Origin of the sequence: Cellulophaga tyrosinoxydans (assembly GCF_900176415.1) — a bacterium.
Lineage (GTDB): Bacteria > Bacteroidota > Bacteroidia > Flavobacteriales > Flavobacteriaceae > Cellulophaga > Cellulophaga tyrosinoxydans.
In genome coordinates this window covers 1,223,067-1,280,737 of sequence record NZ_FWXO01000001.1, presented here as the reverse complement: position 1 = coordinate 1,280,737, position 57,671 = coordinate 1,223,067, and the positions used below count along the sequence as shown (strand labels likewise).

At 33.4% G+C, this 57,671-nt stretch carries 54 protein-coding genes (2 of these 54 cut by a window edge); 18 read left to right on the top strand and 36 right to left on the bottom strand.

Annotation, left to right across the window (positions count from 1 at the left end; all coding sequences use genetic code 11):
• The 8 genes from B8963_RS05780 to B8963_RS05745 all read right to left on the bottom strand — a co-directional run.
• Positions 1–36: the beginning of a sigma-54-dependent transcriptional regulator gene (locus tag B8963_RS05780; protein ID WP_084060447.1), read on the bottom strand. 1,311 nt of this gene lie to the left of the window's left edge; the window shows 36 of its 1,347 coding nt (coding positions 1–36); its start codon is at positions 34–36; the stop codon falls past the left edge of the window.
• Between the two features lie 150 nt (positions 37–186).
• Positions 187–489 carry a PepSY-like domain-containing protein gene (locus B8963_RS05775; protein WP_084060446.1) on the bottom strand — a complete coding sequence of 101 codons (303 nt, stop codon included), beginning with the start codon at positions 487–489 and terminating at the stop codon, positions 187–189.
• 279 nt (positions 490–768) lie between these two features.
• On the bottom strand, positions 769–1,074 hold the full coding sequence (locus tag B8963_RS05770; protein ID WP_084060445.1) for a hypothetical protein: 306 nt from the start codon (positions 1,072–1,074) through the stop codon (positions 769–771).
• Positions 1,075–1,279: 205 nt separating this feature from the next.
• Positions 1,280–2,827: a DUF4301 family protein gene (locus tag B8963_RS05765; protein WP_084060444.1), complete on the bottom strand. Its 1,548-nt coding sequence runs from the start codon at positions 2,825–2,827 to the stop codon at positions 1,280–1,282.
• A complete protein-coding gene (locus B8963_RS05760; RefSeq protein ID WP_084060443.1) occupies positions 2,824–3,387 on the bottom strand; it encodes an AAA family ATPase in 564 nt (187 codons plus the stop codon). Before B8963_RS05760 ends, B8963_RS05765 begins: the two co-directional genes overlap by 4 nt.
• Entirely contained in the window at positions 3,351–3,980 is a 630-nt protein-coding gene (pnuC, locus tag B8963_RS05755; protein WP_084060442.1) for a nicotinamide riboside transporter PnuC, read from the bottom strand. The genes B8963_RS05760 and pnuC overlap by 37 nt, the downstream gene beginning before the upstream one ends.
• Positions 3,964–4,224: a thiamine-binding protein gene (locus B8963_RS05750; protein ID WP_084060441.1), complete on the bottom strand. Its 261-nt coding sequence runs from the start codon at positions 4,222–4,224 to the stop codon at positions 3,964–3,966. The genes pnuC and B8963_RS05750 overlap by 17 nt, the downstream gene beginning before the upstream one ends.
• Before the next feature lie 11 nt (positions 4,225–4,235).
• Positions 4,236–4,871, bottom strand: coding sequence for a 4'-phosphopantetheinyl transferase family protein (locus tag B8963_RS05745; protein WP_084060440.1), 636 nt, complete (start codon positions 4,869–4,871; stop codon positions 4,236–4,238).
• Between the two features lie 76 nt (positions 4,872–4,947).
• Between B8963_RS05745 and ahcY the strand changes: the two genes are divergently transcribed.
• A complete protein-coding gene (gene ahcY, locus B8963_RS05740; protein ID WP_084060439.1) occupies positions 4,948–6,264 on the top strand; it encodes an adenosylhomocysteinase in 1,317 nt (438 codons plus the stop codon).
• Between the two features lie 85 nt (positions 6,265–6,349).
• Positions 6,350–7,456, top strand: a complete 1,107-nt coding sequence (locus B8963_RS05735; protein WP_084060438.1) for an SDR family oxidoreductase — start codon at positions 6,350–6,352, stop codon at positions 7,454–7,456.
• Positions 7,457–7,510: 54 nt separating this feature from the next.
• Here B8963_RS05735 and B8963_RS05730 read toward each other — a convergent pair whose 3' ends face one another.
• The 6 genes from B8963_RS05730 to B8963_RS05705 form a co-directional block, all read right to left on the bottom strand.
• The gene (locus tag B8963_RS05730) at positions 7,511–8,533 is read right to left on the bottom strand and encodes a phytase (protein ID WP_084060738.1); all 1,023 of its coding nucleotides are present in this window, start codon (positions 8,531–8,533) and stop codon (positions 7,511–7,513) included.
• Positions 8,534–8,590: 57 nt separating this feature from the next.
• Complete coding sequence (locus tag B8963_RS05725) at positions 8,591–11,449, bottom strand: TonB-dependent receptor (protein WP_084060437.1); 2,859 nt, start codon at positions 11,447–11,449, stop codon at positions 8,591–8,593.
• 173 nt (positions 11,450–11,622) lie between these two features.
• Positions 11,623–13,209, bottom strand: coding sequence for a tetratricopeptide repeat protein (locus B8963_RS05720; RefSeq protein WP_084060436.1), 1,587 nt, complete (start codon positions 13,207–13,209; stop codon positions 11,623–11,625).
• Between the two features lie 158 nt (positions 13,210–13,367).
• Positions 13,368–13,628 carry a 50S ribosomal protein L27 gene (rpmA, locus tag B8963_RS05715; RefSeq protein ID WP_024479158.1) on the bottom strand — a complete coding sequence of 87 codons (261 nt, stop codon included), beginning with the start codon at positions 13,626–13,628 and terminating at the stop codon, positions 13,368–13,370.
• Between the two features lie 27 nt (positions 13,629–13,655).
• Positions 13,656–14,333 carry a 50S ribosomal protein L21 gene (gene rplU, locus B8963_RS05710; RefSeq protein WP_084060435.1) on the bottom strand — a complete coding sequence of 226 codons (678 nt, stop codon included), beginning with the start codon at positions 14,331–14,333 and terminating at the stop codon, positions 13,656–13,658.
• A gap of 122 nt (positions 14,334–14,455) precedes the next feature.
• Positions 14,456–14,890, bottom strand: a complete 435-nt coding sequence (locus B8963_RS05705) for a DUF4199 family protein (RefSeq protein ID WP_084060434.1) — start codon at positions 14,888–14,890, stop codon at positions 14,456–14,458.
• Positions 14,891–15,108: 218 nt separating this feature from the next.
• On the opposite strand from B8963_RS05705, the gene B8963_RS05700 reads away from it, so the two are divergent.
• The 3 genes from B8963_RS05700 (at position 15,109) to B8963_RS05690 (ending at position 19,112) form a co-directional block, all read left to right on the top strand.
• On the top strand, positions 15,109–16,431 hold the full coding sequence (locus tag B8963_RS05700) for a M16 family metallopeptidase (protein WP_084060433.1): 1,323 nt from the start codon (positions 15,109–15,111) through the stop codon (positions 16,429–16,431).
• Between the two features lie 27 nt (positions 16,432–16,458).
• Positions 16,459–18,528 carry a M16 family metallopeptidase gene (locus B8963_RS05695; RefSeq protein ID WP_084060432.1) on the top strand — a complete coding sequence of 690 codons (2,070 nt, stop codon included), beginning with the start codon at positions 16,459–16,461 and terminating at the stop codon, positions 18,526–18,528.
• 167 nt (positions 18,529–18,695) lie between these two features.
• Positions 18,696–19,112: a hypothetical protein gene (locus B8963_RS05690; RefSeq protein ID WP_084060431.1), complete on the top strand. Its 417-nt coding sequence runs from the start codon at positions 18,696–18,698 to the stop codon at positions 19,110–19,112.
• A gap of 10 nt (positions 19,113–19,122) precedes the next feature.
• On the opposite strand, the gene gldD is transcribed toward B8963_RS05690, so the two are convergent.
• Genes gldD through mutY form a run of 4 tightly spaced genes read right to left on the bottom strand, consistent with a single transcriptional unit; the run spans position 19,123 to position 22,565 of the window.
• Positions 19,123–19,686, bottom strand: a complete 564-nt coding sequence (gene gldD / locus B8963_RS05685; protein ID WP_084060430.1) for a gliding motility lipoprotein GldD — start codon at positions 19,684–19,686, stop codon at positions 19,123–19,125.
• Positions 19,676–21,004, bottom strand: a complete 1,329-nt coding sequence (locus tag B8963_RS05680; RefSeq protein ID WP_084060429.1) for a gliding motility-associated protein GldE — start codon at positions 21,002–21,004, stop codon at positions 19,676–19,678. Before B8963_RS05680 ends, gldD begins: the two co-directional genes overlap by 11 nt.
• Positions 21,005–21,026: 22 nt before the next feature.
• Complete coding sequence (locus B8963_RS05675; RefSeq protein WP_084060428.1) at positions 21,027–21,497, bottom strand: single-stranded DNA-binding protein; 471 nt, start codon at positions 21,495–21,497, stop codon at positions 21,027–21,029.
• A gap of 24 nt (positions 21,498–21,521) precedes the next feature.
• Positions 21,522–22,565 (bottom strand): A/G-specific adenine glycosylase, encoded by a 1,044-nt coding sequence (mutY, locus tag B8963_RS05670; protein ID WP_084060427.1) that lies wholly within the window; start codon positions 22,563–22,565, stop codon positions 21,522–21,524.
• Positions 22,566–22,691: 126 nt separating this feature from the next.
• On the opposite strand from mutY, the gene B8963_RS05665 reads away from it, so the two are divergent.
• The 4 genes from B8963_RS05665 (at position 22,692) to B8963_RS05650 (ending at position 26,027) form a co-directional block, all read left to right on the top strand.
• Positions 22,692–22,982, top strand: a complete 291-nt coding sequence (locus tag B8963_RS05665; RefSeq protein ID WP_013549904.1) for an HU family DNA-binding protein — start codon at positions 22,692–22,694, stop codon at positions 22,980–22,982.
• A gap of 278 nt (positions 22,983–23,260) precedes the next feature.
• Positions 23,261–24,811, top strand: coding sequence for an Rne/Rng family ribonuclease (locus B8963_RS05660; RefSeq protein ID WP_084060737.1), 1,551 nt, complete (start codon positions 23,261–23,263; stop codon positions 24,809–24,811).
• 83 nt (positions 24,812–24,894) lie between these two features.
• Positions 24,895–25,548: a peptide deformylase gene (gene def, locus B8963_RS05655; protein WP_084060426.1), complete on the top strand. Its 654-nt coding sequence runs from the start codon at positions 24,895–24,897 to the stop codon at positions 25,546–25,548.
• Between the two features lie 2 nt (positions 25,549–25,550).
• Entirely contained in the window at positions 25,551–26,027 is a 477-nt protein-coding gene (locus B8963_RS05650; RefSeq protein ID WP_084060425.1) for a regulatory protein RecX, read from the top strand.
• 48 nt (positions 26,028–26,075) lie between these two features.
• On the opposite strand, the gene B8963_RS05645 is transcribed toward B8963_RS05650, so the two are convergent.
• The 7 genes from B8963_RS05645 to bioA form a co-directional block, all read right to left on the bottom strand.
• Entirely contained in the window at positions 26,076–26,570 is a 495-nt protein-coding gene (locus B8963_RS05645) for a DUF6646 family protein (RefSeq protein ID WP_084060424.1), read from the bottom strand.
• Positions 26,571–26,635: 65 nt separating this feature from the next.
• Positions 26,636–27,493, bottom strand: a complete 858-nt coding sequence (locus tag B8963_RS05640; RefSeq protein ID WP_084060423.1) for a cupin-like domain-containing protein — start codon at positions 27,491–27,493, stop codon at positions 26,636–26,638.
• Positions 27,494–27,576: 83 nt separating this feature from the next.
• Positions 27,577–28,668, bottom strand: a complete 1,092-nt coding sequence (bioB, locus tag B8963_RS05635) for a biotin synthase BioB (protein ID WP_084060422.1) — start codon at positions 28,666–28,668, stop codon at positions 27,577–27,579.
• A gap of 131 nt (positions 28,669–28,799) precedes the next feature.
• The gene (locus B8963_RS05630) at positions 28,800–30,245 is read right to left on the bottom strand and encodes a flotillin family protein (protein ID WP_084060421.1); all 1,446 of its coding nucleotides are present in this window, start codon (positions 30,243–30,245) and stop codon (positions 28,800–28,802) included.
• A 4-nt stretch (positions 30,246–30,249) separates the two neighbouring features.
• Entirely contained in the window at positions 30,250–30,828 is a 579-nt protein-coding gene (locus tag B8963_RS05625) for a hypothetical protein (protein ID WP_084060420.1), read from the bottom strand.
• A gap of 17 nt (positions 30,829–30,845) precedes the next feature.
• A complete protein-coding gene (locus tag B8963_RS05620; protein WP_084060419.1) occupies positions 30,846–32,006 on the bottom strand; it encodes a beta-ketoacyl synthase N-terminal-like domain-containing protein in 1,161 nt (386 codons plus the stop codon).
• Between the two features lie 11 nt (positions 32,007–32,017).
• Entirely contained in the window at positions 32,018–33,286 is a 1,269-nt protein-coding gene (gene bioA, locus B8963_RS05615) for an adenosylmethionine--8-amino-7-oxononanoate transaminase (RefSeq protein WP_084060736.1), read from the bottom strand.
• Between the two features lie 78 nt (positions 33,287–33,364).
• Between bioA and B8963_RS05610 the strand changes: the two genes are divergently transcribed.
• Positions 33,365–34,852 (top strand): ArnT family glycosyltransferase, encoded by a 1,488-nt coding sequence (locus B8963_RS05610; protein WP_084060418.1) that lies wholly within the window; start codon positions 33,365–33,367, stop codon positions 34,850–34,852.
• On the opposite strand, the gene bioD is transcribed toward B8963_RS05610, so the two are convergent.
• From bioD to B8963_RS05595, 3 genes are read right to left on the bottom strand one after another with little or no spacing between them, the layout of a single operon-like run.
• Positions 34,844–35,461 (bottom strand): dethiobiotin synthase, encoded by a 618-nt coding sequence (gene bioD, locus B8963_RS05605; RefSeq protein ID WP_084060417.1) that lies wholly within the window; start codon positions 35,459–35,461, stop codon positions 34,844–34,846. The genes B8963_RS05610 and bioD overlap by 9 nt on opposite strands.
• Positions 35,462–35,465: 4 nt before the next feature.
• Positions 35,466–35,846 (bottom strand): putative signal transducing protein, encoded by a 381-nt coding sequence (locus B8963_RS05600; RefSeq protein WP_084060416.1) that lies wholly within the window; start codon positions 35,844–35,846, stop codon positions 35,466–35,468.
• Entirely contained in the window at positions 35,843–37,003 is a 1,161-nt protein-coding gene (locus tag B8963_RS05595) for an aminotransferase class I/II-fold pyridoxal phosphate-dependent enzyme (protein WP_084060415.1), read from the bottom strand. The genes B8963_RS05600 and B8963_RS05595 overlap by 4 nt, the downstream gene beginning before the upstream one ends.
• 61 nt (positions 37,004–37,064) lie before the next feature.
• Here B8963_RS05595 and B8963_RS05590 point away from each other — a divergent pair, with 61 nt between their 5' ends.
• Both B8963_RS05590 and B8963_RS05585 read left to right on the top strand, forming a co-directional pair.
• Positions 37,065–38,876 (top strand): M61 family metallopeptidase, encoded by a 1,812-nt coding sequence (locus B8963_RS05590; RefSeq protein WP_084060414.1) that lies wholly within the window; start codon positions 37,065–37,067, stop codon positions 38,874–38,876.
• Position 38,877: 1 nt separating this feature from the next.
• Complete coding sequence (locus B8963_RS05585) at positions 38,878–39,420, top strand: GNAT family N-acetyltransferase (RefSeq protein WP_084060413.1); 543 nt, start codon at positions 38,878–38,880, stop codon at positions 39,418–39,420.
• 70 nt (positions 39,421–39,490) lie between these two features.
• Here the strand turns inward: B8963_RS05585 and B8963_RS05580 are convergent, their stop codons facing one another.
• The 7 genes from B8963_RS05580 to B8963_RS05550 all read right to left on the bottom strand — a co-directional run bounded on the left by B8963_RS05580 (position 39,491) and on the right by B8963_RS05550 (position 50,744).
• On the bottom strand, positions 39,491–39,772 hold the full coding sequence (locus tag B8963_RS05580) for a F0F1 ATP synthase subunit delta/epsilon (protein WP_084060412.1): 282 nt from the start codon (positions 39,770–39,772) through the stop codon (positions 39,491–39,493).
• Between the two features lie 76 nt (positions 39,773–39,848).
• Positions 39,849–41,357 carry a F0F1 ATP synthase subunit beta gene (gene atpD, locus B8963_RS05575; RefSeq protein ID WP_084060411.1) on the bottom strand — a complete coding sequence of 503 codons (1,509 nt, stop codon included), beginning with the start codon at positions 41,355–41,357 and terminating at the stop codon, positions 39,849–39,851.
• Positions 41,358–41,547: 190 nt separating this feature from the next.
• Positions 41,548–43,134 carry an SGNH/GDSL hydrolase family protein gene (locus B8963_RS05570; protein WP_084060735.1) on the bottom strand — a complete coding sequence of 529 codons (1,587 nt, stop codon included), beginning with the start codon at positions 43,132–43,134 and terminating at the stop codon, positions 41,548–41,550.
• Positions 43,135–43,158: 24 nt separating this feature from the next.
• A complete protein-coding gene (locus tag B8963_RS05565) occupies positions 43,159–45,921 on the bottom strand; it encodes a TonB-dependent receptor (RefSeq protein ID WP_084060410.1) in 2,763 nt (920 codons plus the stop codon).
• Between the two features lie 193 nt (positions 45,922–46,114).
• Positions 46,115–47,962, bottom strand: coding sequence for a glutamine--fructose-6-phosphate transaminase (isomerizing) (gene glmS, locus B8963_RS05560; protein ID WP_084060409.1), 1,848 nt, complete (start codon positions 47,960–47,962; stop codon positions 46,115–46,117).
• Between the two features lie 126 nt (positions 47,963–48,088).
• Positions 48,089–49,927, bottom strand: coding sequence for a DUF4270 domain-containing protein (locus B8963_RS05555; RefSeq protein WP_084060408.1), 1,839 nt, complete (start codon positions 49,925–49,927; stop codon positions 48,089–48,091).
• A gap of 7 nt (positions 49,928–49,934) precedes the next feature.
• Complete coding sequence (locus B8963_RS05550; RefSeq protein WP_084060407.1) at positions 49,935–50,744, bottom strand: glycogen/starch synthase; 810 nt, start codon at positions 50,742–50,744, stop codon at positions 49,935–49,937.
• 103 nt (positions 50,745–50,847) lie between these two features.
• Here B8963_RS05550 and panC point away from each other — a divergent pair, with 103 nt between their 5' ends.
• The 6 genes from panC (at position 50,848) to B8963_RS05520 (ending at position 56,727) form a co-directional block, all read left to right on the top strand.
• Positions 50,848–51,693 carry a pantoate--beta-alanine ligase gene (panC, locus tag B8963_RS05545; protein ID WP_084060734.1) on the top strand — a complete coding sequence of 282 codons (846 nt, stop codon included), beginning with the start codon at positions 50,848–50,850 and terminating at the stop codon, positions 51,691–51,693.
• Between the two features lie 17 nt (positions 51,694–51,710).
• Positions 51,711–52,061 carry an aspartate 1-decarboxylase gene (gene panD / locus B8963_RS05540; protein WP_084060406.1) on the top strand — a complete coding sequence of 117 codons (351 nt, stop codon included), beginning with the start codon at positions 51,711–51,713 and terminating at the stop codon, positions 52,059–52,061.
• A 6-nt stretch (positions 52,062–52,067) separates the two neighbouring features.
• The gene (locus B8963_RS05535) at positions 52,068–53,033 is read left to right on the top strand and encodes a lysylphosphatidylglycerol synthase transmembrane domain-containing protein (RefSeq protein ID WP_084060405.1); all 966 of its coding nucleotides are present in this window, start codon (positions 52,068–52,070) and stop codon (positions 53,031–53,033) included.
• Positions 53,034–53,057: 24 nt separating this feature from the next.
• On the top strand, positions 53,058–54,200 hold the full coding sequence (locus B8963_RS05530) for an alpha/beta hydrolase (protein WP_084060404.1): 1,143 nt from the start codon (positions 53,058–53,060) through the stop codon (positions 54,198–54,200).
• Positions 54,201–54,275: 75 nt separating this feature from the next.
• Positions 54,276–55,637 carry a DNA repair protein RadA gene (gene radA / locus B8963_RS05525; RefSeq protein WP_084060403.1) on the top strand — a complete coding sequence of 454 codons (1,362 nt, stop codon included), beginning with the start codon at positions 54,276–54,278 and terminating at the stop codon, positions 55,635–55,637.
• A gap of 43 nt (positions 55,638–55,680) precedes the next feature.
• Positions 55,681–56,727 (top strand): proline iminopeptidase-family hydrolase, encoded by a 1,047-nt coding sequence (locus B8963_RS05520; RefSeq protein WP_084060402.1) that lies wholly within the window; start codon positions 55,681–55,683, stop codon positions 56,725–56,727.
• A gap of 1 nt (position 56,728) precedes the next feature.
• Here the strand turns inward: B8963_RS05520 and B8963_RS05515 are convergent, their stop codons facing one another.
• A protein-coding gene (locus tag B8963_RS05515; protein ID WP_084060401.1) for an aldo/keto reductase crosses the window boundary here: on the bottom strand, positions 56,729–57,671 show its 3' portion. It continues 98 nt past the right edge of the window; the window shows 943 of its 1,041 coding nt (coding positions 99–1,041); its start codon lies beyond the right edge, outside the window; its stop codon occupies positions 56,729–56,731.

Genomic DNA, 57,671 nt, shown 5'->3' with positions numbered 1-57,671 from the left:
GGCAGCATCATCTTCAATAATTAAAATTTTAGACATATCAGTAGTATTCTAGTCTATACTTACGTTAAAAATACTACGATAAGACGGCTACATTGTTTTAAAGTTATCATAAAAAGAAAGGAGTTGCATTTAATGCAACTCCTTTTCAATTAAACCAACTTGATACAAATAAGAACATTGGGTTTACTATAATTCGATCCAATTCCCTTTTTCATCAGCATAAAGCGTGCCTGAAGTTCCATCTTCTAAAGAAACTTCAAGTTTATATTGGTTCTTATCATTTACATATGCCTTATCTATGGTTGCTGATGGATAACTTTTGCTTACTGCAGCACTAACCGCTTCAGGCAAGTTATCCATAGTAATTTCTGAAAACCCATCTTGAGTGGTTTCAACAACTTCTGAAGCTGCCATGGCCATCTCGCTCTCTTGAGCAAATGCAGTTAAACCAACGAATGTAAATACGGATGCTAGAATTAATTTTTTCATGATATTTATTTTTTTAATTATTAAACTTGTTAGGTATACTGAAATAATAATGCCATGAACTACTATTTCTCAATTTTAAACACAAGTATTTGATTTTCAATTTATTAAAAAGTATTTCTGATTTTTAGTACTGTGTATAATTGTATAATTTTTTATGGAATTGTGTAATTTATTTACACTTTATGTGTTTCAAAGCAATAACAATTAAAACTAAAAAAGGTTGCCGAAGCAACCTTTTTATAACCAAACTAACTAACTTAATCTACTCTAACCAAACTCTTACATTTCTAACCAATTGCCTTCTGCATCGGCGTGTAATTCTAAAGTTTTACCGTTCTCTTGTGTAACTTCTAATTTATATTGAGACTCCTCGTTTACATAGGCTTTGGTAATGGCAGCTCCAGGAAAATCTTTTTCAAGAGCTTTTGTTACTGCCTCAGGAAGTTCTGCTATTTTTATTTCTGTAAAATCTTGAGCAAAGATTCCCTCCATAATCCCATCATGGAAAATTGGTGTTGTTGCCGTTGCGGTAATTGTTCCTAAACTACCTATGGCCAGTGCTGTTGCAAATACTAACTTTTTCATCTTTATCAATTTTATTATTCAACATTTATTTTTAAACTCGATTAGTATACAGAAAGAATAATGCCAGAAGCAACACAAATCAAAAAACCATTGCAACTAACTGTTTTACAATGGTTTATATTTTACAATAAAAATAACAATGTGTGTATTACTGTATACTTTAGTTATTTTATGTGTAAAAAGTATACACTTTTAAAATCTATTTTTAGTTTTTTACTTGATGTGCAGGTTTCAATAAATCATTAACCGTTTTTACCGGATTAAAAGTTATTAAGGGCACTTCTACGAAAATAGTATTCCAAAAAGCCATTGCTCCGTTCCAAAGGCCTGGAAGTTCAAGAGCTTTTAATTCTTTACCATCTTTAGTTTTCTCGGTGATAAAACCTTGTTTAACATCAACAAAATTCAATAAATTATATTTTTCTCCTTTAAAATCTTTTATACCACAAACCAAATCTACTGGATTAAAGTGAGTAGAATTACTAAATATTTCCATCTGATTTTTACTAGCTGTATCGACTTGTGCTGACTCAATTATTTGTAGTGAAATATTACCTTTCTTATCTTTTATCCAAAAAGGACCTCCGCCTGGTTCACCTTCGTTTTTAACCATACCGCAAATACGAATAGGTCTATTAATTTTATCTTTTAATATTTCTATTTGCTGTGCTATACTGTAACCATTATAATTTTCAGAAAAACGAACATTTAACTCATGTTCTAAAAACGCTTTAATTTCTTGCATTTTATCAAAATCAATAGCTGCATTGTGCTCTAATATTTTAGCATATTCAAATGCTTTTTTCTGCACTTTTAATAAGAGTCCTGCTAATACTTTTTTACTATTAGCCACCTCTACTATGGCATTAGAGGTCACTACATTATCTATATTTTTAATAAATATGATATCTGCTTTTTGGTCATTTAAGTTTTCTATAAGTGCTCCATGTCCTCCAGGACGAAATAATAAAGATCCGTCTGGCTCTCTAAAAAGTGTATTGTCCATATTTACAGCAATCGTGTCTGTTTCTGATTTTTGAAATGAATAACTAACATTAAAAGAAGTATTCGTAGCTGCAGAGACTCTTTCTTTAACCCGGTCAAACTCTTGATTAAACATTTCGCCATGCTGTTCGGATATGGTAAAATGAAGCTTGGCATCTCCTTTATTAGATGCATATAAAGCTGCCTCCTTTAAATGTTCCTCAAAAGGTGTAGAAGCAAAATTTCCGTAATTATGGAAAGGCAAAAGACCTTTTGGATAAAAACCAAAATTTAATCCCTTTTCCTGCAACATTTCTTCTACAAAAAAATACAGTTCTTCTCCTTTGGAACTGAACTTTCCATTTATTCTTTTCTCTATGATTTCATAAAATGGTAGCTTTTTTAATCCTTGATAAAAGGTATTAAGATCTTTATCTCCTGTTCTATTAAAATAATCCTCTAAACTTTCATTTTTTGGATTATACTTTTCTAAGAAATTAAAAAAAGCTTTAAACATTCTCGATGCAGCACCAGAAGCTGGAACAAACTTTAAGAGTGATAAATGATTTTTGGCATTTTCAAAATTTTCGATTAGCTCCTTTTCATCATCATTAGAAAATTTTAAAATTCCATTAGTAACAACAGCGGCCTTTTCTAATTTAACAAAGGGTATTCCTTCTTTAAATGTTTGGATCTGACCTTCTACTTTTTCTGCCGCTATTCCTTTAGAAATTAATTGCTCTTTATCTTTTTCTGAAAATGCTATCATGGATTCAAAAGTTTATTAATATGATGAATTGCTGTTTTAAGTCTTGTATTCTTATCTCCTTTTAAAAGAATATACTTTCTATTATACTTTTCTAAGGTGTCTTGAAAATATTGAAACATGCGTTCTCTTTCCAACGGTTTATCGCGCAAATCGTCTTCTTCCCAAGGTACATCAATATAAGTCAAAAAATATAAATCATAAGTATTTTCTAGGGCATATTTTTCTAAAATTGGATCGCAATGTCCAATATAATACGCTTCGGAATATACTTTTGTTTCCAACAAATCTGTATCGCAAATCAAAATTTTATTAGCTTTTTTAGCCAATTTATTTTCTAGCCTCATTTGGCCTTCTGCTATAGGCAATAAATCTTTTGGTTCGCAAGTTTTTCGCTCTTCATTCCATTTATCTTGCAAATATTCTCTAGCATATTCTGGCACCCAAACCGAATTGTAGTAGCGCGCTAATTGACCAGACAAGGTGGTTTTACCCGTAGATTCTGGTCCGAATAATACTATTTTAATTACGTCTGAGGGTTCTTGTTTAAACTTTTCTTCCATGCGGAATATCCAAAAATTGCAATGAATGTAAATAATAAATACTGTAAGCTAGTAAAAGTAAAGCCTTTGTAAAAATATAAAGGCACTGATATTAAATCGCCCACAATCCAATATAGCCAATTTTCTACTTTACGTTTGGCCATTAGCCACATTCCAACAAAAAACACGGCAGTTGTTAAAGTATCAACATAAGCAGTCCAGCTAGTCCATTTATCAAATAGTTGATAAACCACAAATACAAATAATAAGGTGCTTATAAAAATTATAATAGATGTCTTATGCTCTTTTATTGTGGTGTGGGTTATTGGCGTTACATGCTGGTCATCTACTTTTCTTGTCCAAACATACCACCCATAAACACTCATGATAAAATAATATACATTTATGAGCATGTCTCCAATTAATCCCCAAACAATAAGTAGGTAAACAAATATGGCAGTACTTATCATTCCGGTAGGATATACCAGAATATTATTTTGTTTAGAAAACAGCACAGAAAGTAATCCAAATAGTACCGCAACTATTTCAAGAACTATGTGATAGGTTTTGTAATCGGAATATTGTTCAAAGAAAAAATCAAAAATGGGGCTCATACATGCTTCTATCCGATTTAACAATTTTCATATAAAGTAAGCCTTTGTCCATGAGCTCAAAAGCTTCTTTTATTTCTGTGTTGAGCACCTTCATTACGCTATCGTATTCACCATATACTTGAGTGCTTAATGGGTTTTCTAATACGGTTAACCCAGAAGCTCTAAGTTTTTTAATAAAACTAATGATAATAGGTTCAAAGGAATCTTGTAAGGGAGATAGGGTAAGTTCTACGGAAATATTCATGTTTATTAGTATTATAACTTTACGGCATACACACAGGTATACCCTTCAAATTCTAAAAAATCTATACTGTATGCAGATGATTTTCCTTTGTAAATAATTTCTGCAATACTATCATTGTCTTCTAAATCAAATTCCTTAACATCTATATGATGTAAAAAACTTAAGCCACTTTGTGCATATATTTTGTACAAAGATTCTTTTGCGCCCCAAACAATTGTAAGTTTTCTAACAATAGCATCGGTATTCGCCAGGGTTTTATACTCTTCAATTGGTGTGAATTTATGAGCTATATTTAAAATTTTGTCTCTTTGCATTTCTATATCTATCCCAACTTCATCAGAATGCTGCGCCACAATAATACCCGTAAATTCATGAGAGTGGGTAATACTTATCCTATTTCCATCTTTTAAAAATGGTTTTCCAAATTCATTGTAATACAAATCTTTATCCTCGTAACCTGCAATTGCTAACAAATGACGAATACTTAAAAACCCTTTACGGTGTTGCTCTGATTTCATTCCTAGCATTCTTTCTGCGCATGCAGGAGTAAGCACAATATCTTTAGCAAGTTCCTCTTCTGTTTCTTCAACTTTCCAGATGTAAACAGTTATGCTTGGTGTTACCGTAATTGTTTTGTAAAGAGGCATGGCTTTAGTACCTTTGCAATCACTAAAATTTAGTGATTAAAATTGCTATATAACGAAAGTAAAAATAAAAAAGGATATGAGCACTAAAACTGTTTCTTATATACCCTACAAGGTAAAAGATATTTCTCTAGCAGGTTGGGGAAGAAAAGAAATAAACTTAGCTGAGGCAGAAATGCCTGGACTAATGGCATTAAGAGAGGAATATGGAAAAGAACAACCCTTAAAAGGTGCGCGTATTGCAGGATGTTTGCATATGACCATACAGACTGCAGTACTTATTGAAACTCTTGTGGCGTTAGGCGCAGAAGTTACATGGAGTTCTTGTAATATATTCTCGACTCAAGATCAAGCTGCGGCTGCAATTGCTGAAGCTGGAGTACCAGTATACGCCTGGAAAGGAATGAATGAAGAAGAATTTGACTGGTGTATTGAGCAAACCTTATTCTTTGGAGAAGATCGCAAACCTTTAAATATGATTCTTGATGATGGTGGCGATTTAACTAATATGGTTTTAGATAGATATCCTGAATTAGCAGGCAATATTAAAGGTTTATCTGAAGAAACAACAACTGGTGTACATAGACTTTATGAAAGAGTAAAGAATGGAACCTTACCAATGCCGGCCATTAATGTAAATGATTCGGTTACCAAATCTAAGTTTGATAATAAATATGGCTGTAGAGAAAGTGCTGTTGATGCTATAAGAAGAGCAACGGATACTATGCTTGCTGGTAAAAGAGTGGTTGTAGCTGGTTACGGAGATGTTGGTAAAGGTACCGCTGCTTCATTTAAAGGTGCTGGATCTATAGTTACAGTTACTGAAATTGACCCAATTTGTGCGCTACAGGCAGCCATGGATGGTTTTGAAGTTAAAAAACTAGAAACTGTAGTTGCTAATGCTGATATAATTATTACCACAACTGGGAATAAAGACATTATCCGTGCTGAGCATTTTAAAGCTATGAAAGACAAAACCATTGTTTGTAATATTGGTCATTTTGACAATGAGATAGACATGGCTTGGTTGAATAAAAATTATGGCAATACCAAGGATGAAATTAAACCTCAGGTAGATAAATATTCTATTGATGGCACTGATATCATTATTTTGGCTGAAGGACGATTAGTAAACCTTGGTTGTGCAACTGGACACCCTAGTTTTGTTATGAGTAACTCTTTCACCAACCAAACACTAGCACAAATAGAGCTTTGGAAACATAGTGATAAATACAAAAATGAAGTATACATGTTACCTAAGCATCTTGATGAAAAAGTAGCACAATTACATTTGGCAAGATTAGGTGTTGAATTAACGGAACTAAAACCAGAGCAAGCAGAATATATTGGCGTAACGGTTAAAGGACCATTTAAGCCAGATTATTATAGGTACTAGAATTTAAAAGCATCTTTAACTAGCTCAAAATCCTTATTTTATATTTTAAATAAGGATTTTGATTTTTTACACACAAATCAATCCCATGAACATTCTTTTAACTGGCGCCACAGGAACTTTAGGTTCTAGAATATTATATTCACTTTTAGAACAACGTTTTGATGCTATTGAACAAATTTATCTGCCTGTTCGCAAAAAAGCTACTTTAACTCCCGAAAAGAGAATTGAAAATGTTATTTCCAGCGATTTTGCTACCGAATTCATCAAGAAAAATAGAGCAGCTGTTCTGAATAAAATAGTGGTCATAGATGCGGATGAATTCTTAATTCCTGAAACCTTTTTAGGCACCAAAAATCGTATTGATTACTTTATACATTCTGCAGGGTTTGTAAATTTATCTACAGATCCAAAGGCTAAAAAAGAAATATTTAAAGAGAATTTAAAATTTACAAAAGACATTTTTAATGCCTTTTACAAGCACATTAACAAATTTGTATATATCAGTACTGCTTTTGCATCAGGTAATATAGGGGGACTGATTCAAAATGATTATTCTCAGCTAACAAGCGAAAACTATAGAAATCATTATGAAGCATCAAAGCATGCTTCTGAAAAATTTTTAACCGAAGCAGGTAAAGAAAAAAATATTCCTGTTCAAATATTACGCCCTAGTGTTCTTGGTGGTAATATTCTTGAGCATCCTAATTACTTTATATCAAAGTATATGGTATTCTATTTATTTGCAAAATTTTTCAATAGCGTTACCACCGACGATCAAGTGCGTATCACCACAACCCAAACCACAGGTTTGAATATAATTCCAACGGACTACGCTGCTCAGGTTATTGCTAAGGTAATTTCTACTGAAATTGAACAATTAAACATAGTTCACTCTCAAGAAACAAATATGATGAACGGTATTGCAAAAATATTGGAGGTAGTTGGTTTTAATAATTTCTCTTTCACTGAGGAGTTGATAAATGTAAAAACAGGATTTTCTTCTAAATTAGAAGCCTTTTATTATGAAACTATTGGTGTTCATTTACACCCATATATGACTTCTAAGGCTAGTGAATGGGATACCACATTATTAGAGAGCATACTCCCTATTCCGAAATATGACTTGGAAGACTATTTATCCGAAACTGTACTTTTTGCAAAAGCCAAAAACTTTAGAAACCAAAAGTGGTAAAAATAAAAAGAGCTAACCAATTTAGGTTAGCTCTTTTTTACTTAATAGCACGCGTTATTTTTCAATTCCAAGCTTAGCCAAATCGTAAAAATAGAAATCCTTTTTATCATTCATTGCTACAAACAAGCCGTTTTTAAAGGTGCTATTTAACGGAACTGTAACCACATCGCATCCATCTGTTTCTAAAGTAGAAAGATTAACTGCTTTTACAAATTCATTTGTAGTTCTTGAAAAAATGTTGAATTGTCCTCGTTGCTGATCCGATATAATTACATATCCAGTACCAACTTTGTATCGAGCAATAGCAATTCCTTCTATATCTTCAAGAAAAAGATCGCCACCGAAACAACTAATTTCTTCGTCGCCCATACTCGGTTCCGCATAGTATTTACGAACACAATGTTGCTCATCTGAATAATACACAAATCCTAATTCGTGATCTACGGCTATGGCTTCTATCTCTTTTTTACCACTAAATTTTCCAAACTTTCTTACCAATTCCGAACGCACAACCCCAGACGAATCTGCAGCTAAATTATATTGATATAAATAACCATTTTCAGGACCGGATTTACGGCCAACTATGGCGAACAATTTATTATCTGTTGGCGACATGTACAAACTTACACCCATAGGAAATGTGAATTCTAGGTTTGTTTCATCTTGAAAAACTTTAAATCCACCTTGATCTAAAGGTTTCATATCTGGCACAGAAAACATTCTAATTTGATTTTTTTCTCGCTCTGTAAAAACAATAACATCGGTTGTAGTAGAATCGTTTAATGCGAATCCGTAAGCTAAATCTATGTTATTAGGTCTTTCTATATTTCTAATTGTTTTTTCTTCAATTATTTTTCCTTCTAAATCAAAAGCATAAATAGCGCCATTAGTTTCTTTATCGGTACCAAATACAATACTTTTTGATGGATCGGAAGGATTTATCCAGATTGCCGGGTCATCTGTATCATTCAAAGTTTTTTCTGTTATAATATCTGGGGCAATAGCCGGAAGTTTTTTAGACTTACACGATGTAATGAATAAAAAAGCGCAAAGCGTAAACCATAGTACATTTTTCATGTTATATTTTTTGTAGTTGAAGACTGATCTTACTATTAGTTGATTTACAAACATTTGTTATTTTCTAAACAAATCATATTTCAATCCAAAAGTGAAGCGTTGCCCATAAAATTCAACTTGCTGTGTAAAATCTTTTTGCCCTTGGAAATAACGTAATGGCTGATTTGTAATATTATTTAAACTTGTGTAAATGCTTAAACTATTATTTACCTTATAATTTGCATTAAAATCTAAGAAAAACTGAGTGTCATAATATCTATCTTCAAAATCATTACCTCCTAATTCATCTATATAAGAATCTGTAAAATTACCTGATAATCTTGCAGAGAATTTTCTATCATTATAACCCAATGAAGCATTGAACGTATTTGGTGTTGTATTTGGCAAATCTACGTCTTCTCTCTCGTCACCATCCTCGTTCATAATTCCGTTGGCAGAAGAAGAAATGAATGTATAATTTAAGTAAACACTAAAGTTTCTTGCAAATCCCGGAAGAAAATCTAAGTTCCTTTGAAAAGCAAATTCAGCCCCAAAAATTGTTGCACCTTCTCCATTTAAAGGTTGGAATATTTCGTAACCTGTTGTGTCTTCTCCATACGTATCATCAGCAGTTTCACCAACAAAAGTATAAATGAAATTGTCTATATTTTTATAGAAAACACCTCCAGAAAGTAAACCAACACTTTCAAAATAATGCTCTGCCATAAAATCAAAGTTCATAGATGTTGTTGCTTCTAAATCTGGATTGCCCAATACAATTTCATCATCGCCTAAAATAACATCTACAGATGGTACTAAATCAGCATAATTAGGTCTTGCCAATGTATTTGTCCATGCAAAACGCAATATTGTTGCATCCGATGCCGCATATTTAAAATGCACGCCTGGTAATATATTCGAATAAGAACTCTCTTTTGTAATTTCACCTGTTACTATTTCTTCATCAATAATTTGATTTCCGGTGGCGGTAATTTTGGTATTTTCAATACGTACACCAACAAGCATATCTACTTTTTCAGATAGTTTTTGATTGGTTAAAATATACCCAGCAAAAACATTTTCTTTTACATTGTAATTTTCTCTCAAATACTCGTCAGGAACAGCTTCGCCATCTACAAGATTTAAAGCACCTAACCATTCTTCATCAGCAAACGAACCAATTAAGTATTTACTACCTGCAAGAAAATCAGCATCTGAAATATCTCTGGTTACCGTAGCTGCCAATGTTGGATAGTCATCTTCAAAATCAAACTCAAAGAAATTATTATCGCGAAGTTTGGTTTTTAAGCGTGTTCTTGCACCAAATTTTATAGTCCCATCACCCTGACCAAAAATATTTGAAGGCAATTCAAAATTTACAAAAACATTAAAGTCCTCTTCTTTAGTAAACTGATTTTCTTCTGTTAACTCATCGTATTCAAAATTATCTAAAGAGGTATCTGCAACATCTTCGGCAGTCATTATAGGGAAGCGAGTATCTTTATTATCATTCAATACAGCATATTCTGCAGCGTAAACAATGTAACGTTCATTTAATCTTTCTTCAGATGCTTTTGCGAATGACGACATCCAATCTACTTTTAAATTACCCAGTAAATGTTTTCCACCTAGGCTATAATTTTGCATTCGCTGATCTTCTAATCGTCTGTTTTTATTTCTTTTAGAATCAATTCCACCTTTTGTCTCACGCGTAACTTCTGCTAAAAAGCTAGTTACTTTACCATCAGTAATCGTAAAATCACCTAATTCCATATCTTCACCGTCAAGCATTTCGCTTTGCAATGCAAATCTATTTTCTCTATCATCTCTCCAATTATAAATTGTTTTTAAGAACAGTGTATTATCGGCATCAATCTTATAATCCATATTGGCAGAAAAACTACGTCTTATACGTTGTACCAAATATTCCCTTTGCTCAAAGACATTGGTATAGGAATCTACATCAACTTCTTCTAGAATTGGCTCCCCATCGCCGTCATCCACACCAGAATAATACTCAAATTCATCTGTCCATTCAGCCTCAACGTTATCAGATCCAAAATCATTATTGTTATAAGATGCGGATAGCATCCAACCAAATTTTCCATTTTCACTTCTATCACCAAGTAAAAATGAACCATTGATAATTGGCTTATTGGTAATTACATTTATACCAGATCCTGCAGTTGCAGATAATCTAAACCCTTGTGGAGAAGTTCTTGTTACCAAATTTATAGAACCTCCTAAGGCATCGGCATCCATATCTGGAGTTACAGCTTTACTCACTTCAATGGTTTGTATCATATCGGACGGAATCAAATCCATCTGAACATTTCTGTTATCTCCCTCTGCCGATGGAACTCGACTTCCATTTAATGTAACTGAATTTAACTGGGGTGATAAGCCACGCACAATAACATTACGCGCCTCACCTTGATCCACCTGCATAGTAATCCCCGGAATACGCTTTACTGCATCACCTACATTAGAATCAGGAAATTTACCAATCTGATCTGTAGAAACTACATTGGTAATGTTCATATTGGTTTTTTGTGTATTTAACGCTTTTGCCTGACTGCCCAAACCATAACTTACCACTTCAACACCCTGCAACTCTAAACTTTTTGGTTGAATAAAGACTTCTATAGATGTGGTGCTTCCGTCGGTAATTGTAATTTCTTGGTCTACGCTAGCATACCCTAAATACGTAATGGAAAGTTTATAAGTACCTACAGGAATTTCAACAAGAGAAAAGTGCCCATCAAAATCGGATGTTGTTCCTTTTTTTAAAGAGGTTATTAGAATTGTTGCACCAGGAACGCTTAATCCGTTTTCGTCCGAAATTGTACCTGCTATATTACCATTTTGAGCTTGAATTGAAGCAAAATTTATAGCAACAAATACGAGAAATAAAGTAAACTTTAAATAATTTTTCATTTTTATTTTCATTGGTTATTTAGCAGCCAAAATTATATATATCAAGCATTTAGCATGTTTACTTAATGAAAAGAAATAGAGAAGATTTATTTAAAAACTAGGAAACAACAAGGCAACAATAAGAATAGATTTACATTGAAATAACAGTATGCTAAACTACTGCCTGTAATACGTTAAATAGAACGTAAATATTGACTTAATTCTTCTTTAGCGTCTATCGGAAGTTTTTTTCTTAATCGATATCTAGATACCCGCACACTATCCGTTGTTAATCGCAATATCGAGGCTATTTCTTTGGAATTTAGGTTTAATCGCAACAACATACTTAAACGTAATTCAGAAGACGATAAATTGTCATTTGCTACTTTATTTATTCGTTCAATATATTGAGGGTGAATCTCTTGAAATAGGGTTACAAATTCTTCCCACTCCTGAACTTGAGACAAATTGGTGTTGATTTCTTGTATTAGAGCAGCTAATTTTCTTTTTAAGTCGATATTATTGCGGTCTAAACATTTTGTAAGGGTATGAGCTAAATCTGAAAGTATCTTATTCTTTTGAGAAATATGTAAACTGTAAGTAGATAATGAAGCATTTTTTACTTCTACTTCTCTTTTTAAAATTTCCTCTTTTAAACTTTTTTTATCCAATTCTGCTTTAAGAATTTGCTGCTTATATATTGTTTCATTTCGTGTTTGCTTTTTCTTTTTTAGAATATATAAGTACCAAAACAGCACTAACAATACCCCACTAATAATTGAAGCTATGAGCATAATTTTTTGAGCATAATCCACTTTGCCTTTCTGCACTAAAACCTTGATTTGTGCTTCCTTCTCTTTGGTGTCGTAAATTATTTGTAGTGCAGTAGCTTGATTTGTGCTTTGTAATTGTTGGTTTTCGTTATCAAGAATTATGAACTGTTCTAAATACGTTAATGCTTTATCCAATTCACCTAATAATTGGTAGTTTTCAGCAAGGTCTTTAAAACTACTTGCTTGTTCGTGCAGATCACCACATAATTTTGCCGTCTCTAGAGCTCTGTTGCTAAATTCAGCCCCTAAATCAAATACCTTAGTCTTCCGGTAAACATCACCTAAATTGTTATAAATGTTTGCTTTACGACTATCTACTTGCTCTCCATGATACTTCAAAGCTTTATTAAAATGCTCCAATGCTAGATCATATTGCTCTAAATCTTCATAAATACTTCCAATATTTTCATGTACTATGCACAAACCATTGTCGCTTTTTAGATCTGTATAGAGTATTAAACTCTCATCTTGAAGCTGTAAAGCCTCTTTATACAACTTTTGTTTTTCAAAGCAGGCCCCTAAATAGCTTTTTGCTATGGCTAATTGTAATTTGTTTTCTTGTTTTAATGCTTCTTCAATTCCTCTTTTAAAATACACTTCAGAAGTACGGTAGTTTTTTAATTCTAAATGTAGTTTTCCCAAGCAATTAATCAAATCAAGCAATACGTTATCTTGCTTTTCATTTTCTAAGGACATTAACCCATAATTAAACTGATTAATTGCTTCTACAAAAACTCCATTTTCTTGACAAAACAACCCTAATTTTAAGTGTGCTTTGGCTTTGGAAATACCATCTTTAGATTTAAGTTCTTTCTGCAAGTTTGTATTTAGAGAAGCAAAGCTTTCACTCACCGTATGATTATAAAGGTCTAGTAGATTTACACCTTGTGCGATGGCCAAAGAAAAACTTAAAAGCGTATAGAAAAATAAGAAGACTAATTTTTGCACAGTGAATGGCTCTAAATAATCTTGAAAAATACAAGCATTATATATCTTAAAGCTTAAACAAAAGTTACCAAAAAGTAAACTATAATGTTAACGCAAAAACCCTTTATCGCTAATTAAAGCAATAAAGGGTATTTATTTATTATTAAGAAAACTATCTCTTAAGCTTCGAAAGGCTCAATTGATACGAAAGATTTACCTCCCGCTTTCTTCTGGAATTTTACAATACCATCAACACGTGCGTGCAAAGTATGATCTTTTCCAGCGTATACATTTTCTCCTGGATTGTGTCTAGTTCCGCGCTGTCTAACAAGTACGTTACCAGCTATAGCAGCTTGACCACCAAAAATCTTAACACCTAAACGTTTTGATTCTGATTCTCTACCGTTTTTAGAACTACCTACACCTTTCTTATGTGCCATTTTGTTACGGTTTTTATATTGTTATACTTATGCTGGTTTCCCACCATCTAATTCATCTTGCCATTTCTTTAACTCGTCCCACTTACCTTCAGCAGCTAATTTAGCTTGTGCAGGCCAAGTATCAGTTACGTGGTTTCCACGTACATCAGAGATAATATCAGCAATTTTTGCTGCATCAGTTTTAGCTAATTCAGCGAAAGTTGAAATTCCAGCGGCAATTAATGTCTCTGCAATTTTAGGACCAATTCCTTCAACTTTTTTCAAATCATCTGCTTTCTCTGCTTTTTTAGGAGCAGCCTTCTTTGGAGCTTCTGCTTTTACTGCTTCAGCTTTTTTAGGCTCTGCCTTTTTTGGAGCAGCAGCTTCTTTTTTAGGAGCGGCTTTTTTAGCACCTGAAGTAACAATACTTTCAATTACTAACTCAGTTAAATACTGTCTGTGACCGTTTCTAACTTTGTAACCTTTACGTCTTTTTTTCTTAAAAACGATTACCTTATCACCTTTTAGGTGCTTAATGACTTTTGCCTCAACAGCGGCTCCGTCTATAGCTGGGGCGCCAATAGTAATGTTGCTACCGTCTTCTAATAAAAGAACGTTATCAAAAGTAACTTTGCTACCTTCTTCGTCCTGTAAACGGTGAACATACACTTTTTGGTCTTTCGCAACTTTAAATTGCTGCCCTGCTATCTCTACAATTGCGTACATAGCTTGTGTTTGTTATTAATCAATATTTCAATACCCATTTTTCAATAGGCGGGTGCAAATATACTTCTAATAACTTAATTTACAAGGGATTTTTACAGAATTTATTTATATTACTTTTTCTGTTATTTATACGACTTAAATAGCTGCATGAAGGTTAATGTTAATACCACCGATGTTGCAAATCCCATAATAGCCACTGTAAAAAATAATATTCCCTCACCGGTATTATAATCTTTGAACCAAACTTTTGAAAGTTCTCCAGTAAATTCTGTGTTTATTTCAGTAGCATAAAAAGCAAAAAATATGGTAAATATTAAAGTTGCCACAAATCCTGTTACGATACCTGCAGAGAATCCTTTTCTATAATTAAAATTGGCGCCATCCCTTATTTTTAGGTATTTAATGGCTTCATAAATTCCAAAACCAGTAATAAAACCATTAAATAGACTGTAGAATACGTTTACATGAAGGTTAAAAAGCGAAAGAATTAAAAAATAGGCAATTAGAGAACCACTTGTGGCGATACCAAAACGTACGGGAAGTGCAAAATTTTTCATGTCTATTGGTTTTAATTAGTGCTATTAAATTATAAAAAAAGTAGCTATAAACGGTAAAAAATCTTGTTAAAGAATAAATAACCTAAATAATTAAAATCTAAAAAAAACAGTATTTTCGTGTAACATTTTGTAAGAATTATATACTAATTCTGTATTCATGGATAAAATTCCTTAAATTTCTATCCGTAATTAAACCACTATAATTAAACACTTAAAGAATGAAAAGAAAATTATTTCTTGCTGTTACGCTATCTATCGCGGCCCTAACAGCTAAAGCTCAAGAAGTAGCTTACGAAGAGTATAATTTGGACAATGGACTCCATGTTATTCTACACCAAGACAATTCTGCGCCATTAGTTACCACATCAGTAATGTACCATGTTGGTGGTAAAGATAGAACTGAAGGGAGAACAGGGTTTGCTCACTTATTTGAGCATCTTTTGTTTGAAGGAACCGAAAATATAGAAAGAGGAAAATGGTTCGAAATTGTATCTTCTAATGGAGGTCAGAATAACGCTAACACTTCTCAAGATAGAACCTACTATTATGAAGTTTTCCCGTCTAACAACTTACAATTAGGACTTTGGTTAGAGTCAGAAAGAATGCTCCATCCAATTATTAATCAGGTTGGCATAGACACTCAAATCGAGGTTGTCAAAGAAGAAAAAAGAAGAAGTTATGACAACAGGCCTTATGGTCAAATTCTACAAGCTGTTGGTGAGGCTTTATTTTCAAAGCATCCTTATAAGGATCCAAATATTGGATATATGAAAGATCTAGAAGCGGCTACTTTAGAAGATGTTACTGCTTATAATAAATTATATTATGTACCTAATAATGCCGTTTTAACTGTTGCTGGTGATATTGATATTGCCAAGACAAAAAAAATGATCGAGGATTATTTTGGACCCATTAAACGCGGTGGTGATGTGATAAGAAATTACCCAAAAGAAGATCCTATTACCGTGGAATCTAAATCGGTTGTATACGATCAGAATATACAAATTCCAGCATCAATTATCGCTTATAGAACTCCTGGTTTTAAAGAACGCGATGCTTATGTTCTAGAAATGATCTCGAGCTATTTAAGCGATGGTCCTAGCTCTAAGCTATACAAGAAAATGGTTGACGAACAAAAACAAGCATTACAAGTAGGTGCCTTTAATATTGGTCAAGAAGACTACGGTATGTATTTAGTGTTTTCTTTACCAGTTGGCGAAACCACATTAGAGACTTTAAATACAGAAATTGAAGAAGAAATTGTAAAAGTTAGAACAGAATTAATTTCTGAAAGCGATTATCAGAAACTACAAAATAAGTTCGAAAATGAATTTGTAAATTCTAACTCAAGCGTAGAAGGTATTGCTGGCTCTTTAGCAACCAATTACATGTTATATGGTGATACATCATTAATTAATAAAGAAATTGATATTTACAGATCTATCACTCGTGAAGAAATTAAAGCGGTTGCTGACAAATATCTTAAGCCTAATCAACGTGTAATTATCGATTATTTACCACAAGAAAAACCTGCAAACTAAATTCTACACTGAATAAATTCAGCACATATGAAAAAAATATTTACAACATTAGTTTTTGCGCTTTTTGCTTTAATTACAACCGCGCAGATAGATAGGAGTGTAATGCCTAAATCAGGCCCTGCTCCAGAAATAAATTTAAAAGAACCACAACGTTTTGAGCTTAAAAATGGTTTAAAAGTATTGGTGGTTGAAAACCACAAACTTCCAAGAGTATCTATACAATTAAGAATAGACAATCCACCAATTGCCGAAGGCGATAAAGCTGGAGTAAGTTCTTTTGTTTCTAGCCTATTAGGAAATGGTTCTAAAACCATTACAAAAGATGCCTTTAATGAAGAAGTAGACTTTTTAGGTGCTCGTATAAACTTTGGTTCGCAAAGTGCATTTGCTAGCTCGTTATCAAAATACTTCCCAAGAATTTTAGAATTGATGGCAGATGCCGCAATTAACCCTAATTTTTCACAAGTAGAATTTGATAAAGAAAAAGAAAAAATTCTTACTGGATTAAAAACTCAAGAAAAAGATGTTGCATCTATTGCTAGTAGAGCGCAATCTGCTTTAGCATACGGAAAAGATCATCCTTATGGAGAATTTACGACGCCAGAAACTGTAAATAATATAACACTTGCCGATGTTCAAAAGTTTTATTCTAATTACTTTGTTCCTGCAAATGCTTATTTAATTGTTATTGGAGATGTAAATTTAAAAGAGGTTGAAAAATTAGTAAAGAAAAACTTTACTCCTTGGACAAAAGCAACACCTCCTTCTTTTCAATTTTCTAAACCAACTGATGCACAATACACGCAAATAAATTTTATTGATGTGCCTAATGCGGTACAGTCAGAAATTGCCGTAGAAAGTTTAGTAGATCTAAAAATGAGTGATGCTGATTATTTTCCAGCATTAATCACCAACCAAATTCTTGGTGGTGGTGGTGAAGGCCGATTATTCTTGAATCTTAGAGAAGACAAAGGGTACACCTATGGGTCATATTCCAGCATTGGAAATGATAAGTATGCGCCTTCTAGATTTAGAGCCACAGCTCAGGTTAGAAATGCCGTTACTGATAGTTCTGTAGTAGAAATTTTAAAAGAAATCGACAAAATAAGAACAACGCCTGTTTCTGCCGATGATTTAAAAAATACCAAAGCGAAATATATTGGTCGTTTCATTATGGCTTTAGAGCGCCCTGAAACTATTGCAGGTTATGCCTTAAATATTGAAACTGAAAATTTACCTAAAGATTATTACAAAACCTATTTAGAGCGCATAAATGCTGTAACAATCGAAGATGTTCAAAAAGCAGCTCAAAAATACTTTACCACAGATAAAGCTAGAATTGTAATTGCTGGGAAAGGTAGCGAGGTATTAGAAAACCTTGAAAAAGTGACCTTTAATGGCAAAGCAGTTCCTATTAAATATTACGATAAAATGGTAAATGCTGCTGAAAAGCCAAATTATGATGCTGCACTACCCGAAGGTGTTTCTGCGCAAAGTGTTATTGACAACTACATAAAGGCCATTGGAGGAAAAGACAAACTTACTGCGGTAACTATGTTCTCAATGTCAGCTGAAGCAGAAGTTCAGGGAATGAAATTAAATCTTGAAATTAAGAAAACTACCAATGGTCAATTTATGCAAGATGTGCAAATGATGGGTAATTCTATGAGTAAGCAAGTTTTAGATGGTGATTCTGGATATATGGTCATGCAAGGACAAAGAAAAGATTTAGATGCTACTGAAATTGCAAAAATCAAAGCTGAATCCTCACCGTTTGCAGAACTAAACTATTCTTCGGATGCTATTTCACTTGAAGGAATCGAGCAGGTTGATGGTAAAAAAGCCTATAAAGTAAAAATTTCTGACGAAAAAGCTTCGTTCTATGATGTAGCCACTGGTCTTAAATTACAAGACGTTGTAACTGCTGAAATGAACGGGCAAAAAATGAGCAGTACTTTTAATTTTTCAGAGTATAAAGAAGTGGGTGGAATATTGTTTCCTTTTACTTTAACACAATCAATGGGGCCTCAAAAAATTGATTTTATTGTTAAATCAATTAAAGTAAATGAAGGTGTATCAGATGCTGATTTTGAATAATTAGACACCTAAATAAAGGTTTAAAAACTCCCAATCTTAGCAATAAGGTTGGGAGTTTTTTTTATTCTTATGCCCGAAAATTTATTTTCGTATTGATTAAAAAAGCATAATGCTTTTGAGTAAAAATAAAACTTGTGGTATCTTTATATCAGCCAAAAAAGAGCATTATGAAAAAACTTTTAATCTTATCTGTTTCATTATTTTCAGTCCTATTTTTTTCTTGCAAAGACAATGAAAAAAGTCAGACGCAGACTCAAATGCAACAAGTTATGGCGGTACATGACGAAGTTATGCCTAAAATGAGTAGCATAAGCAAATTAATAAGTCAGTTAGACGCAAAAATACAGGCTGGAGACTCTACAGAAACCTACATAAAAGCTAGTCAAGATTTAAAAGATGCCAATAAGGCCATGTTTGATTGGATGAAGGGTTTTTCGGATCGTTTCGACCGAGAAGAAATTATGAACGGAAAAGCTTTATCCGCAGAAAAACAAAAGTTTTTAGATGAAGAAGAAGCTAAGGTAAAGGCCCTACGTGATCAAATGAATTCTAGCATTTCGAATGCTGAAGCGATTTTACAGTAAAATTGGAGGTTTAGTTTTTCCAACGTAATGTTTCCATAATCGCCCGCATATCATTCTGCAAATAATCTGCAGCTGGCAAAATGGAATCGTAATTAGGTTTTGTGTAAAAATAAACAGAGCCTGTAACAAAATTCTGTATGCTATCTGTTACATAAAACTGAGATTGAGAAGCAGCATCTCCTATAATCTGAAAATATGTGCCATAGACCTTATTATCCTCGTTAATAAAAACTCTATGTTCTATATTATCGGCTTTCTTCATGTGTTCCATAGAAAGTCTTTCTGCATCGGTAATTAATTTTTTAAGGTTGCCATCTACTTTTTTATACGTAATAAAAATAGAACCTTTCATTTTAGGGTAATCCAAAACTACTGCATTTTGATTTTTGATAATTGGATTGGCCTGCTCATTATAATTAAAAACAAAATTGTTAGTTTCTAATTGCGCTTCTGTTGGTATCGGATATTCCAAACGGAGCATAGCCTTTGGCTTTGGTATTACCACTTCTTCCTTACAGCTAACAGACAATAAAAATAATAGCAATATGGCTATAACACTATTATTAATCTTCATTTGGCAATGTTACTTTAATTTGTTTAAGTCTTTTTTTATCCAGACTTTCAACAATAAATTTATACTCCTTAAATAATACTACTTCTCCTCTTTTCGGAAAACTACCTGCTATTTCTAAAACAAAACCAGCAATAGTTTCGGACTCCCCTTTCTTTTCTTCGAACTCATCCTCATTGTCCAATTTTATTACACGATAAAAATCCTTTAGTGTAGTTTTACCGTCGAACAAATAATTGTGGTTATCTAATTTAGAAAAAACCAAATCTTCATCATCAAACTCATCACTAATATCACCAACAATTTCTTCGATAATATCTTCTAAAGTTACAATACCTGATGTGCCACCATATTCATCTACAACTACAGCAAGGTGATTTTTTTTGTCTTGAAATTCTAATAATAAATCATCTAACTTTTTATTTTCTGGCACAAAATAAGGTTCTCGAATTAGGCTCATCCAATTAAAAGTTTTTCTATCTATATAAGGTAGCAAATCTTTTACATACAAAACACCTTGAACATTATCTACATTATCGGTAAAAACAGGCACTCTAGAATATCCTCTTTTCTTAATTTCTTCTAACACTTCTAGAAATTTCATTTCTGAATTTAGTGCAAAAATATCTATCCGAGGTCGCATTACTTGCTTAGTGTCTGTGTTTCCAAAAGAAACAATCCCTTCTAATATTTTTTGCTCTTCTTTAGTTGTATCGCCCTCTGATGTAAGCTCAAGCGCTTGGGATAAATGATCTACACTTAAACTAGATTTTTGCTTGCCCAACTTGTTATGCAAATATATTGTTGCTGCGCGCATTGGCATGCTCAAAGGTGTAAATAAAAAATCTAAAACCTTTAAAGGATAAGCCATAGTATGTGCAAAGCTTTTCTGATTTCTATTGGCATAAACTTTAGGTAAAATTTCACCAAACATTAAAATTAAAAACGTTACAACAACAACTTCTAGTAAGAAACGAACGGAGATAAATCCTAAAATTTTATATGTTATCGTTGAAAAAATGACATCACCAATGGAACTAAACAATAGTACAATTCCAATATTTATGGCATTATTACCAATTAATATAGTAGCTAATAGCTTTTTAGGTCGTTCTAAAAGCTTTACAATAATTCCACCCTTACTCGTTTTTTCTTGATCTATTTCATTGACTTCAGTTGCCGAAAGTCCAAAAAAAGCGACTTCTGCACCAGAAATAAGCGCGGAGAATACCAGCAAAATTATAAGCGTAACTAGTTTAAGCACTAAGGCACTATCAAAATCAACAGCATTAAGTAATAGCCTAAAGGGGTCTGGATCCAAAAGTTATAATTTAGGTTTAATATTAAAATGGTAAATCATCATCTTGTTCTGCATCATTATTATAAGAAGCCAAATCATTTGCAGCAGTGGTTGCTGAATTTGAATTTTGAGCATTGCTATTGGCTGGATTATTTTGAGCATTGCTAACACTTTCTTTTTTAGTAGTTAAAAAAGTAAAATCTTGCACATGAACTTCAGTAGTATATCTTGTTTGTCCATCTTCACCTTGCCATTGTCTATTTTTTAATCTTCCTTCAACATAAATCTTATCACCCTTGCTTAGGTATTTTTCACAAACTTCGGCAGCTTTGTTTCTGATAACAATATTATGCCAGTCTGTATTTGAAACTTTTTCGCCTGTTTGTCTGTTAGTATAGGTTTCGTTAGTTGCTAAAGGAAAACGCGCAATACAATTACCACCATCAAAATAGTGAATCTTCACTTCATCTCCTAGATGACCTATTAACATCACCTTATTTAATGTACCGCTCATATCAAAAATATTTTGTCAAAAATACTAAAAATTAAACGTTTTAATAAAATCTGCAATTAAAACTGGAACAGGATACTTTACTATTTCCGAAACTTCTATTCCATCATTTAATTTTCCGTTAAAATCTATAATCCAAAAACTGGTAAATAGGTGTTGATGCGATAATTTATGGATGATTTTTTCACTATTATACAAGTACATTTCAAAACTTATAGCATCATTTGAAAATTTTTCTAGTTTTTTCTGCACCTCAGTATCTTTTAGTTTAAAATCCTTATCAGATTCTATTAGCGGAAATTGATACATATTTTGCCAAATTCCTTTACCCAATCTCTGTTCTAGAATAATTTTATCTTCTCTATCTTTAATAACAAGGTAGTTAAAGTAACGCTTTTTTACTGTTGTTTTTTTTATTTTGACAGGCAAATCGTTAACCTGATTATTCTTCAAGGCAACACAAGCACTGCTTAACGGACATTTTTCACAATCTGGATTTCTTGGTGAGCACTGTATAGCCCCAAACTCCATAATACCTTGATTATAATCGCGAATATTGGCGCTATCCATAACTTCATGTGCCAGTGTTTTAAAGTAATTTATACCCTCTGTACTATTAATAGGTATATCTATGCCAAAAAAACGAGATAGCACTCTATATACATTACCATCAACCACAGGTTCTGGAATATTAAAACTTATAGACGCAATGGCGCTAGCCGTATAATCCCCTATACCTTTTAATTTTAGCAGCTCTTTATAGCTATTCGGAAATTTGCCTTTGTATTGATTAGCTATAATTTTTGCAGTCGTATGTAAATTTCTTGCTCTTGAATAATACCCTAGCCCCTGCCATAGCTTTAATATTTGTTCCTCATTTGCATTGGCGAGATCATGAACCGTTGGGAAATTTTCTACAAAACTTAAATAATAAGGTGTACCTTGAGCAACTCTGGTTTGTTGTAACATAATTTCAGACAACCAAATGTTGTAGGGATTCGTGGTGTTTCTCCACGGAAGATCCCTTTTATTTTGGGCATACCAGACAAGAATTTCTTTCGAAAAATTCATTTAAAAAATAGTAAGCATCAAAAGTAATAGTTTATATGCTTAAAATTAAGTTCTTTAAGGTGAAGATTGAATTTTAATTTATATATTTGCAACCCGAAAAAAACATAGATAAATCTATTACATAAAATGACGAAAGCGGATATTGTAACGAGAATCTCAGAAAAACTGGGAATTGAAAAAGGAGATGTGCAGGCAACTGTAGAATCTTTCATGGAAGAGGTGAAGTATTCATTGGAAAATGGAGACAATGTATATTTAAGAGGTTTTGGTAGTTTTATTATCAAAACAAGAGCTGAAAAAACAGGTAGAAATATTTCTAAGAATACTACTATTAAAATTCCTGCTCACAATATACCTTCTTTCAAACCTGCAAAGGTTTTTGTAGAAAGTGTTAAAAGTAACGTTGAAGTAAAATAAAAATATTAATCTTAAAAGTATAGTTTTATGCCAAGTGGTAAGAAAAGAAAAAGACATAAGGTAGCTACACACAAGCGCAAGAAGCGTAGAAGAGCTAACCGTCACAAGAAAAAGTAGTTGTATCAACTACTTTTTCATTTTAGTACGTTCATTGACATCGAAATTTGTAAGCGAATTTCAGCAGGCAAACAAAATCCTGCATTAAACATTGTTTAATCATTTATTTGCTAAACACCCTTAAGTGTTATTTTTAAGCAAATGAATAAAAATTGATTCAGGTGAATAGAGAATTAATCGTAAGATCTAGTTCCGATACCGTCGATTTTGCCTTATTAAAAGATGGAAAATTAACAGAGCTACAAAAAGTAGAAGACAGTAATAATTTTTCTGTTGGCGATATATTTATTGCCAAAGTAAGAAAACCAGTTACTGGATTAAATGCTGCCTTTGTAAACGTGGGTTATGAAAAAGATGCTTTTCTGCATTACCACGATTTAGGACCACAGCTATCTACTCAGTTAAAATTTATAAAACAAGTAAGCTCAGGAAAATTAAAAGATTTTTCTTTAAAAGACTTTCCATTTGAAGAAGACATCAATAAAGATGGTGCTATTGCTGATGTAATAAAAGCAAACCAATCTTTATTAGTGCAAATTGTTAAAGAACCAATATCCACCAAAGGACCAAGAATTAGCTCAGAATTATCTATTGCTGGGCGTTACTTAGTTATGGTGCCTTTTTCTGATCGTGTTTCTGTTTCACAGAAAATAGAAAGCGGAGAAGAAAAAGAAAGGTTAAAAAGACTTGTAAAAAGTATAAAACCTAAAGGATTTGGTGTTATTATAAGAACAGTTGCAGAAGGCAAAAAAGTCGCAGAACTCGACAAAGATCTACAAAACTTACTGGCAAAATGGTCAGTAATGTGTAAAAAATTGTACAAAGCTCCGCACCCATCTAAAGTTTTAGTTGAACTAAACAGAGCATCCTCTATATTAAGAGATGTTTTTAATGATTCTTTCACAGGGATTCATGTTGATGATGAGGCGCTGTACGAGCAAGTAAAAGATTATGTGGCAGAAATTGCCCCAGAAAAAGAATCTATTGTTAAATTGTATAGTGACAATTCCGTTCCTATTTTTGAAAAATTCGGAATAGAACGCCAAATAAAAACTTCATTTGGTCGCACAGCGGCAATGAGCAAAGGTGCTTATCTAATCATTGAGCATACTGAAGCGCTACATGTTGTAGACGTAAACAGTGGAAACAGATCCAACAAAGCAAAAAACCAAGAAGATACCGCATTAGAGGTAAACCTATTGGCCGCCTCTGAAATTGCAAGACAATTGCGTCTTCGTGATATGGGTGGAATTATTGTTGTGGATTTTATAGATATGACCAAAGGAGAAAATAGAAGAAAACTATTTGACCATCTGAGAGATGAAATGAAAGATGATCGTGCAAAACATAAGATTTTGCCTCCTAGTAAGTTTGGACTTATACAAATTACAAGACAAAGGGTTAGGCCCGAAATGAATATTAAAACAACAGAAGAAGATCCTAACCAAAAAGGCCAGGAAGTAGAAGCTCCTATTGTTTTAATTGATAAAATAAATGCTGATCTAGAAAAACTTTTAAACGGACCAGCAAAGGATAATGGTATTACATTAAACATTCATCCATTTATCGCAGCCTACCTTACAAAAGGTTTTCCATCAATACGTTCTAAGTGGTTCTTAGAATATAAAAAATGGATTAAAATACAACCCAGAGATGCGTACACGTATCTAGAATATCGTTTTAAAAACAAAGACGGTAAAACCATATACTAAAAAAAGCGACCCTTTCTCGAGGGTCGCTTTTTTTGTTTACGCTTATTTGGTTTTAGTATATTAGCAACAAATCTATTAGCTTAATGAAAATACATCGTATTCTATATTTACTCTTTTTAACTTCTATTCTATTACTTAGTTGTAAGTCTTCGAAAACAGCATTAAAATTACCCAAAACTAAATCCAACTTTTCTAAAGAGCAACTGGCTCTTATTAGAAATGGTGATAGCACACAACCCATGAGGGTATATAAAATAAATAATCTTTTAGATTCCATTTTACTTAGAAAAAAGAGTGAAATAGTAAAGGTTAATCCTAATGATCCAGAATTGAAACTATTTGTAAACCGTTTATTTGCTACCGTTCGCGATAGCATGTCACTTGGAGTAGGTATAGCAGCTCCACAAGTCGGGGTGTTAAAGAATATTATCTGGGTACAACGTTTCGACAAAGAAGATTTACCTTTTGAAGTCTATTTAAATCCAAGAATTATTGAGTATTCCAAGAAAAAACAAACTCGCAAAGAAGGTTGCCTTTCTATTCCTAATCGGAGTGAAATATTAAATTCTAGAGCGTACTCCATTTTAATTGAATATGACAAAATGGATGGTACTCACACTACCGAAACAATAGAAGATTTTACTGCAGTAATTTTTCAACACGAGATAGATCATCTAAACGGAATACTATATTTAGATCATCTACAACTAGAAATGGAAGATGCAAAAGTTAATTGAAAATGAAAAATGCACAGCCCTCTTATACTCTTGACGAAGCAAAAAAAAAGATTGAAAATTATTGTGCCTATCAGGACCGCTGTCATAAAGAAGTAGCAAACAAACTACGGGAAATGGGAATGATCCCTAGAGCTATTGACCAAATAATAGGCCATTTAATTCAAGAGAATTTTTTAAATGAAGAACGCTTTGCTAAAAGTTATGCACGCGGTAAATTCAACATTAAAAAGTGGGGTAAAAAACGCATTGTAAACGAGCTAAAAATGCGCGACATATCTAAATACAATATTACCTCAGCGCTAAAGGAGATCGATGAAAATGAGTATTTAAACACCCTAAATTTGCTCGCAGAAAAAAGACTAGAAGCCATTCGAGAAAAAAATATTCAAAAAAGAAGAAAAAAACTTGCCGATTATCTTCTTTATCGTGGATGGGAAAGTCATTTAGTTTATGAAAAAATTACAGAGCTTATAAAATAAAAAAGGCGGCAATTTTACAATTACCGCCTTTTAAAATATTCTGTATGTTTAAAGATTAAAAGTAGCCCCAAAGCTAAACACAAACTGATTGTGTAATTTTTCAGCAGGAGTTAAATCATCACTTTTATATTTTGCGAAAGGCGTAGAGGCTTCAGTAAACAATCCAAAACCATCACTAAAAAAATAACGTACACCTAAATGGCCACCAAAATTCTTTAATCCTAAATTTAACCCAGGATAAACATCAACATTAGATGGTAATTGCATAACACTACCAAGATTTGCATTAAATCTAGCCTTTAGGTCAAATCTATTACCAAAATCGGCATCAATTGCTTCTTCTACTCCTAAAATATAAGATGTAGAAGCTCCTATTGAAAAATTTTCTCCCATTCCGTAATCATAAGTAACCACGATTCCAGTACCATTTTCTTGAAAATTCGCTCCTATTTGAAATTTAGCATCATCCTTTCCATCATAAGCTTGCGCATTTACGAAAGAAACACTTAATACCATTATTAAAACGATTACTACTTTTTTCATTTGATTATTTTTTTGTTTGTATATTATTTTAAGGGCGCAAAGATACCTATTCTGTACGAATTACCTTATTGTATATACGCATTTGTTTGGTTTATAGCTCTCTGATTTTTATTATCTATCCATTTCTGCCCTTGAATTCTACGCATCAACGTGTCATAATAACGCATAAATAAAATATTATAGGCTGCTTTACTGAGGTTTTTAGGGTTTCGGGCCATAGCACGTAAACTCATAGAAAAACCAGGGGTAATATATTTCATGTAATGCCAATAGCCTTCAGGTATATATAAAACTTCGCCGTGTTCTAAATAGGTTTTATAGCCATTTGCATTTTTTAGAGCGGGCCATTTATTCAGGTCTGGATTGGAAAAATCTATACTTTCATGGGTAATTAAAGAGTGCGGCACTTTATACAAATGCTTATTTTGTGCCTGATCAAAAAGAATTATTTCTTTTCTTCCCTGAAAATGAAAATGGAAAATATTTGCCAGATCAATATCATAATGCATAAAGGTATAAGAATCTGTACCTCCAAAAAATAACATTGGCAAGCCTTTCAATAGCTTTAAACCAAAATCAGGATATTTAAAATCGGCTTGCAATGCGGGGACTTCTTTTAAAATATTCCAAAGAAAAATGCGAAATTTGGTAGGTTCTTTTTGAAGTAAATCTATGTAATCTGCCATTTGCATTTTCGCATGAGGCTGATTGAAACCATCCTTATAACTAACCGGACGATCATCATATAGCGGAACTATTTTATCCCCAGCAATAGACTTTATGTATTCTAAGTTCCATTTAGAATAAGCTGGCCAGTCTTCAATGAATTTTTCAATAACCACAGGTTTTTGTGGTTTATAAAAATTCTTTACAAATTCTTCTTTTGTAATATGTGCTACCCTAGGTATATCTTGTAATTTCAATGCTTCTTATTTTTTATAAAATTACATTTCTACAGTAAAATAACCACGCTACGTTTACTTCTTTACACTAGCAAAAAGTTAAATTAAGATATTTTTGCTTTATTCTTTGCAGCTTCGTTTCGCTCAATAGTATGACCTGGTCTTGTCCATTTTGGTTTTTCTCCTAATGGTTGAAACGCTGAATCTACTGCCTCAACAGTTTTTGGCTGTGATACTTTTGTAAATGGTTTTTGCGGGTTTAAACCTAATAGTTTAAACATCTCCATATCATCATTTACATCAGGATTTGGAGTTGTTAGCAATTTATCACCAGCAAATATGGAGTTTGCACCAGCAAAGAAACACATAGCCTGACCTTCTCTACTCATTTCTGTTCTACCAGCAGATAGTCTTACTTGCGTTTCTGGCATTACAATTCTAGTGGTTGCAACCATTCTAATCATATCCCAAATTGCAATAGGCTCAATATCTTCCATTGGCGTTCCTTCAACAGCAACTAAGGCATTAATTGGTACAGATTCTGGTTGAGGATTAAGAGATGCTAAAGCAACTAACATTCCTGCTCTATCTTCTAACTTTTCTCCCATTCCAATAATACCACCACTACAAACAGTTACGTTTGTTTTACGCACATTACTAATGGTATCTAATCGATCCTCGAATGCTCTAGTGGAAATTACATCTTTATAATAATCTTCTGAAGTATCTAAATTGTGATTGTAAGCATATAAGCCAGCTTCAGCTAAACGTTTTGCTTGATTTTCAGTAATCATACCAAGGGTACAACAAACTTCCATATCTAGCTTGTTTATAGTACGTACCATCTCTAAAACTTGATCAAATTCTGGTCCGTCTTTTACGTTACGCCAAGCGGCACCCATGCATACTCTAGAACTACCAGATGCTTTTGCTCTTAATGCTTGTGCTTTTACATGTGGAACAGTCATTAGATCATTACCTTCTACACCCGTGTGATAACGAGCTGCTTGCGGACAATAACCGCAATCTTCTGGGCATCCGCCTGTTTTTATAGATAATAATGTGGAAACCTGAACCGTATTTGGATCATGATTTTTTCTATGTATAGTTGCGGCATCATACAACAACTCCATCATAGGTTTGTTATAGATATCAAGTATTTCTTGTTTTGTCCAGTTGTGTCTTGTCTCGCTCATGTAGCTCAATTAAATCAGGCTCAAAAATAACCTATTTGTAATTCAAATCCCAAAAAAGAAATTCTTGTTTATAAAAAAGCCCTGTTGCAATAAATAGCAACAGGACCTAAATACTCGCTAAATAGTATAAATTACTCTTCGGTATCCTTCTTTTTAGAAGTACTCGCTTTTTTAATTGCTTCTTGTACTTCTTCACTATCTAAATCTTTCCCTTTTAAGTATTCTGGCAATTGCATACCTGCCATGTTAAACATTTCTTGTAATGGCGGTACCGACTTATACATTCCTGAGATAAAATTAGCAGTTGACCCTTTTCCATCAGTAGATTTTGCTCCTGAGTCCCAAACAGTAACTTTATCAATTTTAATGTTTTTAATAGCTTCCGATTGTAACTTTACTAATTCTGGTAATTTGTCGGCAATTAATAATAACACCGCTTCTTTTGGATTATTACCAGCAGCTTTTACAATTTCATCCAATCCTTTTGCTTGTTTGGTCAAAACTTCCAGTATCCCTTGTGCTTCAGCTTGCGCTTTAAAAAGTATTGCATCAGCTTCACCTTTGGCAATACGTCTTGTACGTTCCGCGTCGGCCTCGGCATCAATTTCTACCTTTTTCTTATCTATTTCTGCAGGGACAACAATATCTGCCATTTGCGAACTACGTACACGTTCGGCTCTTGCAAGTTCTGCATCTTTCTCTGCTGCATAAGATTCCTCTAGTGCTTTAGCTGCCTGTACTTTTTCTGCTGCAATCGCTGTACGTTCTGCTTCTGCCTCTCTTTGACGACGTAATGAATCTGAATTTGCTACATTGATTTTTGCGATGTTTTCCCCTTCAACTGCCTGCGCATTTGCAGCTGCTACCTGAGTACGCTCATCTTGCAATGCATTTGCCTCACCAATAGACCCGTCTCTGTTTTTTTCCGCAACAGATTTACGAGCAGCATTTATAGCATGTGCTGCTGCTTCTTTTCCTAGAGCCTCTATATAGCCAGATTCATCAACAATATCAGTAATGTTTACGTTGATTAACTTTAAACCTACTTTCTTTAGTTCTGATTCAACACTCTGAGATATGTTGGTCAAAAACTTATCTCTATCGGAGTTGATTTCTTCAATATCCATTGATGCAACCACCAAACGTAATTGTCCAAAAATAATCTCCTTTGCTAAATCTTGAACTTCTTGCATACCTTGACCCAACAAACGCTCGGCAGCATTTTGCATAATTCCTGGTTCTGTAGAAATACCTATAGTGAATCTGGATGGGACATTTACACGAATATTTTGCTTACTTAACGCATTAACCAAGTTAACTTCTATAGAAATAGGCGTTAAATCTAAAAATTCATAATCTTGAATTACTGGCCAAATAAATGCCGCTCCACCATGAATACATCGTGCAGAGTTACCTGAACCTACTTTACCATAAACAACCAAAATACGATCCGAAGGACAACGTTTATACCTGCGGATGAATGAAATGATTATGATAAAGAAAAATAAAATTGCAAAACCAATGGTTAGCAATGTGGCGCTTCCGCTACTTAATTGTAAGGGTAATAGTAATAGCATATGGTTATTTATTTAGTAATTCAACAATTAAAATTCCGTTATCTGTAATTTTCGATACACGAACAACATTTCCTTGATGCAAATCTGCGTTTTCTTCGGTAAGTGCATCCAGCTCTCTCAATGTTCCTTGTACCGTGATACTTACCTTTCCTATTTTAGAACGATTTGCACCAATAGTAAGGTACACTTCACCAACTTGGTTAATAGCATTAGTTAATTTCAATGTACCACTGCTCTGTAATTTTGCAAGATAATAAAACAAAGATGCCATGGCTATCATCATTAACAATCCACAAATCACTGAAATTAAAACTACTGCAAATTTTGGTAATTCTGCATGTAACGCTGCGATTCCCGACCATCCGAAAATAGTTAAAAATCCTATTAAATTTTTAAAAGATAAAAATTGAAAGTGTATGCCTGTATCGCCTTCAATCTCTGTGTCAACATCCCCTTCTACGGTATCACTATCGCCACCAAGTAACGTAATTACCAAAAGCACTAAAAATATTGCCGAGGCCACTCCTGCAATAATCCAGTATACTCTTTCAAATAATACTAATGCTTCAAACCATTGTTCCATATTTTTAGTTTAATTGGTTAAATTACTTTCTTTAATAAAATACTCACCGCATTTCCTCCAAAACCAACAGCATTTACAAGTACTTTAGAGATTTTATCTGGCACATTGTTATACGTTACAAAGGGTACTTTTATGGCTTTTTGATGTTGCAACATGAGAACAGCAAGTTCTAAACTCAACATACCTGAAGCACCAAATGTGTGACCTATCTTCCATTTATTTGTAGTGCAAAATAGTTTTTTGTTACAAAATATTTTTTCGATGGCGTTTAGTTCTGATTCATCTCCTTTAATGGTTCCTGGTGCATGCATGACAATAACATCTACATCATCGGGGTTTGTATCTTTTAATGCCATTTTCATGGAACGTTGAAAACAAATTGCATCTGTTGAAATAGAAATATTATGCTCCAATATTTCTGTGGCATAACCCATCCCTTCTATTACCGCTAGCGCATTTTCAGGAATACCTTTTTCAAGACATGCTATTGATGCGCCTTCTCCTAAAACCATAGAATTTAATCTTTTATTCATATCGAAGGCACGACATGGATATGCCATTTCTTCTTTAGAATAAATTTTTAGTGCTTTTATTTGGGCGATTGTAAAAGGTGTTAATGGTGCCTCACTACCGCCGACCATAAATTTTTCGGCCATTCCACTTTTTAACCAAGCTATGCCGTTTAATAGCGAATGTAACGCTGTTGAACAGGTTATGGAATGCGATATTTCTGGTCCTTGAGTCTGCAAATCATGGGCTATCCATGAAGAAATATTACCTAAAGTTGTTGTAGGTGATGCTAATGTTGAAGAATTTCCACTACTTAAAAATTCCTTATGGTATTTTTCAAATAATGTGGTTGCCCCCCTCGATGAACCTATATTTATACCAAAATTATCTCCTGAAACCCACCCTGCCATTTGCATTGCGTTACGTGCTACAAGCATAGCATATAAAACACTCTCATCAAGATTTCTATATTTACTATCTGACTCTTTTAATACCTCAACAATTCTTTTACCTTCTCTAGTAAGTGTCCCAACCCAAACACTTTCGTTATCAAAATTTTGCTTCGTTAGTAGACTAGTATCATTTAAATAAGCATTCCAAATTTCTTTAGGAGAAATTCCCAAGGGAGAAATAGATGAAATTGCGGTGATGGAAATTTGTTCTGTCAAATTAAAGGCTTCTAAATAATAGTTAAAACAGACTTTATAGTATCGTATATTTTCTGCATTTGCTCTTTAGTAATTACATAAGGAGCGGAAATATAAATAGTATTCCCTAATGGCCGTAAAAATACACCGTTCTGCATAAAGTGGTTCATTAATTTATCACGTAAATTTCCATAACGCTCCATTTCAATATTTAAATCCAAAGCATATATGGTTCCTGTTTGTCTTGTTCGTGCCACTTTAGGGTTATTTTTTATTTCAGCATCAAACTTTTTATGGGAAGTTATTATACGCTGAATATTTTGCTGAATTTCTTCGGATTTCAGTAACGCTATTCCAGCCAATGCAGCAGTACAAGCCAATGGATTTGCCGTATAGGTATGCCCATGAAAGAGTCCCTTTGAAATTTCATTACTATAAAAAGCGTCATAAATTTGCTGCGTACAGCTTGTTACCGCCATTGGCACTAATCCTGCGGTTAAAGCTTTAGACATACACATAACATCTGGCTTTACCGAAAGATGATCAGATGCAAAATACTTACCTGTTTTTCCAAATCCGGTCATTACTTCATCTGCAACGGTAATTACACCATAGCTTTTTAAAAGTGTTACTATTTTCTCTAATCCTTCAGGATCATGCATTTGCATAGCCGCAGCTCCTTGAATTAACGGTTCATAGATAAACCCAGCAATATCATTTTTCTGTAAACGCTGTTCTAGCTGTTCTAAAATGGAACTAATATTTTCTTGTGTAGGTGTTTTTACACGTTCTACAGCAATAAAAAAATCTTCAAACGGACCATTATAAACTGACAAACCAGAAACAGACATCGCGCCAAATGTATCGCCATGAAAAGCATCATCAAAAGCTAGAAATACATTCTTTTTTTCTCCTTTATTAAAATGATACTGCAATGCCATTTTTATACCTATCTCGGTGGCAGTAGATCCGTTGTCAGAGAAAAATAATTTCTGTTGATTTGATGGTAATATTTTTATTAACTCTTCGGATAATTTAACCGCAGGTTCATGAGTAAATCCACTAAATACAACCTGGTCTAATTGTTGCATTTGCGCATATACCTTTTCGATTATAAAATCGTTACAATGCCCATACACACTGGTGTACCAGGATGAAATTCCGTCTATATACTCCTTACCCTCTTCATCATACAATACACAACCTTTTGCCTTGGTGATACCAAGCATTTGGGAATGTAATTTATGCTGTGTAAGCGGGTGCCAAATATGCTTTTTATCTCTTTCAGAAATATTTTTCAATAGTACAAGATTTAAAAATCGCGTTTTTATTTTATCTTGCAAAGATGCTAATTAATAGGCAATAAACACAACCATTTAATGCTAACAAAGCTTTTTGATTACTTGACTCCAAAATATAACTCCCTAAAAAATAGAAGCATTTTTGGCATCCTATTTCTAATAACTTTTTTTATACGATTACCATTTTTTTTTCGTGATTATATAGATCGTGATGAAAGTACCTTTATTCTCATGGGGCAATCATGGGTAAATGGGCATTTGCCTTATATGGAATTGTGGGATTTAAAACCTCCATTAAACTTTTTGTTTTTTGCAGGCATACTATACACTTTTGGTAAGAGTTTAATTGCTATTCGGTTTTTTGGAGTTTTAATAGTTGCCATCACCGCTTACTTTACATATAAAATAACAACAATCGTAAGCACCAAGAAAGTGGGTTTTTGGGCTGCTATATTTTGCGTGTTTTTACAAAGTTTATTCGGAAGCATGCAAGGTGTTATGTCAGAGCATATATCAATGGTTTTCTTCACTCCTGCACTGTATCTACTCTTAAAATACAAAAATTGGGAAGGTTTCTTAATTGCCGGAATATTAATGGGCTTCACTTCAATGGTAAAGCTCAACATGGCATATCCAATAGCTCTGGCAGGACTTTATTACCTCTACTCAACAGTACGCCAAAAGAACTATAAAGAAGGCTTAATAAATACCATATGCTATGGAATTGGGATATTATTAGTCATTGGGCTTACAATTTTGCCTTACTATTTAAATGATCATATTTTATTATGGTGGAATTCGGTTATTAAAGCGCCATTAATCTATACAGAAACTAGAAGGATGTCCGTTTTGAGCTTTATGCCTATTGTAGGAGTATTAATGCTGTTTTTGTTATTTGCAAAGAAAAAGGCACTTATTGATTTTAAAAGAAGCGACATACAGTTGTTAGTTATTGTTATGGCTGGCGTAATGCTATCTTTTATAAAAGGAGGTAGATTAAATGGTCACTATTTAATACAATTGTACCCAATACTTTTAATTCTAATTGGGGTTTTTATAGGTAATATTAAAACGTTAACATCATTTAGATACCAACCAATTATTGGTGTAATATTACTTTTAATTCCACTAGAAAGTTATATGGAATATGGGGCTATTATTAAAAATAAAATTAGCAAAGGCTCTTTTTATAATGGAGAAGGTATCGAGGTGCCAAAGTATTTAATTGCAAATAAAATTAATCATGAAAACATTTTATTTACAGAATATCATATTGGATATTGGTTTTTAAATGTTAACCCTCCAACCAAAGCAGCAACTCATCCCAGCAATATTAGTAGGGCTGATTTGTTTCCTTATGCCGAAAATTTAAGAAAAACCACTTTAGAAGAAATACAATATATTCTTGAAGTAAAACAACCAGCAATAATTGTTAAAAGAAAAGATAAGCAATTATTAGATCGTAAATTAATTGCAGAAAATAATTACGTGAATACGTATTTAGATAAAAACTACACACTCCTTCATAAAATTGGAGAAGCGGTTATTTACCAAAGATTAAAGTAAAGTCAGCTTAGGTTTAAAAAGCTCCGCATACTTTTTAATAGTGGCCTTATCAAAAGTAACTTCCTCATTAATTCTACCAATTACTGGTACTCCTGTTTTTTTTACAATAATCTCTTCGGTTGATTTATTTTCATTACCACTAAAAATCAAATAAACATCATAACCCCTTTCTTGCAACCACCCTACAGTTAGCAAAGTGTGATTTATACTCCCTAAATAATGCCTAGAAACCACAACAACTTTATAATTTGGCATGATAATATCGAGTATAGTATCTTCATCATTTAGTGGCACAAGCAAGCCACCTGCACCTTCAATAACCAAATGATTATCGGTTTCTGGAGTGTTTATTTGCTCCCTATCAATCTCTAAACCATCTAATTTAGCGGCAGCATGTGGACTCATAGGTGTGTTTAATGCATAGCTGTTTTTATGAATAACAGTTTTTGCATTAGAAATTAATTCTGTGATTATATGACTGTCCGAATGTTCTAAATCTCCCGCTTGAATAGGTTTCCAATAATCCGCTTGCAAAGCTTCAACTAATATAGCAGAAGCTATAGTTTTCCCTACCTCTGTGGATATTCCAGTTACAAATAATTTCTGCATAATATTATGGTTTTGTAATCATCTTACAATTTAAACATTTGTATTTTCTTTTTTCAAAAAAAGGAAATAGTTTATGAAAAATATTTTTTCGACTGTAATATCTTTCAGATTTTCTTTCTCCACAATTAGGGCATTTAATTGGCAATCCATCATCCCCTATTGCATAGCTTCTAATAGTATCATAAATTTCAATGGCTCTTTCTGCATCTTCCCTAAATACTTGCAATTTAGCGCCTCCAATAGCATGGCTAATCATCGGGTCGGAATTTAGAACATTTTCATCTTTCAACACTACTTGAATTCCTTCAGATTCTAATTTAGTTTTTAAAACTTGTAAGTCCGCTACATATTCAAATGTTGCAATCGTTACCAATTTAACGCTCATAGGCTTGTCATTGCTGTTTTTAATATTGATAAAAGATTTTTAATTTCTTCAATAGTATTGTAGCTATGCAAACAAATTCTAAGTCTTTCTTGACCTAATGGCACTGTTGGCGATAGAATAGCTTTTACATTATAGCCCTTTTTTTCTAAATTCTTAGCTACTTTTTTTACTTTATCTGCATTCGGAATTAAACAACAATGTATCGCTGAATTACTTGGAATAAAAACAGTTTCTAACCCTTGATTTTTTACTTCACCATGGATATAAGAAATTAATTGCTGTAATTTTTCTCTACTTGATTTTTCCTGAGTTAGTTCTTGATAAGCAGCCATAATTGTAGCTACAGAATGTGGCGGTAATCCTGTTGTGTAAATAAAGCTTCGAGAAAAATTTATTAAAAATTCTTTTAGCGCATCACTACCTAAAATTGCAGCGCCGTGACAACCCATAGCTTTGCCATAAGTTATAATTTGTGCAAATACTTGGTTTTGAATTCCTAAATCAAATAGCAATCCTTGCCCATCAAAACCGAAAACACCAATAGCATGTGCTTCATCTACCACTAAATGGTACCCGTTATCTGCACATAACTTAGCAAAACTTTGTAAATCGGGCGAATCTCCATCCATGGAAAAAACAGATTCAGTGACTACATAGATTTCTGACTCTGAAGGTAAGTTAGCTTGTATTCTTCTTATTACCTTACCTAAATCTTCTAAAGAATTGTGCTTAAATTTAAAGGCCTTCGCGTTACTCATGGCAATACCATCACGAATACTGGCATGTATATATTCATCGTATAAAATTACATCTCCCCGTTGCGGAACCGCACCAAAAAAACCAACATTAGCATCGTAACCAGAATTAAATACTAAGGCTGAATCTACCTGATGAAACGAAGCAATATTTTGCTCAACTTGAGTGTATAAGCTATAATTTCCTGAAATTAATCGAGACCCTGTGGCGCCATTTCTTTTATGGTTTTCATCAGAAAGTAGCTTTGAGGCTTTTTCATAAATGCTTAAATTTTTAGAAAATCCTAAATAATCATTCGATGTAAAATCTATTAAATTAGAAGATAATGGCAGCTCACGCAATGCGTTTTGCGCTGCGCGTTCCGTTAATTTTTTAGATAATTTTTTAGGAAAATTTGCCATACTACAAATGTAGTATATCCTTGTTTTATATAGTATATTAGTAGCAATAAACATATTTAACATGAAATCTATAGCTCAAATAATACTACTTTTTTTAACGCTTCAATATACTTTAGCCCAAACCAACACCTACAGTATCTCATTCGAAAACGCTATACATCACGAAGCGGTAATTTCTGCAACTTTTCCTGAGGTTACTACAGAGATTTTTACGGTGCAAATGAGCAGATCATCACCGGGACGCTATGCTTTACATGAATTTGCGAAAAATATTTACAATTTTAAAGCCACTGATAGTGAAGGAAATAATTTGGTAGTAACAAGACCAAACCCCTATCAATGGAATATCTCTGGACATGATGGAACGGTAACTATTTCATATACTTTATTTGCAGATAGAGGTGATGGTACTTACTCGCAAATAGATGAGACTCATGCGCATTTAAATATTCCCGCTACGTTCATGTTTTCACCAGAATTCTCAGATAGAAAAATAGAAGTAAATTTTAGACTCCGTGAAGATTTGAATTGGAAGATTGCCACCCAGATGCCTCTTTCTAACGGAACAACGTATACTGCTCCCAATTTACAATACTTTATGGATAGCCCTACAGAATTGAGCAATTTTGGAATCCGAGAGTTTGAAGTTCTAGAAAAAGATGGACGAAAAAAAAATATTCAATTTGTACTACATCATAATGGCACAGAGGAAGAACTAAATACCTATTTTGAAAAAGTAAAAAGCATTGTTTTAGAAGAACAAAAGGTATATGGAGAACTACCTGATTTTGATTATAATACCTATACTTTTTTAGCCTGCTATATTCCAAATGCTTCAGGTGATGGTATGGAACACAGAAATTCAACAATTCTTACGAGCATAAGAAGTTTAGCAAATGGTGGAATGAAAAATAACCTCGGAACGGTATCTCACGAATTTTTTCATTCTTGGAATGTGGAGCGTATTCGACCAAAAACTCTAGAGCCATTTAATTTTGAAGAAGCAAATATGAGCGGCGAATTATGGTTTGCCGAAGGGTTTACCAGCTATTATACCAATCTAATATTATGTAGAGCAAAATTAATAAGTGCTGAAGAATATGTTGAAGATTTATCAGGAACCTTTAATTACGTCTGGAATTCGCCCGCAAGGCAATTTTTTAACCCTATTGAAATGAGTTATCAAGCGCCTTTTGTCGATGCAGCTACATCTGTAGACCCTGTTAATAGAGAAAATACATTTATTTCCTATTACTCCTATGGTAGTATTCTTGGATTGGCATTAGATTTATCTTTACGAGAAAAAGGGTTAAATCTTGACGATTATATGAAGCTTGTTTGGAATTCTTTTGGTAAAAAGGAAATTCCTTACACTATAGAAAATCTGAAGGTAAGTTTAAATGCTTACGCCGGCAAAGAATTTGGAGAACATTTTTTTGATAAGTATATCTACAAAAGTCAGATGCCAGATTATAAGTCGCTATTTGCAACTGTTGGTGTAGACCTAATTCAAGATGATACAACTCCGTATTTTGGAGCGGCTATTGCTACTAATGATGATCTATTTGGCGAAATACAAAGAAATACCGCCATTGGAAGTCCGGCCTATATAGCCGGACTCGATAAAGGTGATGTAATTACAGCCATTAATAATCAACCATTCCCAAATGGAGTAAGTTTTCAGGACTTTCTTAAAAAGTTTCATATAGGTGACGAATTAAAGATTGATTTTCTAAGGTTTGAAACAATCAAAAGCACGAAGGTTAGACTTACTACAAGTCCAAATTATAGGACTGAATTAGTTGAAAAAAATGGTGAGAAACCAGTAAAAAAAGTACTTAACAATAGAAAAGCATGGCTTAAAATAGAGTAATATGGAAATTACTTATTCCACTGCAAAATCTAATCAAGAATTAGAGCAAATATTAGCATTACAACAAGCCAATTTGTTTAAAAATGTATCTGAAGAAGAAAAAAAATGGGAAGGCTTTGTCACCGTAGAGCATACCTTTGACCTATTAAAAGATATGAATGAAGTTTGCCCGCATACAATTGCCAAATTTGGTGATGAAGTAGCTGGTTATGCCTTAAGCATGCACCCATCTTTTGGTGATAAAATTGATGTCTTAGAGCCTTTATTTGACCTACTTCGTCAAGAAGATTTATTGAAAAATGAAAAATTTATTGTGATGGGTCAAGTCTGTGTATCAAAAAATCACAGAAAAAAAGGCGTGTTTAGAGGGCTTTATGAGGCTATGAAAACACATGTTACTCCGGAATTTGATTTTATAGTAACCGACATTAACGCAAAAAACACTCGGTCATTACAAGCACATTTAGCGATAGGTTTTGATCAAATTGCACATTTTAGTGCTGACGGGGAAAATTGGATTGTGGTTTCTTTAAAAACAAAATAATTTAAATCTACAAAAAAAGCCATACACTAATGTATGGCTTTAAGTATTCTTATTCTTTTTGCAGATATTGTTAATCTGCTAAAACAATCACTTTATTATCTTTCATTTCTACAGCTCCACTTGCAATTGCTAGTGTAGTTGCTCCATTACTATTCTTTGAAAATTTTTCTTTATTGGCTTCCGCTACTACTATATTAGTTCCCTGAATTGTAACAACACCTTCTTGCAGTAATGACACTATAGGTGCGTGATTAGATAACATTTGAAACTCGCCATTAATACCAGGTACAGTTACGGATGTAACTTCTCCTGAAAATAAAGTGGCCTCTGGTGATACAATTTCTAAATACATGTTTTTTTAGTTATTGGTTAATGATTGATGGTTGCTGGTGTTTTAAACAATCTACAACTTATCAACCGTCAACTAGTTACACCTCAGCAAGCATTTTTTCTCCAGCCTCAATTGCTTCTTCAATAGTACCTTTAAGGTTGAAAGCAGATTCTGGTAAGTGATCTAATTCACCATCCATAATTCTGTTAAATCCATTGATAGTATCTTTAATATCTACCAACACACCTTTAAGACCTGTAAATTGTTCTGCAACGTGGAAAGGTTGAGACAAGAAACGTTGAACACGACGTGCTCTACCTACTGCTAGTTTATCTTCTTCAGATAATTCTTCCATACCTAATATGGCAATAATATCTTGAAGCTCTTTATAACGCTGTAATAACTCTTTTACTCTTTGCGCACAAGCATAATGATCTTTACCTAAAATTTCAGCAGTCAAAATTCTTGAAGTAGAATCTAAAGGATCCACAGCTGGGTAAATACCTAACTCTGCAATTTTACGTGAAAGTACTGTTGTTGCATCTAAGTGAGCAAACGTAGTAGCTGGTGCTGGATCCGTTAAATCATCCGCAGGAACGTAAACCGCCTGTACAGATGTAATAGATCCTCTTTTTGTTGATGTAATACGCTCTTGCATAGCACCCATCTCTGTTGCCAAAGTTGGTTGGTAACCTACCGCAGAAGGCATACGACCTAATAATGCTGATACCTCAGAACCTGCTTGTGTAAAACGGAAGATGTTATCCACGAAGAATAATACATCTTTTCCTTGCCCTTCACCAGCACCATCACGGAAATATTCTGCAATAGTTAAACCAGATAAAGCAACACGTGCACGTGCTCCAGGAGGTTCATTCATTTGACCGAAAACGAATGTTGCTTTCGATTCTTTCATTATATTTTTATCTACTTTAGATAAATCCCATCCACCTTCTTCCATAGAGTGCATGAAATCATCACCGTATTTTATAATTCCTGATTCTAACATCTCACGAAGTAAATCGTTACCTTCACGAGTACGTTCACCTACACCAGCAAATACAGAAAGACCACCGTGACCTTTTGCAATGTTGTTAATAAGCTCTTGAATCAATACTGTTTTACCAACACCTGCTCCACCAAATAAACCAATTTTACCACCTTTTGCATAAGGCTCAATTAAATCGATAACCTTAATACCTGTGAATAAAACTTCAGTAGAAGTTGATAAATCTTCAAATTTAGGAGCTTCTCTGTGAATTGGAAGTCCGTCTTTTCCTGCTTTAGGCAAATCTCCTAAACCATCAATAGCATCACCAATTACATTAAACAAACGGCCATATACATCATCACCAACTGGCATCTGTATAGCACTACCGGTAGCTACAACTTCAGTACCTCTGCTTAATCCATCAGTAGAATCCATTGAAATGGTTCTAACAGAATTTTCTCCAACATGAGATTGAACTTCTAGTACTAATAGCGAACCATCCTTTTTCTTGATTTCAAGAGAATCATATATTTTTGGCAGTTCAGAACCTGATTGAAATTCAACATCTACAACCGGCCCGATAATTTGGGAAACTTTACCTGTAATTTTTGACATTACCTAAGTATTTATGTTTAGAATTAAAGCGTCTTTAAAAACATAATTCGCTATTTTATAGTTACCTATGTTTTTCAGGCTGCAAAGATATGTTTTTCCATTTTAAATAGAAATTGTTTTTTTGATTTTTATGAACATAAAAAAAGCACCATAAAATGGTGCTTTTAATTATTGTTTAATCTAATCTATTTTATTGAAGAGTTGGAGAATAATTGGTAGGATAATCCCCAACATTCAGTAATGATCCTGAAGCTTCAAAATTTGAACCATACTTGGCATCTATAGCTTTCAAGAATTCGTTAGCCATTACCGCGTAACCTCTTGAATTTAAATGAATCCCATCTAAACTAACTATACCACCTGTAACCAAATTTGTGGTGAAATTATAGTTCCCAGAAGTAAACCCTCCATTTGAAGCAGCATCTAAAACACTATTTAAGTCAACTAGCGCTAAACCAGCAGCATTAGCAACTTCTGAAATTTTTGCATTATATGCAGCCGTTGCTGTTTTTATACTCAACAATTCTGAACTATCAAGAGCATCTTTATCATCAATCCCATTAACTGCTGCAAGCACTAAACCTGCCTGTTCAGGAGTTGGTGTTCCTCCAGCCTGTAAAATACCTAAAACTTGAAGCACTTGTGGCGTTAATAATACAGAACCATAACCTTGAGCAAGAGCAGCACGATTTATTGGAAGCAGTAATAATTCATCTTCTGTCATTTGTCTAAATCCTAAAGGATTTGTTTGACTCACCGGAACATCAATTAAAAACCTGTTTGGACCAGCTTGAAAAGTAATAGCATATTGAGCCGCTAAAGCTTGTGCATTTGCCGGTGGCACTTGTTGCTGAATTAATACTTGTGTGAAAATACCCGTAACTGCTTGAAAAAATCCTGTTAAACTAGCTGCAGTAGCTGCATCTAAATTTAAAGCATCATTAGGTATTGTTGTAAAATAAGGCAGACTTGTTATATCTGGTAAATTAGCTATAGCTCCTTTAGCACCGTTAGCTGTTAATTGACCAACAACACCTTCTAAAACTTGACCAAATAAACCTGGGTCCGTAATATCTAGCGTACTATAACCAGCTGCATTAGGATCTCCTGTTCTATCAACTCCCAAACCTCCAGATGTGGCAAAACTTAAAACATCATTCCCGCCAAATTCAGACAAAGTAAAGAATGATGGACTTTGTGCAACCGCAGCATCACCTAACATGGTTGAAGATGCAGAAGTTGCAAAACGCGCATAATAAGGGTTGAATGCCGCATAACCTGGCAATGTAAAATGAAAACTTTTTGCTCCCGGAACTCCCACATTATTAAAAGTACTTCCCAAATTTTGAGTAGGATTAGTAGTAGGCTGTGGTACCGGAGCACCTAGAGCAGTAAAAAACTCATTGAGTCTTTGTGGACCTGTACCATTAAATACTAATCTATATCCAACTGCACTTGTAGGTATTCCTAAAAATGCACCTGTATTATCTGCCATAAGAGGCTGCGTAAAACTTCCGCCACCAGCAAGTGCAAACTGATTAGATAATAATTTTGGAAATGAATTTTCTTGCGAAGCTTTAAATAATGCTCCATCACTATAGCCTGCAGTAAAAGATGCGCCAAGGGCAACATAATCTGAGAAGTTAGCAGAACCAGCAACCAGAGCCGGTTTTGGCTCTTCTACTTCCATAGGGTTTAAATCTACATCTTCAGGATCGTTACAATTGGTAAACAATAAAAGTGAAGAAGCTAAGAATATATATTTTAAATTTTTCATGTCAAACATTGATTTGAATTCAGTTTAGTTATTAATTGTCCAAGATAGGTAGTACATAGAACCAATAAAACCTGTTCCGAAAGCAGTAAAGTACTCTTGTCCTGTAATGTTTGTTCCTCCCAATTTAAATAAAGATTTAATACTCGGAACAGCGTAGCTTACTTGAGCATCAAGTACATGGAATTCAGGAACAACGCCTTCTCCAAAGGTAGCTTCCCAGAAATAATCATCGCTAAATCTATAAGATAGATTAAATCCAAAGTTTTTAAATAATTCTTCGTTTCCGAAATTTGCTTTAAACTTATGTTCCGGAGTGTTAAAGTTTAACATAACATCTGGGTTAGCATCACGATCAAAATCTAGTTTAGTAAAAGTATAACTACCTCCTAAATCAAAATTACCAAGAACTTTCATATCTAATCCTATAGAAGCTCCATACGAATTAATATCGGCCGAAGAATTTGTATACGTACTATAGCGTTGTACATCATCGTTTCTGATAGCATCTACAGAAAGACTACCATCACCGGCAACACCATAATAAGGTGCGTCAACAACTTCTTGAGAAATGAAGTCTTTATAACTATTGTAATAGGCACTAAAATCAACAACCAGTTTGTTAATTTTTCCGCGATATCCTATTTCTGCCGAAGTAACCTGCTCGGGCTTTACCAAATCTGGATTAGAAACTTTTAAATCAGCCACGTTATTGGTAATCTTAAAGGTCTCTACGGACTGTGCTGAATATGCATTTTCATAAGCAGCTCTACCTGATTGTTCAATTGTATTTGGTTGACCAGCGTTTCTACCCGCTAGACTAACATCATAAGGTGTTGAATAACGATCCAAATTATCAGGAGCAGAACCAACTAAAATAGCTCTACCAGCATCTAATCCAATAAATAAATCTTGTGTTGTTGGGTTTCTAAAACCTGTTTGCACAGAAGCTCTTATATTATGATCTCTGTTTAATGTATAACCTGCAGAAATACGTGGCGAGAAGAATCCATCAAAAAATTCTGATTTATCATAACGTACTGATCCAGTTAGTTTTATGCTTTTTTCATTAGCAAGATCAATCTTCTTTTGTATTTGTGTATACACTCCATATTCAGAATAGTCTATTGGACCATCAAAATCGGTATAAATAGTTCCTCCTGAATTTAAGCTATATCTTCTATAAGATCCTCCTACTTGAATTTCAGCAAAATCAATTAAATGACTAAAGTTATAATTCGCATCTGAATGATAGTATTTAGAAGCATCTTGAAATTTAGATCCTGTAGCTAAGTTTGGATCATTTATACTTTTGTTAAATGCAGCCTCAAATTCTGGTGTTCCTGGTAAATATCTACCAGTATCTGCTACTGCTCTAGCTTGATCATGCTTCTGTTGATCTGTTAAACCCAATGGATTTCCAGATAATTCTATTCCTGCGTAAGTTCCTATATACTCTTGAAACCACTGTTCATCGCTTTTCCATGCTCTGTTAATGTTTATTCCAGTAAACACCATGTCGTAAGAGTTACCTGCTTTATCCGCTACAACATACCCTCTTAAAAAGAAATTATCATTTTTAATTTCTAATTTATGTTGTTCTTGGAAAAACCCTTTAATATTATACCTATTTGTACCTTGATAAATGGTATTACCCGTACCTACTTTACCAACATAAGACAATTCTAAACTGTTATCTTCAATAGGTCTATAGTATAAACCCCAATCTGCTTTTATACTTTCTGCGTTATAGTTAGTTAAAACACGCTCATTATAACCCGTTCTACTTACCTCAACATCTGGAATAATTCCTAAGCCAGAAGCCGCTCTAATGTTAGTAGAAACCTCATCTCCATATACGTTTATACCATCATAGTCATAATCTGCTCTTGTTCTAGTTGGGTCAATTTTATCAACTTCACTAGTTGCAGCCCAATCTGTACCTTTTAAGTATCCAAAGTTTACTTTACCTGCAAATTTATCAGAGAATTTGTGAGCTGCACGAATACCAAAATCGGTATAGGAGTTGTCCCCTGCAGATTCTTGAGAGGTGATACCTCTTTTAATTGACACACTAATTCCTTCATAATCAAAAGGACTTTTACTCGTCATAAATAAGATACCGTTAAAAGCATTTGCCCCATAAAGTGCTGAAGATGCTCCTGGTAGTAGTTCAACACTTTTAACATCTGTTTCTACCATACCAACTAAGTTTCCAATTGGAAAGTTTAAAGCCGGTGTAGAATTGTCCATACCATCTACTAATTGCATAAATCTAGTATTAGCAAATGATGCGAAACCTCTTGTGTTAACAGATTTAAATGTTAAACTGTTCGTGTTTACATCAACTCCTTTTAGATTTTCTAATCCGCCATAAAAATCGGCTGCTGTGGTATTTTTAATTGCTTCTATACCAAAACGCTCTACCGTTACTGGAGATTCAAAAATACGCTCAGGCGTTCTTGAGGCAGAAATTACTATTTCATCCAATAAAGTTTGAGTTTCATTCAAAACAACAGCTATATTTTGATTATTTGCTGTTATATTTTTTACACTCTCACTGTATCCGATACTAGTAATCTTTAAACTAAAAGGTGGAACTTCTGAAGTTTCAAGAATAAAATTACCATCAAAATCGGTTACTGTTCCAACAGATTTACCCGTAATTACCACATTTGCGCCTGGTATTGGCTGGTTGTCTTGATCTACAACGCTTCCTTTTACAGTAGTTTGAGAATATCCAAAGATTCCAAACATACAAAAGGTAACTAAATAAAGTATTGTTTTCATTCGAGGGTTTTAAGTTAATTTAAGTTTAAAATCGAAGATACAGATTTTTTTATATCAACTCTAAGAAAATGAAAAAAATTATGCATGCATAGTACTATTTTAGCAATTTAGACTCTGTTTTAATGCTATTTTCATAAAATAAAAAAGGAGATGCGGGCGCATCTCCTTTTTTATTTTAGTGTTAACTGTTCTATTATTCTACAGTAACAGACTTAGCTAAATTTCGTGGTTGATCTACATTACAACCTCGCATTAAGGCTATATGATAAGAAAGTAATTGCAAAGGAATAGTGGTTAACAATGGCGTTAAACTTTCAAAAGTTTCTGGCACTTCTATCACGTGATCTGCCAAATCTCTAACCATTTCATCGCCTTCAGTTACGATTGCAATAATTTTACCTTTTCTTGACTTTATCTCTTGAATGTTACTTACTACCTTTTCATAATGCCCTTTTTTTGTAGCAATAACAAACACTGGCATGTGCTCATCAATAAGAGCAATTGGTCCGTGTTTCATTTCTGCTGCTGGATATCCTTCGGCGTGTATGTAACTAATCTCTTTTAGTTTTAAAGCACCTTCCAAGGCTACAGGAAAATTATAACCCCTTCCTAAATACAAACAGTTAGTAGCATCTTTATACACCGCTGCAACTTGTTCCACTAAAGCATTAGACAGCAATACTTTTTCAACTTTAGAAGGAATATTTTCCAATTCTGTTAAAAATTCATGATACTTACTTTGCGAAAAAACACCTTTTTCTTTAGCAAGTTTTAACGCTATTAATGTTAGCACAGTTATTTGTGTAGTAAATGCTTTTGTTGATGCTACACCAATTTCTGGACCTGCATGTGTATAAGCACCCGCATCTGTTTCTCTTGAAATTGATGAACCCACCACATTACAAACTCCAAAAACAAAAGCTCCTTTTTCCTTGGCGAGTTTTATTGCCGCTAAGGTATCTGCCGTCTCCCCGGATTGCGATATAGCAATTAGCACATCTTTATCTGTAATTACTGGGTTTCTATAACGAAATTCAGATGCATATTCTACCTCAACAGGTATTCTAGCTAAATCTTCAAATATATACTCCGCCACTAATCCAGCATGCCATGAAGTACCACATGCCACAATAATAATTCTGTTAGCGTTTAAGAATTTTTCAATATTCTCATCAACACCAGCCATTTTTATAAGACCCTTATCTGCCAACAATCGACCACGATAAGTATCTAAAATTGCTCTAGGTTGTTCATAAATCTCTTTTAACATAAAGTGATCGTAACCACCTTTTTCAATCTCCTCTATATTTAATTGTAGCTCCTTAATGTTAGGGTAAACAACAGAATCATCTTTAATCTTACGAAGTTTAATTTCTTTACCAAGACGAATAATTGCCATTTCTTCGTCTTCCAAATACATAGCGTTATTAGTAAATTCAATAAATGGTGAAGCATCCGAAGCGATGAAAAACTCGTCTTGACCTATACCAATTGCTAATGGACTTCCTAGTTTTGCAACTACAATTTCATCTGGCTTTTTAACATCGAAAACCGCAATAGCATAAGCTCCAACCACTTGATTTAAGGCTATTTGAACCGCCTTTCCGAGTTTAACGCCTTCTTGGTTTTTAACCTCTTCGATAAGATTTACCAAAACTTCGGTATCTGTATCAGAATGAAAAGTATACCCTCTTTTTATTAGTTCCTTTTTTATGGAATCATAATTTTCAATAATACCATTATGAATAATTACCAATTCTCCAGAATTGGATAAATGAGGATGTGAGTTTACATCATTTGGAACACCGTGAGTTGCCCACCTCGTATGACCTATACCAAGTGAACCTTTAAGTGAAATTGTTGATTCGGACTTACTTTTTAAATCATCAACTTTTCCCTTAGTTTTACTAAGATTAATAGAATTTCCGTCATAAAGTGCTACTCCAGCACTATCATAACCTCTATATTCTAATCTCTGTAAACCTTTTATAATAATTGGATAAGCATCTCTATGACCAATATATCCGACAATTCCACACATAATTTAAACTAATTAATTTGGTTAGTATTTTTAATACCTAACAAATTTATACTTGTTGCTAGGCATTACCTACAAACTATAGATGTATAACGAATATTTACTTTGAATGGTATTTTATCAAAAAAATTAATCAACTTTAGTGTAGCTAATTTCCAATTTCAGCTTATTCGTTCCATCTGTTGCGCTACCATAAAGCACTGTTCCAAAAGGATTTATAGTATTCATTACTGGTAAATTTGTATTTTCTCCTCCGACCACTGCGCTACCTATAGTTGTAAATCTAATATCTGAAGTAACTGATAACCCTAAAGTAACATTTTCAAAATCACCAGAGATTAGATTATTTAAATAATCTGTTATTCTTATTTTATATAATACCCCTTTGCCATTTTCCTTTGTTAATACTCCATTATAAAATGGGTATACGGTCAAAGCATTGGAACCACTTACCGAATATTCAGTAGTAGGATTGTATAGCGGCTGGTATTCATCGGCAGTAAACAAATACAATCGCAATGGTTCTATGATCCCAGCTGTTGCATCCAAGGTTTGTCGGTCTACATAAAACACCAAATTAGCTTCATTTATCACCCAGTTATTTGCTTTAATTTGACTAATAATATTCTGACTTGTGGCCAAATCTTCATCAAACAATTTTATTTCAGCATAAGATCCTGCACCCCCTTTTAAATAGATTTTCTCCGCATTTGCGGTTGAATTTAACGCAGATTGTATTTCTGATGGGTAGGCATCATTTAAAAAAGTGTTTACAGCGTTACCCACAACAGGAATTGAAACCCCTGTATTTGAAACTCCACCACCAGTTAATAAATTTATTACATATTGCTTTTCTAATTGAACAATTTGATCGTCAGAAGTATCATCTGCTGTACCATTAGTATCCAATGAATCATACTCATAGGTAATTGTAATATTAGCTCCCAACAAGTTTAAAAGCATATAAAAATCATCAGATTCACCTAAAGTTACATGTATGCCTCGTATAAAATTTTTAAAATTAGCTGCATTTTGTAATTCTATAGAACCTTCTTTGTCTAAAAAGTTTGTCTGAAAAAATGCGTTGTTTAAAGGAATATATATTCCTGCCCCAATTGTTTCTGCAACTTGCTCACTTTCATCTACATCTTCAGTATCTGGGTCATCTTCATTATACGTTACTATTTCAGTATCTCTAATTGTCTCTTGTCCATCATATAATACATCTGAAGTGAAAGAAGAAAAATCATTATTTGAAAAGAATTCTTGAGATTGCTCAAAGTTTGTTGAAGGATCCAAATCTCTTAAAAAATAGGTAGATCTTGACACTTTAATGTTAAAAGGTGCTGCTAAATTAGCCCCATATATACTATCCAAAACAAATTTTCTTGCATATGCAGCTTTATTATTTTCTGTATCAACACCATCTAGAATCCCATCGCCATCTGTATCATTACTTAAAGGATTGGTTCTGGCTAATCGTTCACTATTGTCAGAAATTCCATCACCATCCGTATCACTATTCGGATCAGAAGGGTCAATGTCCAAAGAATCTGGCACGCCATCACCGTCTGTATCTGTTACATTTGTTAAATAAGGAATAAATAAATAGACTTTCTTGATTGTTTCATTTTCGTCTATGTTCGATTCTTCATTAACAGCACTGTATATTCCAAAGGTAGGATTAACTGTAGATAATTGTAACTGACTAGTTATACTAGCCACTGTTTTGCCGTAAACTGGATCATTAAAATTTCCTAATTGATAAATAGGCAATCCATTAGATTTAACAGCATCAATTTTCTTATTAAATGCAAACACATCAAAAGAAGCTTTACCTGTTTCAAATGGGTCACCGCTAACTAAACCAGCACCTATTGTAGTTATATCTTCCTGACAAGAAGAAAACAATCCCGCTATTACAAGTCCTGTAACAACAGAAAGAGTTATTTTTTTATAAAATATCATTTGATCTTTATTTTATGACCTCAGTGTTGTAAAAATTCGCATATGCTTCTTCAAATTCATGAAAGGGCACATATGGCAGCACTGGTTTTTGAAGTTTTGAAATATGGTTACTTAAATCTTCTGAAATATCTTCAGAGGCTAAAATAATTGCATCTGAATAATCTACAGCAATCTTTAACAAATTATTATAGTCTGGGTTTTTCAAAGCGGACATTTTATCACTAGAAATACCATCAAATTCAATTTTTTGCATCATATCTGGACTCAAACTATCCTCAAATCCTTTAGAATAAACTGATGTCACAACTTTACTTTCAGAAAAAAGCGGCTCATCTGCATAGTATTGTTTTAAATAAAGTGGCACTAAAGAAGCCATCCAACCATGAACATGAATAATATCTGGGGACCAATTTAATTTTTTAACCGTTTCAACTATTCCTTTAGCAAAAAATATAGCCCGTTCATCGTTGTCAGGAAAAAGCTCACCATTTTCATCTGTAAATGTTGCCTTTCTTTTAAAGTATTCTTCGTTATCAATAAAATATACCTGAATTCTTTCTTTTGGAATTGAAGCTACTTTAATAATTAATGGCATATCCATATCATTAATCACTAAATTCATTCCAGATAATCTAATTACTTCATGTAATTGATGCCGTCTTTCATTAATATTGCCATACCTTGGCATAAAGATTCGTATTTGACCTCCATTACTATTAACCATCCTAGGTGTTTCATAGGACATTAGAGAAACTTCATTCTCTGGTAAATAAGGCACTAATTCAGAAGATACAAACAATATCTTTTTACCATTCATAAAAACAATTTTTTATTAATTTTCTCGGCGTGGGTGCAAAATTACAAAAATTATGCAGATTACCAGTAATTATATAAGTTTGCGGGCTGTTAAAAACATATTAATGCTAGTTATTCAAACAAAAAAAGAATTAAAAGACAAATTGTCAGCGACATTTTTAAAAGACAAAAGTCTGGGACTTGTCCCTACTATGGGTGCATTACACCAAGGACACCTGTCTCTTATTAAAAAAGCATTTGCGGAAAATGACCATGTAGTGGTAAGTATTTTTGTAAATCCTACACAGTTTAATAATAAACAAGATTTAGAAAAATATCCTAAAAATTTAGAAAATGATGTGCAATTAATTAGCACTGTTTCTGATAAAATAATTATTTACACCCCTTCTGTTAACGAAATATACCAAAACAATATTGAGGCAGAAGTTTATGATTTCAATGGATTAGATACCGTTATGGAAGGTGAATTTAGAGACAACCACTTTAATGGTGTGGGTACTATAGTTGAAGAACTACTAACATCAATAGAGCCTAACAAAGCCTATTTTGGAGAAAAAGATTTTCAACAATTAACAATAATAAAAAAACTAGTTAAACTTAAAAATATTCCAGTTCAAATTATTGGATGCCCCATTGTTAGGGAAGAAAGTGGATTAGCCATGAGTTCTAGAAATGAAAGACTCTCTAAAGACTTGCGCAAAGAAGCAGCTTTTATTTACAAAACTTTAAAAGAAGCCAAAATAAAATTTGGCACAAAAAGTGCTTTAGAAGTAACGAATTGGGTTGTTAACGAATTTAAAAAGAACGATAAATTAAACATAGAGTATTTTCAAATTGCTGATACCGAACAGCTACAACCCTTAAAAAGAAAATCTAAAAATAAAAATTACAGAGCGTTTATAGCAGTTTTTGCTGATGATATTCGACTTATTGATAACATTGCCTTGTAATTTATTAACTTTGTACCATGCAAATAGAAGTTGTAAAATCTAAAATCCACCGAGTAAAAGTTACCGGAGCAGACCTAAACTATATAGGAAGTATAACCATTGATGAAGATTTAATGGATGCTGCAAATATTATTAGGGGAGAAAAAGTTCAAATTGTAAACAACAATAACGGCGAGCGTTTAGAAACTTATGCTATTCCGGGACCAAGAAAAAGTGGTGAAATTACATTAAACGGAGCTGCATCTAGAAAAGTTGCCGTTGGTGATGTATTAATTTTAATCACTTATGCTCAAATGCATATTGACGAAGCAAAAGTGTTTAATCCTGCATTAGTATTTCCTAATGAGGAAACTAATTTACTGAACTAGAATAGATTGACAAATACTGTGAAAAAGTCGCTAAAAATAGGACTCCCAATTTTTTTGGGAGTTTTTTTAGTTTGGTATTCTTATTATTCTACTTCTGCCGAAGACAGAAAGCAAATTATATTTTATATAAAAGAAGCCAATTTATTTTGGGTTGGAATATCTGTTTTAATGGGTATTTTAAGTCATTTATCTAGAGCTATTAGATGGAATTATTTACTAGAACCTTTAGGCTATAAACCCAAATTAGGTAATAATATTTTAATTATTCTTACGTCTTATTTTGCTAATCTTGGCATTCCTAGATCTGGTGAAATACTACGCGCAACGGCTTTGACCACCTATGAAAATGTACCTTTTGAAAAGGGTTTTGGAACTATTGTAACCGAACGTGTGATAGATCTTATTATGCTTCTAACCATTGTAATAATCACATTTTTTCTACAAACCGATATTATACTTGAGTTTTTTGAAAACAAAGGATTCAATCCAAATAAAATTCTTCTACTATTGGCAATAGCAGGTATTCTAGGCGCACTACTTTTCTATTTCTTAAAGAAATCTTCAAATCCATTTTTAGTTAAAATACGAAGTTTTGTAAACGGGTTGCTCCAAGGTGTATTTAGTATTTTTAAAATGAAGAATAAATGGGCCTTTATTTTTCACACCTTCTTTATTTGGTTTGTTTATGTGGCCATGTTTTGGGTCATAAAATTTACAGTACCCGAAACAATAAATTTAACTGTAAGTCAGCTTCTGGTCGCTTTTGTTTTTGGTGCTTTTGCTATGACAGCAACTAATGGTGGCATAGGACTTTACCCTATTGTGGTAAGTAGTGCTCTTGCCATTTTTGGCATTAGTAGTGTATCTGGAGATGCCTTTGGTTGGATCATGTGGATTTCACAAACTTTAATGGTTGTTGTTTTTGGTGCAATATCTTTTCTTGTATTGCCGTTATTGAACAGAAATCAATAATATAAAAAGCAAAAACCGCCGATTATGAAACGTATACTAACTGTATTAGCTTTCTTTCTATGCTTAGGTGTAAGCGCCCAAGTAAAACAAGAAATTTTTGAATCTTTTAAGCTTCAGGAAAGGCGAGATGTAAAATATTATATTCCTGAAAACTACTCTGCAGAAAAAAAATACCCATTAATCGTGGTATTAGATGCTGAGTACCTTTTTGATAATGTTGTTGCTACAGCAAAATTTTACAGTACATTTCATGGAATGCCTCAAGCCATAATTGTAGGTGTAAATCAGAGTAAAGATAATTTAAGATTAGAAGATTGTGCCTTTGATGAAAACTCAGGCTTGCCAACCGAAAAATCAAAATTATTTTTCGAATTTTTAGGCATGGAACTAATTCCTTATTTAGAAACTAGTTACAAAACTGCGCCTTTTAAAATGATTTTTGGATATGATATTAGTGCAAACTTTATTAACTATTATCTTTTTAAAGAAGAATCATTGTTTAATTCCTATGTTAGTATTGCGCCAACTTTAGCTGCGGAAATGGAAACTAGAGTTCCTGCGCGTTTAGGTGCAATGCAAAAGACTCTTTTTTACCATTTAATAACAGACGGAGAGCAACTTAAAAAAGATAAAAGCATTCCTATTTTAAATACCGGAATAAATACTATTAAAAAAGAAACGCTTCATTATTTTTATGATGAATACAGCGCGGCAGATCATATTTCAGTAGCCACATACGGAATTGGAAAAGCATTTGATAATGTGTTTAAAATGTTTAAACCAATTAGTCCCACAGAGTATAAAACTCAAATATTAACAGCCGAAGGGCCTGTTTTTGACTATTTAACTACCAAATATGATATGATTGAAAAGCTATTTGGGTTTAGAAAAAATGTTGATTTAAATGATATAATGGCTATTTATGCCGCAACAAGAAAAAAAGAAGATTTTGAGTCATTAAAGCCACTTGCAGAGCTTTGTAAAAAAGAATACCCAACAACTATGTTAGGTTTTTATTTTGAAGGTGAATACTACGAGCAAATAGGTGAACCAAAAAAGGCTTTACGAACTTTTGAAAAAGCCTTTGGTATGGAAGAAATAGATTTTCTTACCAAAGATATGGCTCTAGAAAAAATGGATGCGCTAAAAGCCGATTTTGGATATTAGAAGATACATTTTCAATAAAATTCATTTTCAATTTTTCTTTATTCATTACCTTTAGCCAAAACCTTAAATTAGGCAATGGCCAAAACTAAAACAGCATTTTTTTGTCAAAATTGTGGTACCCAATATGCAAAATGGGTAGGGCAATGCTCCGCATGTAAAGAATGGAATACGGTAGTTGAAGAAGTAGTCCAAAAAGAAGAAAAATCGAGTTGGAAAACGCCATCGAATACTGCAAAAAAAATTTCTAAACCACTGCGCGTAAATGAAATTAGCACCGAGAAAGAACTTCGCTTAGATACTTTTGATCTTGAATTTAATCGCGTTTTAGGTGGTGGGTTAGTACCAGGGTCTTTAACTCTTTTGGGAGGAGAACCAGGTATAGGAAAAAGTACTTTATTACTTCAAATTGCCTTAAAGTTACCTTATAAAACACTCTACGTTTCTGGTGAAGAAAGTCAGAAACAAATAAAAATGCGTGCCGATCGTATTCATCCAAATAGTGAAACTTGCTTTATACTGACCGAAACAAAAACACAAAACATCTTTAAACAAATTGAATATACAGAACCAGATATTGTTGTTATCGATTCTATTCAAACGCTTCATTCTGATTATATAGAATCTGCCGCAGGAAGCATATCGCAAATTAGAGAATGCACTGCAGAACTCATCAAATTTGCAAAAGAAACAAATACACCTGTTATTCTTATTGGTCATATTACCAAAGATGGATCTATTGCTGGGCCAAAAATTTTAGAACACATGGTAGATAGTGTCTTACAATTTGAGGGCGATCGAAATTATGTTTATCGAATTCTACGCTCTTTAAAAAACCGATTTGGATCAACCTCTGAATTGGGAATTTACGAAATGCAAGGTAGCGGCTTACGTGAAGTAAACAACCCTTCTGAAATTTTAATTTCGAAGAATGACGAAGGTTTAAGCGGTACTGCCATAGCGTCTACTGTAGAAGGCATGCGACCGCTAATGATAGAAATTCAGGCCCTAGTAAGCACTGCTGTTTACGGTACACCTCAACGGTCTACTACTGGTTATAATGCCAAACGTTTAAACATGCTATTAGCAGTTTTGGAAAAACGAGCTGGTTTTAAATTAGCGGCAAAAGATGTGTTTTTAAATATTACAGGTGGTATTTCTGTAGATGATCCTGCAATAGATCTTGCCGTAATAGCTGCCATACTTTCAAGCAACGAAGATATTTCAATCGAAAAAGGTATTTGTTTTGCGGCAGAAGTTGGTTTGGCCGGAGAAATTCGTCCTGTACAACGCGTAGAACAACGTATTCTTGAGGCTGAAAAATTAGGTTTCCACACTATTTTTGTTTCCAAAAACAATAAAATCACCTTAAAAAATTCGCAAATAAAAATTCAACTTGTGGCTAAAATTGAAGATGTGGCTGGCTATTTATTTGGATAAATTTTTATAGAATTTTTTAGTAAATTCATAAAAACTAAAAGTTATGAAAAAGCCAATCTTCTTTACACTGTTAATAGTACTTTTTTTCAATTGTAAAGAACCAGCGAAAGAACCAATTGACACAGCTACTAGTGAAGCAGAAAACTATTTGAGTTTTACAAACAGAGATGATCAATTTACGGGTGGCATAAAAATGATTCCTATTACTACAGAGAAAGGAACATTTAAAGTTTGGACAAAAACTGTTGGTCATAATCCCACTAAAAAAGTATTGCTTTTACATGGTGGGCCTGGAATGACACATGAAATTTATAGCTGTTTTGATGGTTATTTTCCTCAGGAAAGTATAGAATATATTTACTACGATCAGCTCGGTTCTTATTATAGCGATCGTCCGGATGACTTAAGTTTATGGACAACTGAACGTTTTGTTGAGGAAGTAGAACAAGTTAGAAAAGCGCTAAAATTGGATGAATCTAATTTTTATTTACTAGGCCAATCATGGGGTGGAATTCTAGCCATGGAATACGCCCTGAAATATCAGAAAAATTTAAAAGGACTTATCATTTCTAATATGATGTCTAGCATTCCTGAATACAATGCCTACGCACAAGAAGTTTTAGGTCCGCAATTGGATCCAAAAGTTTATGAAGAGATTAAATTAATTGAAGCCAATCAAGATTTTACAAACCCACGATACGGCGAGCTTTTGTTTAATCATTATTACACAGAACACGTTCTACGTATGCCTGTTGAAGAATGGCCTGAAGCTATTTCAAGGACTTTTAATCATGCCAACAATCAAGTGTATGTTCATATGCAAGGGCATAGTGAATTTGGTATCACTGGAGATGCCACGTTAAAAGATTGGGATATAAAAACTAGACTTAAAGAAATTGCAGTGCCAACATTGGTTATTGGTGCCAAATATGATACTATGGATCCCAAACATATGGAATGGATGTCCAAAGAAGTTCAAAATGGACGTTATTTATTTTGCCCCAACGGAAGCCATTTATCGCAATATGACGATCAGAAGAATTATTTTAAGGGCATTATTCAGTTTATAAGAGATACCAATAAAAAATAATTTAAGGTGCAGGATTAGGAATTTGATTATGTATTTTTTCTATTCCTTCTAAAACTTCAGCACTTAATTCCACATCTATACTGGCAATGTTTTCTTCTAATTGGCGCATAGTTGTTGCTCCAATTATATTACTAGTTAAAAATGGACGTGTATTTACATATGCTAAAGACATTTGTGTTAACGACAAATCATTAGCTTGTGCAAGTTCATAATACTTCTGAGTAGCTTCAACTGCAGTTATACCTTTATATCTATTGTAATTAGGAAAAAGTTTTAATCTAGAATTATCAGGCAATCTATCGCCCAAATATTTTCCGCTCAATACGCCAAATCCTAAAGGAGAATATGCTAAAAGCCCTAAATTTTCGCGATGCGAAATTTCAGATAAGCCTGTTTCAAATTGCCTATTCAGTAAATTATAAGAATTTTGAATAGTTATCATTCTGGGCAAAGTTGCGTGTACTTTACTTTCTTCTAAATAACGCATAACTCCCCATGGTGTTTCATTAGAAACCCCAACTTCTCTTATTTTACCTTCTCGTTTTAAATCTCTTAAAGTTTCTAGTATTTCGTGAAAATTATCTTCCCAGAAATCCGCAGTATCATGAACATAACCGCGTTGACCAAAATAGTTTGTTTTACGTTCCGGCCAATGTAGTTGGTATAAATCTATATAATCTGTCTGTAAGCGCTCTAAACTACCCTCCACAGCATCAATTAAGGCTTCTTTGCTAAACCCAGTGGTTCTGATAAATTTAGACATCTCGGCTCTACCAGCAATTTTAGTGGCTAGTACAATTTTATCGCGATTTCTATTTTTTTCGAACCATGTACCAATTATTGTTTCCGTTATCGATCTTCTGTCAGGGTGTGCTGGAATTGGATATAATTCAGCTGTATCAAAAAAATTAACTCCTTGATCAGTAGCATAATTCATTTGCTCA

What these genes read in the sequence shown, in the direction of transcription:
- bioD (WP_084060417.1), bottom strand. Translation starts at nt 35,461, where the DNA reads ATGCAGAAATTATTTGTAACTGGAATATCCACAGAGGTAGGGAAAACT.
- B8963_RS05765 (WP_084060444.1), bottom strand. Translation starts at nt 2,827, where the DNA reads ATGATAGCATTTTCAGAAAAAGATAAAGAGCAATTAATTTCTAAAGGA.
- ahcY (WP_084060439.1), top strand. Translation starts at nt 4,948, where the DNA reads ATGAGCACTAAAACTGTTTCTTATATACCCTACAAGGTAAAAGATATT.
- B8963_RS05595 (WP_084060415.1), bottom strand. Translation starts at nt 37,003, where the DNA reads ATGGCAAATTTTCCTAAAAAATTATCTAAAAAATTAACGGAACGCGCA.
- B8963_RS05735 (WP_084060438.1), top strand. Translation starts at nt 6,350, where the DNA reads ATGAACATTCTTTTAACTGGCGCCACAGGAACTTTAGGTTCTAGAATA.
- B8963_RS05700 (WP_084060433.1), top strand. Translation starts at nt 15,109, where the DNA reads ATGAAAAGAAAATTATTTCTTGCTGTTACGCTATCTATCGCGGCCCTA.
- B8963_RS05650 (WP_084060425.1), top strand. Translation starts at nt 25,551, where the DNA reads ATGAAAAATGCACAGCCCTCTTATACTCTTGACGAAGCAAAAAAAAAG.
- mutY (WP_084060427.1), bottom strand. Translation starts at nt 22,565, where the DNA reads ATGAATTTTTCGAAAGAAATTCTTGTCTGGTATGCCCAAAATAAAAGG.
- bioB (WP_084060422.1), bottom strand. Translation starts at nt 28,668, where the DNA reads ATGAGCGAGACAAGACACAACTGGACAAAACAAGAAATACTTGATATC.
- B8963_RS05565 (WP_084060410.1), bottom strand. Translation starts at nt 45,921, where the DNA reads ATGAAAACAATACTTTATTTAGTTACCTTTTGTATGTTTGGAATCTTT.
- B8963_RS05730 (WP_084060738.1), bottom strand. Translation starts at nt 8,533, where the DNA reads ATGAAAAATGTACTATGGTTTACGCTTTGCGCTTTTTTATTCATTACA.
- B8963_RS05690 (WP_084060431.1), top strand. Translation starts at nt 18,696, where the DNA reads ATGAAAAAACTTTTAATCTTATCTGTTTCATTATTTTCAGTCCTATTT.
- B8963_RS05745 (WP_084060440.1), bottom strand. Translation starts at nt 4,871, where the DNA reads ATGCCTCTTTACAAAACAATTACGGTAACACCAAGCATAACTGTTTAC.
- B8963_RS05760 (WP_084060443.1), bottom strand. Translation starts at nt 3,387, where the DNA reads ATGGAAGAAAAGTTTAAACAAGAACCCTCAGACGTAATTAAAATAGTA.
- B8963_RS05770 (WP_084060445.1), bottom strand. Translation starts at nt 1,074, where the DNA reads ATGAAAAAGTTAGTATTTGCAACAGCACTGGCCATAGGTAGTTTAGGA.
- B8963_RS05570 (WP_084060735.1), bottom strand. Translation starts at nt 43,134, where the DNA reads ATGAAAAATTTAAAATATATATTCTTAGCTTCTTCACTTTTATTGTTT.
- pnuC (WP_084060442.1), bottom strand. Translation starts at nt 3,980, where the DNA reads ATGAGCCCCATTTTTGATTTTTTCTTTGAACAATATTCCGATTACAAA.
- def (WP_084060426.1), top strand. Translation starts at nt 24,895, where the DNA reads ATGAAAATACATCGTATTCTATATTTACTCTTTTTAACTTCTATTCTA.
- B8963_RS05665 (WP_013549904.1), top strand. Translation starts at nt 22,692, where the DNA reads ATGACGAAAGCGGATATTGTAACGAGAATCTCAGAAAAACTGGGAATT.
- B8963_RS05645 (WP_084060424.1), bottom strand. Translation starts at nt 26,570, where the DNA reads ATGAAAAAAGTAGTAATCGTTTTAATAATGGTATTAAGTGTTTCTTTC.
- panC (WP_084060734.1), top strand. Translation starts at nt 50,848, where the DNA reads ATGCTAGTTATTCAAACAAAAAAAGAATTAAAAGACAAATTGTCAGCG.
- B8963_RS05600 (WP_084060416.1), bottom strand. Translation starts at nt 35,846, where the DNA reads ATGAGCGTTAAATTGGTAACGATTGCAACATTTGAATATGTAGCGGAC.
- gldD (WP_084060430.1), bottom strand. Translation starts at nt 19,686, where the DNA reads ATGAAGATTAATAATAGTGTTATAGCCATATTGCTATTATTTTTATTG.
- glmS (WP_084060409.1), bottom strand. Translation starts at nt 47,962, where the DNA reads ATGTGTGGAATTGTCGGATATATTGGTCATAGAGATGCTTATCCAATT.
- B8963_RS05520 (WP_084060402.1), top strand. Translation starts at nt 55,681, where the DNA reads ATGAAAAAGCCAATCTTCTTTACACTGTTAATAGTACTTTTTTTCAAT.
- B8963_RS05590 (WP_084060414.1), top strand. Translation starts at nt 37,065, where the DNA reads ATGAAATCTATAGCTCAAATAATACTACTTTTTTTAACGCTTCAATAT.
- B8963_RS05550 (WP_084060407.1), bottom strand. Translation starts at nt 50,744, where the DNA reads ATGAATGGTAAAAAGATATTGTTTGTATCTTCTGAATTAGTGCCTTAT.
- rplU (WP_084060435.1), bottom strand. Translation starts at nt 14,333, where the DNA reads ATGTACGCAATTGTAGAGATAGCAGGGCAGCAATTTAAAGTTGCGAAA.
- B8963_RS05530 (WP_084060404.1), top strand. Translation starts at nt 53,058, where the DNA reads ATGAAACGTATACTAACTGTATTAGCTTTCTTTCTATGCTTAGGTGTA.
- B8963_RS05705 (WP_084060434.1), bottom strand. Translation starts at nt 14,890, where the DNA reads ATGAAAAATTTTGCACTTCCCGTACGTTTTGGTATCGCCACAAGTGGT.
- B8963_RS05585 (WP_084060413.1), top strand. Translation starts at nt 38,878, where the DNA reads ATGGAAATTACTTATTCCACTGCAAAATCTAATCAAGAATTAGAGCAA.
- B8963_RS05775 (WP_084060446.1), bottom strand. Translation starts at nt 489, where the DNA reads ATGAAAAAATTAATTCTAGCATCCGTATTTACATTCGTTGGTTTAACT.
- B8963_RS05675 (WP_084060428.1), bottom strand. Translation starts at nt 21,497, where the DNA reads ATGAGCGGTACATTAAATAAGGTGATGTTAATAGGTCATCTAGGAGAT.
- B8963_RS05750 (WP_084060441.1), bottom strand. Translation starts at nt 4,224, where the DNA reads ATGAATATTTCCGTAGAACTTACCCTATCTCCCTTACAAGATTCCTTT.
- radA (WP_084060403.1), top strand. Translation starts at nt 54,276, where the DNA reads ATGGCCAAAACTAAAACAGCATTTTTTTGTCAAAATTGTGGTACCCAA.
- B8963_RS05610 (WP_084060418.1), top strand. Translation starts at nt 33,365, where the DNA reads ATGCTAACAAAGCTTTTTGATTACTTGACTCCAAAATATAACTCCCTA.
- B8963_RS05555 (WP_084060408.1), bottom strand. Translation starts at nt 49,927, where the DNA reads ATGATATTTTATAAAAAAATAACTCTTTCTGTTGTTACAGGACTTGTA.
- rpmA (WP_024479158.1), bottom strand. Translation starts at nt 13,628, where the DNA reads ATGGCACATAAGAAAGGTGTAGGTAGTTCTAAAAACGGTAGAGAATCA.
- panD (WP_084060406.1), top strand. Translation starts at nt 51,711, where the DNA reads ATGCAAATAGAAGTTGTAAAATCTAAAATCCACCGAGTAAAAGTTACC.
- B8963_RS05625 (WP_084060420.1), bottom strand. Translation starts at nt 30,828, where the DNA reads ATGGAACAATGGTTTGAAGCATTAGTATTATTTGAAAGAGTATACTGG.
- atpD (WP_084060411.1), bottom strand. Translation starts at nt 41,357, where the DNA reads ATGTCAAAAATTACAGGTAAAGTTTCCCAAATTATCGGGCCGGTTGTA.
- B8963_RS05580 (WP_084060412.1), bottom strand. Translation starts at nt 39,772, where the DNA reads ATGTATTTAGAAATTGTATCACCAGAGGCCACTTTATTTTCAGGAGAA.
- B8963_RS05725 (WP_084060437.1), bottom strand. Translation starts at nt 11,449, where the DNA reads ATGAAAAATTATTTAAAGTTTACTTTATTTCTCGTATTTGTTGCTATA.
- B8963_RS05695 (WP_084060432.1), top strand. Translation starts at nt 16,459, where the DNA reads ATGAAAAAAATATTTACAACATTAGTTTTTGCGCTTTTTGCTTTAATT.
- B8963_RS05630 (WP_084060421.1), bottom strand. Translation starts at nt 30,245, where the DNA reads ATGCTATTACTATTACCCTTACAATTAAGTAGCGGAAGCGCCACATTG.